Origin of the sequence: Salidesulfovibrio brasiliensis JCM 12178 (genome assembly GCF_001311825.1) — a bacterium.
GTDB lineage: Bacteria > Desulfobacterota > Desulfovibrionia > Desulfovibrionales > Desulfovibrionaceae > Pseudodesulfovibrio > Pseudodesulfovibrio brasiliensis.
In genome coordinates this window covers 1-55,771 of record NZ_BBCB01000007.1, presented here as the reverse complement: position 1 = coordinate 55,771, position 55,771 = coordinate 1, and the positions used below count along the sequence as shown (strand labels likewise).

At 60.0% G+C, this 55,771-nt stretch carries 54 protein-coding genes, 5 tRNA genes and 3 pseudogenes (1 of these 62 cut by a window edge); 26 read left to right on the top strand and 36 right to left on the bottom strand.

The window, feature by feature from the left end; genetic code table 11:
* Positions 1-131, top strand: the 3' end of a protein-coding gene (locus JCM12178_RS04165; RefSeq protein ID WP_054649016.1) for a dihydrolipoyl dehydrogenase family protein. Its footprint begins 1,207 nt before the window's first position; 131 of the gene's 1,338 nt are visible here — the last part of the coding sequence; its start codon lies beyond the left edge, outside the window; its stop codon occupies positions 129-131.
* Here JCM12178_RS04165 and JCM12178_RS18155 read toward each other — a convergent pair whose 3' ends face one another.
* The 5 genes from JCM12178_RS18155 to JCM12178_RS04145 all read right to left on the bottom strand — a co-directional run bounded on the left by JCM12178_RS18155 (position 132) and on the right by JCM12178_RS04145 (position 1,551).
* Positions 132-269, bottom strand: coding sequence for a hypothetical protein (locus JCM12178_RS18155; RefSeq protein ID WP_157054730.1), 138 nt, complete (start codon positions 267-269; stop codon positions 132-134). It abuts the gene before it with no gap.
* A complete protein-coding gene (locus tag JCM12178_RS04160; protein WP_054649014.1) occupies positions 266-1,135 on the bottom strand; it encodes a hypothetical protein in 870 nt (289 codons plus the stop codon). The genes JCM12178_RS18155 and JCM12178_RS04160 overlap by 4 nt, the downstream gene beginning before the upstream one ends.
* Positions 1,136-1,297: 162 nt before the next feature.
* Positions 1,298-1,372, bottom strand: a tRNA-Gly gene (locus JCM12178_RS04155).
* A gap of 16 nt (positions 1,373-1,388) precedes the next feature.
* Positions 1,389-1,463: transfer RNA gene (locus JCM12178_RS04150), tRNA-Cys, on the bottom strand.
* A 13-nt stretch (positions 1,464-1,476) separates the two neighbouring features.
* Positions 1,477-1,551 (bottom strand) — tRNA-Gly (locus tag JCM12178_RS04145).
* Positions 1,552-1,775: 224 nt separating this feature from the next.
* Between JCM12178_RS04145 and dksA the strand changes: the two genes are divergently transcribed.
* Both dksA and JCM12178_RS04135 read left to right on the top strand, forming a co-directional pair.
* A complete protein-coding gene (gene dksA / locus JCM12178_RS04140) occupies positions 1,776-2,138 on the top strand; it encodes an RNA polymerase-binding protein DksA (RefSeq protein WP_054649012.1) in 363 nt (120 codons plus the stop codon).
* 21 nt (positions 2,139-2,159) lie between these two features.
* Positions 2,160-3,674, top strand: coding sequence for an NFACT RNA binding domain-containing protein (locus tag JCM12178_RS04135; RefSeq protein ID WP_054649010.1), 1,515 nt, complete (start codon positions 2,160-2,162; stop codon positions 3,672-3,674).
* A 129-nt stretch (positions 3,675-3,803) separates the two neighbouring features.
* On the opposite strand, the gene JCM12178_RS04130 is transcribed toward JCM12178_RS04135, so the two are convergent.
* From JCM12178_RS04130 to JCM12178_RS04115, 4 genes are all read right to left on the bottom strand, one after another.
* Positions 3,804-4,784, bottom strand: coding sequence for a VgrG-related protein (locus JCM12178_RS04130; RefSeq protein ID WP_245628606.1), 981 nt, complete (start codon positions 4,782-4,784; stop codon positions 3,804-3,806).
* Positions 4,785-4,879: 95 nt separating this feature from the next.
* A complete protein-coding gene (gene mutY, locus JCM12178_RS04125) occupies positions 4,880-5,971 on the bottom strand; it encodes an A/G-specific adenine glycosylase (RefSeq protein ID WP_054649009.1) in 1,092 nt (363 codons plus the stop codon).
* Positions 5,972-5,981: 10 nt separating this feature from the next.
* Positions 5,982-6,746 carry a 2,3-diphosphoglycerate-dependent phosphoglycerate mutase gene (gpmA, locus tag JCM12178_RS04120; protein ID WP_054649007.1) on the bottom strand — a complete coding sequence of 255 codons (765 nt, stop codon included), beginning with the start codon at positions 6,744-6,746 and terminating at the stop codon, positions 5,982-5,984.
* Between the two features lie 137 nt (positions 6,747-6,883).
* A complete protein-coding gene (locus tag JCM12178_RS04115; RefSeq protein ID WP_245628605.1) occupies positions 6,884-9,286 on the bottom strand; it encodes a tetratricopeptide repeat protein in 2,403 nt (800 codons plus the stop codon).
* Between the two features lie 403 nt (positions 9,287-9,689).
* On the opposite strand from JCM12178_RS04115, the gene JCM12178_RS04110 reads away from it, so the two are divergent.
* The gene (locus JCM12178_RS04110) at positions 9,690-10,793 is read left to right on the top strand and encodes a glycosyltransferase family 4 protein (protein WP_054649005.1); all 1,104 of its coding nucleotides are present in this window, start codon (positions 9,690-9,692) and stop codon (positions 10,791-10,793) included.
* Position 10,794: 1 nt separating this feature from the next.
* Here JCM12178_RS04110 and JCM12178_RS04105 read toward each other — a convergent pair whose 3' ends face one another.
* The 5 genes from JCM12178_RS04105 to JCM12178_RS04090 form a co-directional block, all read right to left on the bottom strand.
* Complete coding sequence (locus JCM12178_RS04105) at positions 10,795-11,613, bottom strand: lytic murein transglycosylase (protein WP_245628604.1); 819 nt, start codon at positions 11,611-11,613, stop codon at positions 10,795-10,797.
* 125 nt (positions 11,614-11,738) lie between these two features.
* A complete protein-coding gene (locus tag JCM12178_RS18150; RefSeq protein WP_439646691.1) occupies positions 11,739-11,906 on the bottom strand; it encodes a dual CXXC motif small (seleno)protein in 168 nt (55 codons plus the stop codon).
* Between the two features lie 44 nt (positions 11,907-11,950).
* Positions 11,951-13,312 carry a TolC family protein gene (locus JCM12178_RS04100; RefSeq protein WP_245628603.1) on the bottom strand — a complete coding sequence of 454 codons (1,362 nt, stop codon included), beginning with the start codon at positions 13,310-13,312 and terminating at the stop codon, positions 11,951-11,953.
* A gap of 65 nt (positions 13,313-13,377) precedes the next feature.
* Positions 13,378-14,160, bottom strand: a complete 783-nt coding sequence (locus JCM12178_RS04095) for a MogA/MoaB family molybdenum cofactor biosynthesis protein (protein WP_054649001.1) — start codon at positions 14,158-14,160, stop codon at positions 13,378-13,380.
* A gap of 9 nt (positions 14,161-14,169) precedes the next feature.
* Positions 14,170-14,916, bottom strand: coding sequence for a DUF1614 domain-containing protein (locus JCM12178_RS04090; RefSeq protein WP_054648999.1), 747 nt, complete (start codon positions 14,914-14,916; stop codon positions 14,170-14,172).
* Between the two features lie 127 nt (positions 14,917-15,043).
* On the opposite strand from JCM12178_RS04090, the gene rfbA reads away from it, so the two are divergent.
* The gene (gene rfbA, locus JCM12178_RS04085; RefSeq protein WP_054648997.1) at positions 15,044-15,910 is read left to right on the top strand and encodes a glucose-1-phosphate thymidylyltransferase RfbA; all 867 of its coding nucleotides are present in this window, start codon (positions 15,044-15,046) and stop codon (positions 15,908-15,910) included.
* 75 nt (positions 15,911-15,985) lie between these two features.
* Here the strand turns inward: rfbA and JCM12178_RS18585 are convergent, their stop codons facing one another.
* Positions 15,986-16,129: a hypothetical protein gene (locus JCM12178_RS18585; protein WP_172677065.1), complete on the bottom strand. Its 144-nt coding sequence runs from the start codon at positions 16,127-16,129 to the stop codon at positions 15,986-15,988.
* A gap of 326 nt (positions 16,130-16,455) precedes the next feature.
* Here JCM12178_RS18585 and JCM12178_RS04080 point away from each other — a divergent pair, with 326 nt between their 5' ends.
* Positions 16,456-17,088: a PilZ domain-containing protein gene (locus JCM12178_RS04080; protein ID WP_054648995.1), complete on the top strand. Its 633-nt coding sequence runs from the start codon at positions 16,456-16,458 to the stop codon at positions 17,086-17,088.
* On the opposite strand, the gene JCM12178_RS04075 is transcribed toward JCM12178_RS04080, so the two are convergent.
* Both JCM12178_RS04075 and JCM12178_RS04070 read right to left on the bottom strand, forming a co-directional pair.
* Positions 17,085-17,456: a hypothetical protein gene (locus JCM12178_RS04075; protein WP_054648993.1), complete on the bottom strand. Its 372-nt coding sequence runs from the start codon at positions 17,454-17,456 to the stop codon at positions 17,085-17,087. The genes JCM12178_RS04080 and JCM12178_RS04075 overlap by 4 nt on opposite strands.
* Positions 17,457-17,511: 55 nt before the next feature.
* Positions 17,512-17,715, bottom strand: a complete 204-nt coding sequence (locus tag JCM12178_RS04070; RefSeq protein WP_054648991.1) for a hypothetical protein — start codon at positions 17,713-17,715, stop codon at positions 17,512-17,514.
* A gap of 225 nt (positions 17,716-17,940) precedes the next feature.
* Between JCM12178_RS04070 and rdgC the strand changes: the two genes are divergently transcribed.
* From rdgC to JCM12178_RS04055, 3 genes are read left to right on the top strand one after another with little or no spacing between them, the layout of a single operon-like run.
* Positions 17,941-18,555: a recombination-associated protein RdgC gene (gene rdgC / locus JCM12178_RS04065; RefSeq protein WP_054648989.1), complete on the top strand. Its 615-nt coding sequence runs from the start codon at positions 17,941-17,943 to the stop codon at positions 18,553-18,555.
* Between the two features lie 9 nt (positions 18,556-18,564).
* Entirely contained in the window at positions 18,565-19,089 is a 525-nt protein-coding gene (locus JCM12178_RS04060; RefSeq protein ID WP_054648987.1) for a hypothetical protein, read from the top strand.
* The gene (locus JCM12178_RS04055) at positions 19,071-19,640 is read left to right on the top strand and encodes an arylesterase (protein WP_245628602.1); all 570 of its coding nucleotides are present in this window, start codon (positions 19,071-19,073) and stop codon (positions 19,638-19,640) included. The genes JCM12178_RS04060 and JCM12178_RS04055 overlap by 19 nt, the downstream gene beginning before the upstream one ends.
* On the opposite strand, the gene JCM12178_RS04050 is transcribed toward JCM12178_RS04055, so the two are convergent.
* Complete coding sequence (locus JCM12178_RS04050) at positions 19,637-20,305, bottom strand: TVP38/TMEM64 family protein (protein WP_054648984.1); 669 nt, start codon at positions 20,303-20,305, stop codon at positions 19,637-19,639. The genes JCM12178_RS04055 and JCM12178_RS04050 overlap by 4 nt on opposite strands.
* Positions 20,306-20,422: 117 nt before the next feature.
* Here JCM12178_RS04050 and JCM12178_RS04045 point away from each other — a divergent pair, with 117 nt between their 5' ends.
* Positions 20,423-22,108 carry a YcaO-like family protein gene (locus JCM12178_RS04045; RefSeq protein ID WP_054648982.1) on the top strand — a complete coding sequence of 562 codons (1,686 nt, stop codon included), beginning with the start codon at positions 20,423-20,425 and terminating at the stop codon, positions 22,106-22,108.
* A 47-nt stretch (positions 22,109-22,155) separates the two neighbouring features.
* Positions 22,156-22,242, top strand: a tRNA-Leu gene (locus JCM12178_RS04040).
* Positions 22,243-22,559: 317 nt separating this feature from the next.
* On the opposite strand, the gene JCM12178_RS04035 is transcribed toward JCM12178_RS04040, so the two are convergent.
* A tRNA-Ala gene (locus tag JCM12178_RS04035) sits at positions 22,560-22,635 on the bottom strand.
* 149 nt (positions 22,636-22,784) lie between these two features.
* On the opposite strand from JCM12178_RS04035, the gene JCM12178_RS04030 reads away from it, so the two are divergent.
* Entirely contained in the window at positions 22,785-23,378 is a 594-nt protein-coding gene (locus JCM12178_RS04030) for a MarC family protein (protein WP_054648980.1), read from the top strand.
* Here the strand turns inward: JCM12178_RS04030 and JCM12178_RS18925 are convergent, their stop codons facing one another.
* Entirely contained in the window at positions 23,379-23,564 is a 186-nt protein-coding gene (locus tag JCM12178_RS18925; RefSeq protein WP_245628607.1) for a GNAT family N-acetyltransferase, read from the bottom strand. It abuts the gene before it with no gap.
* On the bottom strand, positions 23,522-23,782 hold the full coding sequence (locus JCM12178_RS18920; RefSeq protein ID WP_054648978.1) for a hypothetical protein: 261 nt from the start codon (positions 23,780-23,782) through the stop codon (positions 23,522-23,524). The genes JCM12178_RS18925 and JCM12178_RS18920 overlap by 43 nt, the downstream gene beginning before the upstream one ends.
* Before the next feature lie 182 nt (positions 23,783-23,964).
* Here JCM12178_RS18920 and JCM12178_RS04020 point away from each other — a divergent pair.
* From JCM12178_RS04020 to JCM12178_RS03990, 7 genes and pseudogenes are all read left to right on the top strand, one after another.
* Positions 23,965-24,959: pseudogene (locus JCM12178_RS04020) on the top strand (ABC transporter permease).
* Positions 24,956-25,798, top strand: coding sequence for an ABC transporter permease (locus JCM12178_RS04015; RefSeq protein WP_054648976.1), 843 nt, complete (start codon positions 24,956-24,958; stop codon positions 25,796-25,798). The pseudogene JCM12178_RS04020 and the gene JCM12178_RS04015 overlap by 4 nt, the downstream one beginning before the upstream one ends.
* Complete coding sequence (locus JCM12178_RS04010) at positions 25,795-26,271, top strand: GNAT family N-acetyltransferase (protein WP_054648974.1); 477 nt, start codon at positions 25,795-25,797, stop codon at positions 26,269-26,271. The genes JCM12178_RS04015 and JCM12178_RS04010 overlap by 4 nt, the downstream gene beginning before the upstream one ends.
* Before the next feature lie 80 nt (positions 26,272-26,351).
* On the top strand, positions 26,352-27,461 hold the full coding sequence (locus JCM12178_RS04005; protein ID WP_054648972.1) for an alginate lyase family protein: 1,110 nt from the start codon (positions 26,352-26,354) through the stop codon (positions 27,459-27,461).
* 153 nt (positions 27,462-27,614) lie between these two features.
* On the top strand, positions 27,615-29,084 hold the full coding sequence (locus JCM12178_RS04000; RefSeq protein WP_369404453.1) for a DNA repair protein RecN: 1,470 nt from the start codon (positions 27,615-27,617) through the stop codon (positions 29,082-29,084).
* Positions 29,085-29,163: 79 nt separating this feature from the next.
* Entirely contained in the window at positions 29,164-29,895 is a 732-nt protein-coding gene (locus JCM12178_RS03995) for an acyl-[acyl-carrier-protein] thioesterase (RefSeq protein WP_054648970.1), read from the top strand.
* Positions 29,892-30,311: a GNAT family N-acetyltransferase gene (locus JCM12178_RS03990; RefSeq protein WP_054649062.1), complete on the top strand. Its 420-nt coding sequence runs from the start codon at positions 29,892-29,894 to the stop codon at positions 30,309-30,311. The genes JCM12178_RS03995 and JCM12178_RS03990 overlap by 4 nt, the downstream gene beginning before the upstream one ends.
* Before the next feature lie 12 nt (positions 30,312-30,323).
* Here the strand turns inward: JCM12178_RS03990 and JCM12178_RS03985 are convergent, their stop codons facing one another.
* Both JCM12178_RS03985 and JCM12178_RS03980 read right to left on the bottom strand, forming a co-directional pair.
* Positions 30,324-32,486 (bottom strand): RelA/SpoT family protein, encoded by a 2,163-nt coding sequence (locus JCM12178_RS03985; protein WP_054648968.1) that lies wholly within the window; start codon positions 32,484-32,486, stop codon positions 30,324-30,326.
* Positions 32,487-32,489: 3 nt separating this feature from the next.
* The gene (locus JCM12178_RS03980; protein WP_083465720.1) at positions 32,490-34,076 is read right to left on the bottom strand and encodes a peptide-binding protein; all 1,587 of its coding nucleotides are present in this window, start codon (positions 34,074-34,076) and stop codon (positions 32,490-32,492) included.
* Positions 34,077-34,253: 177 nt separating this feature from the next.
* Here JCM12178_RS03980 and JCM12178_RS03975 point away from each other — a divergent pair, with 177 nt between their 5' ends.
* The 4 genes from JCM12178_RS03975 to JCM12178_RS03960 all read left to right on the top strand — a co-directional run bounded on the left by JCM12178_RS03975 (position 34,254) and on the right by JCM12178_RS03960 (position 42,229).
* Positions 34,254-37,463, top strand: a complete 3,210-nt coding sequence (locus tag JCM12178_RS03975; RefSeq protein ID WP_054648964.1) for a DEAD/DEAH box helicase — start codon at positions 34,254-34,256, stop codon at positions 37,461-37,463.
* Between the two features lies 1 nt (position 37,464).
* Entirely contained in the window at positions 37,465-38,364 is a 900-nt protein-coding gene (locus tag JCM12178_RS03970; protein WP_083465719.1) for a hypothetical protein, read from the top strand.
* Between the two features lie 108 nt (positions 38,365-38,472).
* Positions 38,473-40,605: an ATP-binding protein gene (locus JCM12178_RS03965; RefSeq protein WP_054648962.1), complete on the top strand. Its 2,133-nt coding sequence runs from the start codon at positions 38,473-38,475 to the stop codon at positions 40,603-40,605.
* Between the two features lie 166 nt (positions 40,606-40,771).
* Complete coding sequence (locus tag JCM12178_RS03960; protein WP_218185624.1) at positions 40,772-42,229, top strand: MFS transporter; 1,458 nt, start codon at positions 40,772-40,774, stop codon at positions 42,227-42,229.
* Positions 42,230-42,289: 60 nt separating this feature from the next.
* Here JCM12178_RS03960 and JCM12178_RS03955 read toward each other — a convergent pair whose 3' ends face one another.
* From JCM12178_RS03955 to JCM12178_RS03920, 8 genes and pseudogenes are all read right to left on the bottom strand, one after another.
* The gene (locus JCM12178_RS03955; protein WP_054648958.1) at positions 42,290-42,832 is read right to left on the bottom strand and encodes a single-stranded DNA-binding protein; all 543 of its coding nucleotides are present in this window, start codon (positions 42,830-42,832) and stop codon (positions 42,290-42,292) included.
* Between the two features lie 39 nt (positions 42,833-42,871).
* Entirely contained in the window at positions 42,872-43,216 is a 345-nt protein-coding gene (locus tag JCM12178_RS03950; protein WP_054648956.1) for a hypothetical protein, read from the bottom strand.
* A 5-nt stretch (positions 43,217-43,221) separates the two neighbouring features.
* Positions 43,222-43,869: a biotin/lipoyl attachment domain-containing protein gene (locus JCM12178_RS03945; protein WP_054648954.1), complete on the bottom strand. Its 648-nt coding sequence runs from the start codon at positions 43,867-43,869 to the stop codon at positions 43,222-43,224.
* Positions 43,870-43,916: 47 nt separating this feature from the next.
* Positions 43,917-46,182, bottom strand: a pseudogene (locus JCM12178_RS03940) (acetyl-CoA carboxylase carboxyl transferase subunit alpha/beta).
* A 1-nt stretch (position 46,183) separates the two neighbouring features.
* A complete protein-coding gene (locus JCM12178_RS03935) occupies positions 46,184-47,587 on the bottom strand; it encodes a biotin carboxylase N-terminal domain-containing protein (RefSeq protein WP_284690198.1) in 1,404 nt (467 codons plus the stop codon).
* 13 nt (positions 47,588-47,600) lie between these two features.
* On the bottom strand, positions 47,601-47,972 hold the full coding sequence (locus JCM12178_RS03930; protein WP_054648952.1) for a PilZ domain-containing protein: 372 nt from the start codon (positions 47,970-47,972) through the stop codon (positions 47,601-47,603).
* 39 nt (positions 47,973-48,011) lie between these two features.
* Positions 48,012-48,755 (bottom strand): OmpA/MotB family protein, encoded by a 744-nt coding sequence (locus JCM12178_RS03925; RefSeq protein ID WP_054648950.1) that lies wholly within the window; start codon positions 48,753-48,755, stop codon positions 48,012-48,014.
* A 3-nt stretch (positions 48,756-48,758) separates the two neighbouring features.
* A complete protein-coding gene (locus JCM12178_RS03920) occupies positions 48,759-49,508 on the bottom strand; it encodes a motility protein A (protein WP_054648948.1) in 750 nt (249 codons plus the stop codon).
* A gap of 98 nt (positions 49,509-49,606) precedes the next feature.
* Between JCM12178_RS03920 and JCM12178_RS03915 the strand changes: the two are divergent.
* From JCM12178_RS03915 to JCM12178_RS03905, 3 genes and pseudogenes are all read left to right on the top strand, one after another.
* Positions 49,607-50,433, top strand: a pseudogene (locus tag JCM12178_RS03915) (purine-nucleoside phosphorylase).
* A 79-nt stretch (positions 50,434-50,512) separates the two neighbouring features.
* A complete protein-coding gene (locus JCM12178_RS03910; RefSeq protein WP_054648946.1) occupies positions 50,513-51,157 on the top strand; it encodes a FlgO family outer membrane protein in 645 nt (214 codons plus the stop codon).
* Positions 51,158-51,362: 205 nt separating this feature from the next.
* Entirely contained in the window at positions 51,363-51,668 is a 306-nt protein-coding gene (locus JCM12178_RS03905; RefSeq protein WP_054648944.1) for a hypothetical protein, read from the top strand.
* 311 nt (positions 51,669-51,979) lie between these two features.
* Here the strand turns inward: JCM12178_RS03905 and JCM12178_RS03900 are convergent, their stop codons facing one another.
* From JCM12178_RS03900 to JCM12178_RS03880, 5 genes are all read right to left on the bottom strand, one after another.
* Positions 51,980-52,573 (bottom strand): 2-oxoacid:acceptor oxidoreductase family protein, encoded by a 594-nt coding sequence (locus JCM12178_RS03900; RefSeq protein WP_054648942.1) that lies wholly within the window; start codon positions 52,571-52,573, stop codon positions 51,980-51,982.
* Positions 52,574-53,428 carry a 2-oxoacid:ferredoxin oxidoreductase subunit beta gene (locus tag JCM12178_RS03895; RefSeq protein ID WP_054648940.1) on the bottom strand — a complete coding sequence of 285 codons (855 nt, stop codon included), beginning with the start codon at positions 53,426-53,428 and terminating at the stop codon, positions 52,574-52,576. It abuts the gene before it with no gap.
* A gap of 4 nt (positions 53,429-53,432) precedes the next feature.
* On the bottom strand, positions 53,433-54,578 hold the full coding sequence (locus tag JCM12178_RS03890; RefSeq protein WP_054648938.1) for a 2-oxoacid:acceptor oxidoreductase subunit alpha: 1,146 nt from the start codon (positions 54,576-54,578) through the stop codon (positions 53,433-53,435).
* Positions 54,579-54,602: 24 nt separating this feature from the next.
* On the bottom strand, positions 54,603-54,833 hold the full coding sequence (locus tag JCM12178_RS03885; RefSeq protein ID WP_054648936.1) for a 4Fe-4S dicluster domain-containing protein: 231 nt from the start codon (positions 54,831-54,833) through the stop codon (positions 54,603-54,605).
* 203 nt (positions 54,834-55,036) lie between these two features.
* On the bottom strand, positions 55,037-55,558 hold the full coding sequence (locus JCM12178_RS03880) for a precorrin-8X methylmutase (protein WP_439646690.1): 522 nt from the start codon (positions 55,556-55,558) through the stop codon (positions 55,037-55,039).
* Between the last annotated feature and the right edge of the window lie 213 nt (positions 55,559-55,771).

The following is a 55,771-nucleotide window of genomic DNA, read 5'->3' as shown; positions in this document are numbered from 1 at the left end:
TGGGCCATCACGCCGAAGAAATCGCGAACCTCTTCGCGCTGGCCATCAGGCACCGCATTCCCGTAAAAGAACTCAAGGAAACGCCGTGGACCTACCCCACGAGCGGCTACTACATACAATACATGGTCTGATCAGGAGCCTGCCGGTTCACCCAGCTTGTGGGCCGGCAGCACTTCCCCGTCCAGAATGAGCCCCTGCGGAAGAAAACTGGCGTCGTCGTAGCCCATGGGCGGCTGAAAGCGGTTGTCGGTGCTCAGGAGCGCACTCATGTTCTCCCCGCAGCAGTGGGCCACCACCCTTCAGGCAGAAACACCGTGCCGTCGAGTTTGTCCCCGGCAGCCTGAAACAACGCCTCGTATCGCGCAAAACAGCGTCTGCGATCGATGTTGCCCTGCAAAAGGGCCAGCGTCTCGTTGGCCACGAAATCCACTTTCAGGCCGTAGATGGAGGCATAGGAACCGCTCCGGGCCGGATCGGCCGGGATGATGGTTCCGGCGTCCAGCAGGCGCAAAAGATCGGTGGTGCGCTCTCCTGCGATGGGATCGGTCAGAAAGCCGCACGGGATGGCGTAGGTGAAGCCGTTTCGGTGAGCCTGCACCCAGAGGGCGAGCACAAGCAGTCCGGAAGCCGCGCCGATGTCCATCCCCAAATGCGGGCGGCGGTCGCGGTGATCGTCGGGCAGCTTGGCGCTGGCAACTTTCCCGGCGATGTAGGCCGCGCGAGGCACGTCGGCAAGACAGCGCAGCGCGCCGGACCAGTTCCGCATCCGGTTCATGACCTCGGCGTCGTCACCCGGCTCGTTCAGGCTCTGGTGACGGGCAAATCCTTCCAACAGAATCGCGATGTCCCCAAAGGCGACGCGCTCCACATGGGAACCGTCATGCACGTATGCGTGGAAATACTTGAGCACCATGTTGAGGAACAGGTCGCCTTCCGGTTCGACAGCCGGGTCACAGAGGGCGTACATGTCCTCCAGCAGGCTGGTCTTCCGGAAAAACGCGGGAGCAATGCCCCGCCCGGAGCCGATGCGCGAGGTGAAGTTACGGGCCTGAATGCTTGTTCCCGACAGAAGGGACGCGCCCGGGGCCTCGGTAACGGCTTTTCGGATGGATTCCTGTAGGTGCAGTTCGTTCATGCTCTCGCTTCCGGTTGTGGTGGGAATTGATTTCCTGTCTCCCGAGATTTGCAGGGACCGTACCGGATCACGCCAGCGAACGAATCTTTATGCAAAAAACATCTCAACCACCTGAAAGCACAAAACAAAAAGGCCGACCCTTGAAGGATCGGCCTGAAAATCTGGAGCGGGAAACGAGATTTGAACTCGCGACTTCGACCTTGGCAAGGTCGCACTCTACCACTGAGTTATTCCCGCTCGAAAGCTGTATAAATGGAGGCGGCATCCGGATTTGAACCGGAGAATGGAGGTTTTGCAGACCTCTGCCTTACCACTTGGCTATGCCGCCCGGTATGTCAAAGTGGAGCGGGAAACGAGATTTGAACTCGCGACTTCGACCTTGGCAAGGTCGCACTCTACCACTGAGTTATTCCCGCTCGCTGCGCTTTGCTGTTGCAAAAGCGAAGTGAGTTCTAACGGCGACCCCCTGAACTGTCAAGGGAATTTTTGAAAAATCTTTCAGGCTCGGAACTTGGCATCCGGAATGCAGTAAAAGCTTTACTTTCATGCCGGTTTTGGTTTACGCAGCCCGTTTAGTTGGATAGTATTACAAGACTGGCAATACTCTGTGGCACAGTACCGAAACTCTTAGGAGCAATGAATGGACGCCAAGGATATCCAGTACTTCCATGATATGCTGACGGGCATGCTCGACGACATCCTCCAGAAGAGTGATCGGACACTCGAGGACATGACCGAATCAGGGGAAGTATACGCCGATCCGGCTGACCGCGCGACCGCCGAATCTGACAGAGCCTTCACTCTTCGCCTGCGCGACCGCGAACGCAAGTTGATCAAGAAGATCCAGCAGGCTTTGCAGCGCATTGAAGACGGTGATTTCGGCATCTGCCAGGACTGCGGCGACGACATCAGCGTGCCGAGGCTCAAGGCGCGCCCCATGACCACCCTGTGCATTGAATGCAAGAGCAAGCAGGAAGAGGATGAACAGGAGCGCGGCGACTAGCCCCGTCCGAATGTAAGCGGCATGGAAGCGAACTTTTTTCGCCGACTGGCGGCGGAACTGGGTCCAGCCCTTGAGGGCAGCAGGATCGACAAGATTTTCGGCCCTGCCCCGGGCGTCTGGAACTTGCGCTTTCACGCACGCCAACTACCAAAGAACATGTTGTTCCGGCCTGCGCGATCGGCAGGCCACCTTTTCTTTACGGACAACAAACCCGCAAACCCGCAGGACGCGCCTGCCGACGTCATGTGGATGCGTAAGCGTCTGCAGGGCCGCCGCATGCTCGAACATCACGTGGACTGGCCGGAACTGCGGCTGGCCTTCAGCCTGACGCCCTCGCGCGAGTTTTCGGAATACACGCACGTCGTCTTCGACATGCACGGAAAGCTCCAGCTATCCAGAGGACTGCCCGAAGGCTTCGACTCCCAGCCCGAATGGCCCGCCTTTGAAGACGTGATGGGAGAAAAGGAAATATGGCGGGACTACCCGCACATTTCCCCGCCGCTTCGCCGCTACCTGCGCGGCCTGCCCGAAGACGAAGCCCACGCCCAATACGCCCGGATTGCGCTCGGCGAAACCGACGCATGCTACGTGGCGCGTGGCAAGGACGACACCCCAAAACCCCCGCTGCCGTGGCCCACAGGCGACGACCTTCGCTTCGAGACCGCCCTTGAGGCGGCGGCAGCCTACGGCGAACCGACACTCTTCCCCATTCTTGAACGAACCGAGAACAAAGATCTGCAACAGCGCAAAAAGTCGGCCCGCCGCCGTATCCGTCGCGCGCTGGCAAAGCTCGATCAGGAACAGGCACGGCTGGAGCAGTTCCGGCAGGACCGCATCAAGGCCGAAGCCATGCAGGCCGAACTCTATCGACTTCAGGACATCGGCGATGCTGAATCCGTGGAACTCAACCACCCCGAGCACGGCGCCGTGATCGTGGAGCTGAACCCGCACCTTACGCCCTCGGAGAACATGGAGCGGTACTTCAAACTGGCGGGCAAGGCAGACCGGGGCTTCCCCCATGTGGAGGCCCGGCGGAAGATGCTGCTCGACGAGATGGAACGTGTGGAGAGCGAACACCTGCCCGAGCGCGAGCAGTCGACAGAGAAACCGAAACAGGTGGCCCGGCTGCCAAAACGCTACAAGGGGCTTGCGGTTCACGTCTTTGTGACAAACGACGGCTTCACCGTGGTTCGGGGCAAGAACAAGAAAGCCAACCACGACATCATCAGCAAGGCTGCCAGCACCTTCGATTACTGGTTTCACGTCGCCGACGGGCCGAGTTCCCACGTCATCCTGCGCCGCGATCATCCGGGGCAGGAAGTCCCGGAAACCAGCCTGCGACAAGCCGCAACGCTCTGTGCCAACAAGAGCTGGCGCAAGGACGACAGCCGGGCGGACGTGATGTACGCGCTGGTCAAGGATGTCAGGAAAGTAAAGGGCTTCGCCCATGGACAGGTGGTAGTGGACGACACCGTCGGCGTGGTCCGCACCGAGCCGGACTCGAATATTGAGAAACAGCTCCGCAAGGAAGTCTGATCCCCATAAAATGAAAGGAGACGAGCGTTCCCCAACACTCGTCTCCACTCACCGGATCGCCCGGACTCCCCTCCGGGCCTGTATCGACAGGCTAGACGACCCGGTTGACCTGCATGCTCGAGAGCATGTTCAGGGCAATTTCCTTCTCCGATTCCAAGCGGTTGCCGACGGCTCCTGCACTCGCTCCGTGCTGGAGCCGAACTGGCCCTTGCGGGTATCGTAGACATTCTCGATCAGTTTACGGCTGAATTCGCCGCCCTGCGCCCGGCCAAGGAACGCATTGATCGCCTTGCTGAAAATTCCTGCCGCGCCAGTGGGACCATGCTGCACCGAGGTGCTCCAGAGCACTTCCTGCACGATGGGTGGGGCGTTATCGATGTCGATACCGGTCTGGCCGAGAACCTTCTGCCGTGCGGTGTCGTAGTATTCACCCTTGATGAAGCCGTGCTGCAATTCCTCGAACCGCTCCGGCTGCTGGGCCGCGATGCGCTGCCACTCTGCGGGCATCGCCCCGCTCTTGCCGCCGGTCTCTGCCGGTCCGGCCGAGCGCAAGCGTTCAGCAATATCCGGCGCCTTGTCATCAAGATAATTCAAGAAACTGTCCATTGAACCGGTCTTGGCCGCAATCTGATACTTCCCGTAGGAAGTGCCGCCCACGCTGTCCCAGCCAATGGCGGCGATGCCTTTGGAGCCGGACTCGAATTGCGCCGAGAGGGAGCCATTCACATTCGGGGCAGATGTTGCGGCCTTGACCGCATTCTGCACGGCCTGCATGTTCATTCCGCCCTGCGGTGCCTGTATCTGCGGGGCTGCCGCTGAAATGGCCACAGCCTGCTGCGCTGTGCTTCCCTGCTGTTGCATCAGCCTAGAAATCACGGCCAGCGCATCAAACATCATGACATCATTTATCATGCCACTGTCGAAATTCGCCCCTCCCCCCATTTCGGTGTTCGTTTCACCGAAAAGGTTCTTGGCCATGTTCATCTGCTGCTCGAAAGCCTGATTCAGCTCCGGGGAAACCTTAGGGCTTGGCTTAGCCTGCCCCACACCCAGCGACTGGGTCCCGAGACGCTGCACAGCGTCAATTGCGCTCTTTATACCGATCGACATGCTTCACCTCACGTGTCAAAATCCCGTCAGAAACGGTATTCTCCACACGAGACAAAGCAACCGCCGTGCCAGAACTCATAAAAAGAAATGATTGTTCAGCGAATCAAGAGTGTTGCGAACCTGATATCCTGTTCCATGCATTGCAGCAGCTTTCGATGACCAGACGGAAAGGCGTATTCAGACAGAGCCGAAGGGGCGACAAAACACCCTTCCGTGGCCTCATGAAAAACAGGGGCCGGATCGCCGGGGCATGAGCAAAGATAACAGTGCATTGTCACGCGGAAACGGGTGTAGGCGTAACGGACCACGGTGATCTTCTCTTCGGGACAAATCGAAAGCTCGGTTTCTTCACGGTACTCGCGGACCAGCGTCTCCTCAGGACTTTCGCCCTCTTCCATCACGCCGCCCGGAAACTCCCAGAGGCCGGGCCAGACGTCGTCGGGCCTGCGCTTCTGTATGAGCACCCTGCCCTCATGCACGAGCACCCCGGTAACCATCTCGATGCGAACGGTGCCCTTTTTTGCCTTGGGCAGCGGGCGGTCCCAGACCACGTTGGCCTCATGCGCCGCGCAATACGGCTGCACGGGACAGAGATCACACAACGGCTTCTTGCGGCAGACCAACGCGCCAAGCTCCATGAGCGCCTGATTGAAGTCGCGGGGGCGATCTTCGGGCATGGTCGATCGTACCAGCCGCTCTGCCTCGCGCTTGAGCTCGCCTGTGCCCGCCGCGAGGCTCAAGTCGTCCATGCGGGCAAAGACGCGCATGACGTTGGCGTCAATGCAGGGTTCAGGAAGGTTGAAGGCGATGCTTGCGATGGCCCCGGCCGTGTACTCGCCCACGCCGGGCAGTTCGCGGATGGCGTCAAGGCTGTCGGGAAAACGGCCATCATGGTTTTCAACCACGAGCCGGGCCGCCTTGAGAACATTTTTGGCCCGCGAATAGTAGCCGAGGCCCTCCCAGAGCTTGAGCACGGTTTCTTCGTCCGCGCCCGCAAGGGCACGGATATCCGGGAACCGCTCCATCCAGCGCCGAAAGTACGGCACCACACGGTCCATCTGGGTTTGTTGAGCCATGATCTCCGACATCCATACATGATATGGATCATAGCCCTTGCGCCATGGCAGGTCGCGGCGGTTGGCGTCGAACCAGTCGAGCAGCGCCTGAGTGAATGCGTTCGTGTCCACCCGAGAGGGATTACCCGTCCTCGGAAGACTTGGCAACAGCCGCCTGATTGGCCACGGCCTCGGCTTTGCGCGCCGCCTCGTCCGGATCGCCCAGATAGTACCGATCAACGGCCTTGAGCGACCCGTCCAGTTCATACACAAGCGGGACACCGGTTGGTATGTTCAGTCCGGTAATGCTCTGCTCGTCCATGCCGTCGAGATACTTGACCAGCCCGCGCAGGGAGTTGCCGTGCGCCACCACAAGCACGCGGCTGCCGCTGCGAATCTGCGGGGCAATGACATCGAACCAGTAGGGCATGGTCCGGGAGATGGTCATCTTGAGGCTTTCACAGCGCGGCAACTCCGATTCAACCAGATGCGCGTAGCGTGGATCGTGCCCCGGAAAACGCTCGTCGGACGGGTCCAGTTCCGGTGGAGGGATGTCGAAACTACGCCGCCACTCGAAGACCTGATCGTCCCCGTACTTTGCGGCGGTCTCTGCCTTATTCAGCCCCTGAAGCGCTCCGTAGTGCCGCTCATTGAGCCGCCACGTCCGGTATACCGGGAGCCACATGAGGTCCATCCGGTCGAGCACCAGCCAGAGCGTCCGTATGGCGCGCTTGAGTAAGGATGTATGGCAAACGTCAAAGGAAAACCCGGCCTGCCGGAGCAACTCCGCTCCCTCGACGGCCTCGGTCACGCCCTGCTCGGTGAGGTCCACGTCGGTCCAGCCCGTAAAGCGGTTCTCCAGATTCCAAGTGCTTTGCCCGTGCCTGATGAGAACGAGTTTATGCATAAGCGACTCCTTGGCGGATTGGTGTTCCAGAGCTTACGGATAGCATGCGGGGCACGTCGCATGAAGGATTTTTTTACCCGACTTGATACGAAAAAAAGGCCGCTGAGCGCGGCCTTCCTTTTCGCATGCTTTTCCGGTCAATACCGTCTTGGCGCTGTGCCTTTCAACTCGGTGTCGAGTTGGTCGAAGAGTTGCTGCTTACGTTTTTCAAAGCCTGCAGCACTCTTGATGGCCGCAAAGGCCAAAGCCAGAGCGCTGAGAATGATGACAAACCCCTTGGTCACTTCCCACTGATTCTCGCGCAGGGTGGTGACAAGCCAGTTGCCCTGCACGTCCTGCGTGAACCAGATGAACCCCGGAACGCCGATGAAGGCAAGGCCGAGGCCAACCAGCTCGAACCAGATGAATGACTTGCCAAGCATGAGCACGAAGAGGGTACTGTCACGCACGATACGCAGCGTGACCAGCCTGCCGCTCAAGGTCTCGACGCGTTTCTCTATCTCCTCGACATATTGCGTGGCGAGTCGAAAATTGTCGGCCTGCTTGAGATACTGGGTCTTGATCCAGTTTATCTTCTCGACGCAGTAGTTGAAGTCGCGATTGAACTCCACCAGCAGCTTGGGAAACGGGAACCAGGCGGCTTCCTTCTGGATTTCCTTGATGCGCTCGGAAAGAAAGTCGACGTTGCTGTTGATGCGCTTGAGCTCCAGCTGAACCTGCTTCTCCAGCCGTTCGCTGAAGCGGTCCATGCCGCGGCTGAGCATACGATAGGCCACGTAGTTGTTGACCTCGGCAGTCTTCTTGAGCCGCTGGAGCTCCTCTTCCGCCGCATCGTGGAAAGGGTGCTTTCTGTCGAACCGCTTGTCCAGTTCGTCAATGTACTCGTCAAGCTTCTTCCGCAGCTCCTCGGCATCCTTCTCAGCCTCATTCCACTTGTCCCACAAAAAGCTGAGCAGTTGCACCCTGCCGCGCTCTAGCTCCGGGTCCACCAAAATGCGGTTGAATACGTTCGGGTCCATGTTGATGAGATCAAAGAACAGGTCCATGGCCTGACCGGTGAAGCCGAGCTTGACCATGCAGACCCCCTGCCGGTAGAGCGGCTCGATCCAGCCGGGGCAAAGCGCGTTGACACGCTTGTACAGGGCGTTTGCCTCCTTGAAGTGGTCCTGCACCTCCTGAAGACGAGCCTGAAGAAAAACCAGATACCCTTGCTGCAATGGCGTAAAGGCCAGCCGCTCGGCCTCCTGCCAGTGAAAAAGCGCCTGAACGTAATCATTCTGCTCCAGATTCACGAACCCGAGAAGCGACTGGGGCTGGTAGCTGCGTGTATACTTTGCCACTCCTTTCTTGGCTTCGGTCTCGGCAAGGGCCACATCTTCATTGACCAGTGCGTCCAGACCGGCCCAGAAATGGTCGCCTTCTTCCGGGCCGAGCTGGTCGAACCCTTCGGCCCACTCCTTGGCCTTGCTGCGCCAGACCTTGCGGAGCGTTCGGAACTGGGTCGGACTGTTGACCTCGAATATGGCCTGCAACACAATGGAACCGTCCGATTTCTTGTCTCCAAGAAGCTCCATCGCCGTGGCGGGGAAGTTGTCAATGTCAATACGGGAGTTGATCTCCGTCACGCCCTCATTGATTGCGTCGAGATTCAAACCGGCGAGCCTGTTCCATGCGTGGGTGGGCTGCATGCCGAACGACTTGGTCGGGCAATCGGCGGGCAGATGGTTTTTCTGGCCGCAATAAAAGCACTCCAGCCCCTCCCCCTGCGTCAGCGGAACGGCGATGCTCACTTCGATGGTGCCGTAGTCGGCCTCGCCGCCCTCCTTTCTGAGCCTGAGGTTGCACCACGACTCCAAGGTTGTCTGACTCTTGCCGTAACGCGAGTCGCTCAAGATGAACCATGGCGACAGGATAAACCCGTCAACGAACCGCATATGCGGGAAATCGGGAGTGAGGCGGTTCCAGTCAAGCCCGACCTTCTTCGGCAGCTCCTGCGTGAACGGCAGGTCGCCCTGCGGAACGGCTGCCATGACAACGGGCCAGTACTTCTTGCTCTCATCAGCCTTGGCCTCGCTGATGAGGTTGAGCATGTCCGTGCAGAAGGTTCGCAGCAGCCGGACATTATCCAGCGGGAAAAAGAGGAACCCTTCGTTGACGTCCGCGATGTACTTCAGGCCCAGACGCTTCATCAGCTCCTGGATTTCGTGGGAGAAGTCACGCCAGCCGACGATGCTCTCCTTGTCACCGCCCTTTCCGAGGGGCTTGATGATGAAATACCAGCGAAGCGTCGACTCGTAGTCAAGCCCTTGGTCCGCCTGAAGAAGCTTCCATTCCAGAGAGGATATCCCCTCCGGCTTGCCGCTGGCTTTCAGGCCGAGCCCCGCGACATTGTTGACCTCCGCTTCAAGCTTGGGGTGCACCCATACTTCGAAGTCGGATGGCGGGCCGACCTGCTGCGCCGTCAGTTCCTGCGGCACGGAAAGGGATGTGGAGAGGTCGTAACCCACAAGGAACGCAGCGGAAAAAATCTGACAGAACACGGAAATGGAGTTGACGCGAGCCCATGTCTGCAGCCGCGCAAGCGCTGAACACTTCGGTTCCGGGGCTGAACCACAGGGCCTGACTGTTCTCTTCTGTCATGAGAATACAGCCGTAGTCTCGCATTGTGTGCGGTATCGCGGAATTCAGCTTGCCGTCCCAGACCATCCAGACGGTATAGCCCGTGCTGACCATTCGGGACTGGCTGATCTCCGGCAGAGCGCTCACGAGCGAGGATAGATGCTGCATTTTCTCCTGTTCTCCTGATGTGTTGGACGGGGCTTCCGGTGGAAAGATTTTCCCCGGGGGAGCTATGCAATTACGATTCCAAACATTTTTGCACCCCGGACTTGCAAAGGCGTCCTCGTCCTGTCATCTTCCTGAAAAGACCAAATCTCATAATCCATGAAAATCTTTCAAGTCATCAACGTTCGCTGGTACAACGCCACAGCATGGTATGCCGTGGAGCTTTCGCGACTGCTTGCCGAGGCCGGTCACGAAGTGTTGGTACTCACGCAGGAAGGAACGCCTCCCGAGCGCAGGGCCATGGACCTCGGTCTGCATGTTCAGTCCGTGGACCTGAACACCTCCAACCCCGCTCGGCTGGCCGCCGCAACAGCACATATCACGAAACTGTTGCGATCGCATAGGCCTGATATCGTCAACTGCCACCGGGGCGAAGGCTTTTTCATATGGGGAGCGCTCAAGGCTCTCGGCTTTCCCTTCAAGCTGGTGCGCACTAGGGGCGACCAGCGCCTGCCCAAGAGCGATCCGCTCAACCGCTGGCTGCACGCCTCAGTGGCGGACTCGGTCATAGTGACCAACAAACGCATGGCCTCCCACTTCCTGAACCGCATGAAGACTCCTGAAAAACAGCTCTGGCTGATTCACGGCGGCATTGACAGTGACCGATTCAGCTTTGACGGGGAAGGACGAAAACGCGTGCGAGCCGAGTTCGGCTTCACCGACGAGACCACAGTGGTGGGCCTGCTGGGCCGGTTCGACCACGTCAAGGGCCAGCGAGATCTCATCCGCGCGGTCGCCTCTCTTCGGGATCAAGGCCGCAAGGATATTGCCCTCCTTTTCATCGGCGCGGACTCCGCAACTTCGGGAACGGAAATCGAAGGCTGGCTTCGTGATACTGGCATTGAAGGCTGTACGGCCATCAGCGGCTGGCGCGAGGACGTTTCATCCTGCATCTCGGCCCTCGACCTCGGCGTATGCGCGTCCCTCTGGTCCGAGGCCATCGCCCGCTCGGCACTGGAAATCATGTCCTGCGGCGTGCCGCTCGTCTCCAGCCGCGTTGGCGTGATGCCCGACCTCGTCTCCGAAAACGGCCTGTACCATCCCGGCAACATCACGGAACTTGCCTCGCTCATCGAACAGGCCACGCGCGGCCCCCTCAGAAAAACGCTGCGCGATGCGCAGGAGCGCACCATCTCACAGCTCTCGAATGCGGAGTTTCTTCGCCGCACCGAAACCGTCTATGAAGGATTGTTGAGCGGGTAACTCAGCCGCCGAACAGTTCTCGCGTTCTGCGCAACTTGTCGGCTACGGCGTCCACTGTCATGGCGTAGCTCATGGAGTGGTTGTAGCGGTAGATGACCTTGAGCCGCTGCTCTTCGGACATGCCCTTCTTCCAGCCATGTTCCTTGAGATAATTAGCCATGCTGTGCAGGGCGTCGGCCTTTACGAACAGATCCACCCGACCGTCTCCATCACCGTCCACACCGTAATGTTTGGCGGTGCTGGGCATGAACTGACAGATACCTATGGCACCGTAGAGGGAGCCCGGAATGGTGAAAGGGTCCTGCGCATTCTGGCGCGCATACTCCACCAGCGCAAGCAGCTCGCCATACGCCCAGTCACCTTTTTGCCGGGTGCGCTCGACCAGCCACCGCTTCATATCCTCGGACATGGTCACGTCGGCAAACTGCTCCTCGATGAGCGCATAATCTCCGGCCAGCGCCATGCTTGCCAACACAGGCATGGCCTTGTGCCGCCCGGTGTTGGTACCGAGCCGGGTTTCCACCAGCAACAGGGCGACGATATGATCGCCGTCCACCCCGTAGCGCTCATAGGCCGATTCAAGGGTCTCCCGGTTATCGCGCAGATAGGCATACGCCCCGGCAATGAGGATGGGATTGAGGTACCGCTCCATGACCTGCGGCTCCTCGGCCCTACGCACACCCTTGGCCGCCTGCTTGGTGTTCAGCAGGGTCCGCATCTTGTGGCCCATGTGGTCAGGATCGAATTCGAGTGCTTCGCGAGAGAACAGCGCTTCGGCGTATTCACGCTCGATACCATCGTCCACGAGGCGTTCGACCACTGGCTGCCAAATGCCGACATCAATCGTGCTTTCGGCAGAAGCTTCCCCCGGCAGCAAGCGCCATGAACGTCAGAGCCGCCATGAAGGCGGCTCCGGTCAGGGCATACAAGTGCCTGAAAATATATCTACATTCTGTCCAATGGGACAAAGGCGACATCCTCGTCAAAGTCATCGTCCAGCTTGGCGACGAGTTCCGGTATGGGGTGCCTTCCGCCGCAGTCCGGACATTCGTACCAGACTTCATGGCAGCTGCGTGCAACACGCATGTCACCGGAACACTCCGGGCATGGCACCGAGCTTTTTGCAGAAAGGTTGGGGCGACGAAAGAAAGCCACCGCTATTCGACCTCCAGACCGGCGTTCTTTTCGCCCATGGCCACGTAGAGGTTGGCAATGGCGACCTTGTAGTCGGCCAGTGCCTCAATGAGTTGGGCTTCACTGTTGGTCACACGGGACTGGGCATCAAGCACGTCGTTGTTGGTGCCGACCTGTGCCTGATAACGGGCAAGGGCCATGCGGTAGGATTCCTTGGCGGACTCCACGGACTTTCGCGCCACGCCGATGCGGTCGGACGCTTCCTTGATGCTCAGGATGGCCTGCTTGACCTCGAACCCTGCATTCAGGCGGGTGTTTTCCAGTTCGGCTTCAAGCTGGGTGACGGTCTCGTCGACCTGCTTGTAATCGTAGTAGTCGGAGCCCCACTCCCAAACGGTCCAGGATGCGCTGACTCCGGCGCTCAAGGTTTCATGGGCGCTGTGCGGAATGCCGCCACGGTCAAGGTCCGCATCCCTGCCGGTCTTCTTGTAGGAGACCGTGCCGTCCACCGAGGGCATGAAACTGGACATGGCAATCCCGGCATCCTTGGCAGCAATCTCCACTGCCTTCTCCCCGATCTTAAGGTCGGGACGCGCCTTGTAGGCACGGTCAAGGCACTGGCGAAGAGTCAGGTTGAAAGGGTCGTAATCAAGCGAACCCACATAATTAACATCCGCGGTCAACGGAAGGTTCAGCAGGGTGTTGAGCTTCGCCACCTGCGTGGAAACCGCGTTACGGGCCTTGAGCAGGTCCTGTTCTGCGGTGGCGAGTTCGACTTCCGCCTGCAACACGTCGACGCGGGGCTTCAGGCCCACATCGTAGAACGCGGTGTTGACCTTGAGCTGGGAACGAAGGCGCTCGACGGAATCCTCGGCGCTTTTCACGTCCATGCGGGCACGCAGCAGGCTGACGAAGTTCGTCTGGATTTCCTTGAGGACGGTCAGTTCCACATTTTCCAGATTGGCTTCGTTGCTTTTATTCTGGAGTTTCTTCTTCTGGTAGTTGTTGAGCAGGGAGAAGCCCTTGAAGATGGGCTGGGTCACGGTCACGGAACCGGTCCACCCGGCCTTGCCCACATAGACCTGTTCGCGATCGTAGGTCTTGTAGTCATAGCCGGTGCTCACAGAAGGCAGGAAGTCGCCGATTGCAGACTTTTCACCGTATCCGGAGCCCTTGAGCTGCGACCTCGCGGCGAGGATCGTCGGGTTCGCCTCAAGGCCGCGCTTGACGCAACGCTCCAGAGTGTACTCCCCTGCCGCTACGTTGCCGCCTTCCTGAGCAAACGCGGGAAAAGCGGATAACAACGTGAAAACGATGGAAAAAATAAAAACGAAGCGTTTAGCCATTGTGGGCGACCCCTTGAGTATCTCGATAACTGTCTTCATATACCGTCAAACTATCCGTTCAGCAATAGCAAGTTGCGGGTGCAACCGCAAGAGAGAAAACACCGTTAACACCGAAGTGTAGCACAATCCGATGGGTCTCCGTGCAGCTTGTCCATGGTGTGTCCCAACGTGGGCAGAAGCGGTGCGAGACACTCCCGAACCGCCTTGGGGCTGCCGGGCATATTCACAATGATTGCCCCGCCGAGCGTTCCTGCCACAGCGCGGGAGACCGCACCATGGGGCGTCTTGGCAAGGCTTGCCGCCGTCATGGCCCGTTCGAATCCGGGCAGACGCTTTTCTATCACCGAAAGCGTTGCCTCCGGGGTAACATCCCTCGGGGCCACCCCGGTCCCGCCGGTGGTCATGATGAAATCAAACCCCTGCACCAGCGCGAGGTCCACCAGCAGCGCACGCAGTTGCCGCTCGTCATCCGGCAGGATAAACCCCTGCGCATAGCGCAGCCCAAGCTTCTCCCCGACGAGTTCCGCGATGAGCGGTCCTGATTCGTCATGCCGTTTTCCGGCGGCACCTTTGTCACTGAGCGTGATCCACGCAAGCGCCGGGCCTCTGGATACAGCCTCGGCAGTGACATCCCCAGCAGGGATGTCTTCCAACGCCTCGGCCAGCACCACCCTGCCCGATGCCGCAGATGCTCCGGCCGAATTCCACGAAACTGAAAGGATTCTCAGCAGGTCGCGGCCACCGCTCTGGAGCACGGCTCCAACAGGAAGGCCGCACAGGTCAGCAACGCACGCGGCCGGGAAACCGGGGCATGCTCCAGCGCCGACGAATATCCGCTCACCAGCCCGAACCGGGCGCGCAAAAGCCAGAGAACGTGCTTCGCTCATGTCGTCCTCCTAGGTAAGCAGCGCACCGGCCACACCGGCGAGAAAAACGCCGCCAAAAGTTCCCGCGCCGCCGATTGCCACCAGCGGGGCCGCAAGCTGCTTGCGCCGCTCCGGCATGACAAGCGGCAGCACGTTTGCGCCAAGCAATGTCCCGAGCGAACCGCCCACATACGCCGCAAGCGGAGCCACCGGGCCGGGAATCAGGATGATGGTGGTGGCAAGCGTGGCGATGAGCGGGGCGAAAACCGGAATGCGAAATCCGGTGAGCACGTCATTGCGACTAAGCGCAAAGCTGACAGCGGTCACTGCCGCAGTGGTCAGGCCGAGCCAGAGCAGCGTCTCGGCAAGCCCGGGCATGTTCGGGACGTCGATGACTCTTGAGCGGACGAAAAAGCTCAGGCTGAGCAGCACCGGGAAAACGCAGCCGCCGAGGTTCACCGCAAAGACCTGCTTCTTCAGCTCGTTGGTCGGTTCCTGATATTCGATCTGGCGGTTGAACCCGTCAAAGCGAAAATGCATGGAGCCGCGCCCCTGCACCAGCACCAGCTTTTCGCTTGTATAAACCGGGATGTTCACGGCCCGTCCCACGAGGATTGCCAGCAGCAGGAAGAAGCCCTGTCCGGTCGTCATGCCGAGGCGGCCGAAGGCCTCGGTAACAGCCCCTACGGGCAGAACAACGAGCAGAAAAAACAGGGCCACCAGCAGCAGAAGGGACGCGAGAAGACCGCCGGTGAAATGGAAATAGGGATAGTTCATTATTACCTCATAATTGTTGGCCGGAGCGACGGGTTGCCAACGGTGCCACGGGACCGTTATACTCCATGCGCTCGTGCAGCACCGATAGCGTAATACGTCCAGCAAGTAAATCAAGCCTGGAGGCTCCATGAAAGGTATAATTCTGGCCGGCGGGTCCGGGACTCGGCTTCATCCCCTGACGCTGGCAGTCAGCAAGCAGTTGCTGCCCGTCTATGACAAGCCGATGATATACTACCCTCTGTCAACGCTCATGATGTCCGGCATCCGCGACATCATGGTCATCTCGACCCCCCACGACCTGCCCCGGTTCGAATCGCTGCTCGGCGACGGCTCACGGGTGGGCATCAACATCTCCTACAAGGTCCAACCCAGCCCGGACGGACTGGCGCAGGCCTTCATTCTGGCAGAACAGTTCATCGGCACGGACTCGTGCAGCCTGATTCTCGGCGATAACATCTACTACGGTCAGGGTCTCATCCGCCTGCTTCAGGAGAGCGCGAATCTCAAGAAAGGCGGCAGGGTGTTTTCCTACCGGGTCAAGGACCCGGAACGCTACGGCGTGGTGGAGTTCGACAAAAACTACACCGCTCTCAGCATCGAGGAGAAGCCCGCCGAACCGCGCTCGCATCATGCAGTCACGGGCCTCTACTTCTACGACAACGACGTGGTGGAGATCGCCAAGAGCCTCAAGCCGTCGCCGCGCGGCGAACTGGAGATCACGGACGTCAACAACGTGTACCTCAAGCGCGGGGACCTGCAGGTTACGCCGCTGGGACGCGGTTTCGCATGGCTGGACATGGGCACTCACGCATCGCTTCACGAGGCCTCCAGCTTCGTCAAGGCCGTGCAGGACAGGCAGGGCCACATCATCGCAAGCATTGAGGAAGTGGCCTACCGCATGGGCTACATCGACGCTGACCGGCTGGAACAGCTTGGTCATGAGCTGGAGAAAACCGGCTACGGACAGTATCTTCTGGATCAGCTTGAATATTAACGAATACGACTCACCAAAGAAAAAGGCGCGATCCCGAAAGGGATCGCGCCTTTTTTTCTGCTGAAAACAAAAATTCTAGTGGTGATCTTCTTCCATGGCCTCGCGCACGCGGATGCAGCCGATCACGACGATCCAGGCGAGGTAGATGAAAATCAGGGACACGCCGGTAAAACCGGCGGCGGTGCTGTGGGCCATGCCGGAAAACAGTTCGCCAATCATCCTCTATATCCTCCTCAGGAAAACACTACCCTTGTTTCGTGAAAAACTGCACATTCTTTCCATGGATCGGTGGAAAAAGTCAAGGGGGTATCGCCCACTTCCATGCCTCTCCCCCGATTATGGCATCATGCGGTTTTCATTTTTCTCTGTTTTGCGTATGTAACACCATCGGAACAATTCTCACAAGGGCATCTCATGGGCTTCTTCTCTTTTCTCAAACGAAAAAAACGACGACGCGGACGATCCTTCCGGCAAGCGCGCCAAGGCGAAAAAGACAGCCAAAAAAAAACGCTGCCAAGGCTGAAGGCGCTGAAAAAACGCCGAAAATGAAGAAGGGCGTCAAGAAAAAGAAAGCCAAGGGGGATAAACACAATCTCTCCCCTCAGGCATTGCGTGAAGAAGAAGAGGCCAAAAAGGCACTTCGAAAAAAGAAAAAGGCTCTCAAGAAAAAGCGGAAGAAAGCAAAGGCCGCAGAGGTCAAACTTGCCAAGAAGGCGAAAAAGAAGTTCTGGTCCCTGCCCTCCAAGCTGCCCCGCATCAAGCTGGGCGGTAAGCGCATGGTCCGCAAGGTCAAATCGGAACCCATTAACGAAGAGGCGCTGGGCTTCACCTTCAAGTCCGAGCGCAAAGAGGATGAGCGCCGTCAGGCCGTGCGGGTGCCGGTGGACGGTCTCGATCTTCGCGTGGACCGTGTCGGTGTGCTCCCCTGCCACAATATCAGCGCCACCGGACTGGCCTTTCGCTTCAGCAAAGCCCGGTTCAAGACCGGCGTTATGCTGAAACTGGCATTCATATACGACAACAAGGTCCGCGCCAGTGAAGTGAAAGCAAAGGTCGTGCGCCACGAGCGCGGGATTGTGGGCTGCGAATTCGAGGAACTCGACTACCGGCAGGAGGACGTCATTTCAAAATTCCTGCTCATCGGCCAGAAGCAGCAGGCCGCACGCCGCAAGGGCTAACCCTCCCGGCGGACGCGCTCCAGAACCCGCTCCAGATTGCTCGGCTGACCCGGCTCATGGGTCGAGGGGTACAGCAGTGCGCTCATGTAGAAGGGGCTGTTGATCTCCAGAGCGGTTTCCGCTGAGGCTGCATACGTTTCCAGCCGCTCCAAGACGTAATCACCAAGCTCGCCGCCCAGAGCCCGGGCCGCTTCCCCGGCTTCCTCCGGCAGACCGGCCACGATCTCCGTCTTCTCCACCATCCATTGCTCGAATCCGGCTTGGTCGCCATGAACGTTCACGGCCTTTTCCGCCTCGGCCTCGCAGCGGGCTATTTCATTTACGGCATTTTCGAGAATATCAACGAGTCTGCTCTTTGCGTCCTGCATGTTCTGCCCTCCGGAGCGGGAAGGTACACACCATCCCACCCGAGGGCAAGAATCATCAAAGAGAACCGCACATGCGCCTGTATGTGTCGCATTCCATCTTGCTGGCAAAGGGACACGGCTCGGTCAAAAACCAACGGCGCTTCGGGCACCAGAACCGGTCCTTGAACGGTTCATTGCAGCCGTCGCGGGTGAGCCGCTTTCGGGCCACCTCGCCGAAACGCACTACACGGCCTTCGGTTTCCACACGCCATACATTCATGGGCGCCCCCTTTGTCTGTCATGCTCGTCAGCGCACGATCGGTTCTCCTTCTTGTGTCCGAATTCCGACATCTGCCGGTGGTAACAGGAATGAATACAATTCCCATGCCGAGCCAGCGCCCGGCAGACTTTTCCCTCGGCAGGAGGGAAAGCTCTTTACAAGAACCGGGAATGGTTCTACCCAAATGACGGCTTACACCACACGACAAACATGAGGACGAACCCTGTGAGCATACTGTCCGCGAGCCTCGGGCTCACCCGCTACCGGATCATTGAGGAAATACCCGGCGAACTGCTGCAGCAAGTGCCGGAACAGCTTGCCCAAAACTCTTTCGTGGATATCGACAACACCGCCGAGGAACGCAGCTTCGGCTGGACCAACATCGACGATTTCCTCGACGTGAACTGGGCTGTTTCCCCCCCGGAAAAGGCCGAGTACTTTGCTTTCTCCATGCGGCTCGAGACCCGCCGCGTGCAGCCCGCCGTGCTCCGCAAGCACTACCAGATCGCCCTCAAGGCCGAGCTTGAGCGCAACAAGGAACAAGGCAAGACCTTTGTCTCCCGCGACCGCAAGCGCGAACTCAAGGAACAGGTGACGCTCAAGCTGCGCGCCCGCTCCCTGCCCGTTCCCGCAGTCTTCGACGTGGTCTGGGCGCCGTCCGTGAACCGTGTCTACCTCGACACCACCAACGCCAAGGCGCGCTCCCTGTTCGAAGACCTTTTCATACAGACCTTCGACATGCACCTCGAGCAGTTGGCCCCCTTCTATATGGCCATGGAAATGCTCGGCGAAGAGTCCGTGGAAAAACTTGAAAACCTCGACCCGACCATTTTTGTCTAGGAGGCGGCCATGGATCTGAATGTCGTTGAACGCGAAAACAACGTCCTCGGACAGGATTTCCTCACCTGGCTCTGGTACCGCATCGAATCCGGTTCCCACATGTTCCAGCTGAGCGACAACACCTTCTATTCCGTGAATATGGAGCAGCGCATCTCCGTGCAGGGCGGCGACGGAGAAGGAACGGAAACCGCCACCGTTAACAGCCCGCGCGGAGAACTCACCGAAGCCAAGACCGGCCTCAAGACCGGCAAGAAGGTCTGCCGCGCCCAGCTGCGCTTCCAGTCCGATGAAGACGAGTGGACCGTGACCATCAAGGCCGAAGACTTTGCCATGTCCGCCCTCAAGACGCCCAAAATCGCCACCAAGGACGAGGAAGGCGACGATCCGGACTCCAAGTTTCTTGAGAAGATTTACCTGATCGACAAAGCCACCGACATGTTCGATACCATGTACAACCAGTTCCTGAAGATCCGTCTCGGCAAGGACTGGGACGAAGAATCCCGCAGAATCAGGGAATGGATCGGGGCTTTGTGATGAAGACGCTGGCCGTTTTCGGGGATTCGCTTGCGGAAGGCTACGGCCTCAAAGCTTCCGACGCCCTGCCCGCAGTGCTGCAACGACTGCTGCGGGCCGAAGGCATGGACATCACCGTGCACAACTTCGGCGTCTCCGGCGAGACCAGCGAAGACGGCCTCGCCCGCATCAAGACCGTTCTCAAAAGCAAGCCCGATGCCGTGGTCATCGAGTTCGGCGCCAACGACTTCTACATCGGCGACGAGCCCGAGTTCATCCGGGAAAACGTCCGCGCCCTCTGCAAGGCGTTTCTGGACAAAAACATCCCGGTCCTCCTCGCGGGCATCAAGGCCATCCCCGACGTTGGCGAAGAGTACAAGGCCGCGTTTGACAGAGTATTCCCGGAACTTGCCGAAGAGCTTGGCGTGCCCTTGTTCCCGGATGTCCTCGCTCCCTACTTCGGCAATCCGCTGAAGACGCTCATGGACGGGCTGCACCCCAACGAATCCGGCGTGGAGAGCATGGCGCAGGCCATGCTGCCCCATGTTCGGCTGTTGATGAAAAAAGCCTAGCGATTTCTGCTCGTTCTCCTCACAAGGAACACGATTATCCCCAGCACCGCCAGCGAGAGCGCGAGTGCGGCCGCTGCCTGCGGATGCGGCACGCCGTGCAGCAGGCCGGACATGACCAGATGGCCGCCCGAGGCCAGCAACAGGGTCTCCGGGACAAGGCAAAGAACGGACATGATGAGAAACGGCAGCAGCCTCACCTCGGTAAGGCCGAGAAGGTAACTGGCGAGCGCGTAATGAAAGACCGGCACGAGGCGGCTGACTGCCAGCATGTGCCACGGCCGGGAACGGCTGAGGTCGCGCATTCGCAGGACCATGGGTTCGCTGCCGAAGTGGCGCAGCAGAGGAATACGAAGCCCGTGCCGGGCCAGCATGAAAGCAATGAACGCACCCATCGCCATTGCTGCGAGGCTGTACGCCGCGCCCCAAAACCAGCCGAAGAGGATTCCCGCCGCCAGCGTGAAGACCGCCTGCGGCAGAAACAGCACGATGCCCAGCGCGTTGAGCCCCACGAACACCGCTGGACCGAGCGGGCCGAGCGACTGCACCCACTGCACAACGCGCCCCACCTGGCCGCCCGCCACCTTTTCAAGCAGCAGGCAGCCGATCACTACGAGAGCGACAAGCATCAGCGCCTTCAGCCTCTTGCGCCCATGCGCTCCTGACATTTCACCTCCAGGCCTCGCGTCAACTTGATTTCACACCAATATGGTCGGCAAAACAGTTCGACATTTACCTACGGACAGTGATACGAAGATTCGGCACAAAATCAAGCGGAGATACCTATGCGTTACGAACTGAAACTGATGGATACCCAAGCGGGTGTGGGCTGCTTTTCGGCCATGCCCGGCCCGAACCTGAGCTTTTCGGAGATGGTCGACCACCTCCGCAAGGCCCCGTTCGACACATATATGCACGAGCACCTGCTCAACGAAATGGGCAAGCACCGCCCGAAAAAGGTGGAAAAGCTCATCAAGGGCGTCATGGCCGACAATGGCAAGAGCGACCCGGCGCTGACCGCCCTGCTCTTCGAGGCCTGCCTCTGCCACGAGCGGCTCGGTAAGTACCAGCCCATGTTCCAAGGCGTGGACATCCCCGCCCTGAGCGGGCACCTGCCCTCCATCCGCATCCGTTCGCACCTGCTGGAAGATCAGCCCGTACACCGCAAATGGGCTCCGCTCTTTGCCAACAACTTTTCTTTTCACGAGCCGCTCCCCGCACCCGAGGAAGCGGGCATAGAGGCCCCGGTCTCCGAAAACGAGCTTCCCGCCCCTGCCGGATACGTGGCAGCGGACGCCCGCCGCGACCTCGATGCCGATCTGCCCCCGGCCAAAGAGCGAAAGGCGCTTGAGGAGACCCGCGATCTGGCGCTCTCCGTGCTTGAAAAGGCGGACGCATTCATCGGCCCGGCCATGGCGCACAAGGCCAGCCTGTCGCCGGTAAACCGCCTGCGGCACTGGTCCGTGAAAGTGCGCTGCTCCAACGGCAGGCACTCGGACTCTCTTTCAGGCATGCAGACCTCATACGGTCGCGGCCTGATTCAGGAGCGCGCCGAGGCCGCCTACGCCATGGAGATGGTGGAACGCTATTCCTCCTACGCCAGCTTTTCCGGCAACGCGATCAAGGGGTACGCCAACGACTATCCGCTCACCTTCGCCAGCATGGATGAGCTTGAAAACGAGGCGCTCGACCTGAACGCGGTCCGACTGGAAGTGCCCTATCAGGGCCAGAAGCTGCACTGGTTCGAAGGCCACGCCCCGGACGGAAGCGGCGCCATCAAGCCGATTCTCATTCCGGCGCAGTTCGTCTTCCTGTTCTGCAACCTCGACGAGCAGCACCTTTTCACGGCGCTCAGCTCCACCGGGCTGGCGTCCGGCAACACTTTGGCCGAGGCCAAGGTCGCCGCGCTGCTGGAGGTCATCGAACGCGACGCGGACGCCACCATCCCGTTCGACCAGTCGCGGGCCTTCCGTATCGAATCGGACGACCCACAGGTGAACCTCCTGCTCAACCAGTACGAGGAGATGGGCATCCACGTCTGGTTCCTCGACATGACGCCGGAGTTCGGCGTGCCGTGCTACAAGTCGGTGGTGCTCGGCAAGAGCGGCGGTCTGGACAAGGGCTCCGGCTCCAGCCTGAAAGGCAGGGACGCGCTCATGTCGGCCATGACCGAGACGCCGTACCCCTTCCCCGGCCCGGCCAGCGCCCCGGCACCGGAAGGCCTCCCGGTCCGCAAACTCGAAGACCTGCCGGACTTCTCCACGGGCAGCGCGGACGGCGACCTGCTGGTTCTGGAAAAGACGCTCTTCAAGAACGGCTACCAGCCCTGCTACGCGGACCTGACGCGCAAGGATTTCGGCATCCCTGTCACGCGGGCGATCATTCCGGGCCTCGAAATCAACTCGGACTTTGACCGCTACACTCGCATCTCCCCGCGTTTATGGGCGAATTACCTCAGGATGTTCTCCTGAACACGGTTGACGTCCCGGCCTGTTGAAGGCTAATCATATCGCCCCATGCCCGGATGGCGGAATTGGTAGACGCAAGGGACTTAAAATCCCTCGGACTTAGGTCTGTGCGGGTTCAACTCCCGCTCCGGGTACCATAAAAATTCAATCAAAAGCGGCTAGTTGCAAGACAAATAGCCGCTTTTGCATTTTCATCTCTCCCCTCTCCAAAAAAGCGCCTGGGGCAAAAAAGTGTCCCATAAATACTTTAAAAGGTGTTTAGGGCAGCTTGGAAAAGTCTCACCATAGAAGTGGCCCATTTTCTCAACTTACATGTCGACTTACACAAGGCTGGCCCGATACTACGCAAAAGTCGGAAATTCGGATTAGGCCACATTTGGACCACAAACCGAATTTCCGACCGTCAGGCAACAAAAAATGGCTCCGGTAATCTACCGAAGCCATTAAGGAAAATTGGTGGAGCTGGAGGGAATCGAACCCACGACCTCTTGAATGCCATTCAAGCGCTCTCCCAACTGAGCTACAGCCCCACTGCGTTGGGAAGAATGGATTTATCCAAATCGCAGTTTGCTGTCAACAGCAAATGTGGCATTTTTGCCGTATGATTTTGATGCAAACTGGCCGTTGCAATTCGGGTCGGTCTCGTCCATAGTCCCGCGCAAGCCACGGGAGGTGCACCATGACAGAGATGTTCGTCAGCCTGACAATAAAGCTTTTCTTCCTGCTGACACCCTTTTTCGTGCTCAGCGTTTTTCTCTCCATGACAGAAGGAATGAACGTTACCGAGCAGCGCAAACTCGCGCTCAGGGTCGTCCTCTCCGTCATGATTATCTGCCTTGTGCTCTATTTTGGCGGAAACACCATCTTCGCCACCCTCGGCATCACTCTCGACGGCTTCAGAATCGGCACCGGGAGCCTCCTGTTCCTCTCGGCGGTTTCACTTGTCTCCGGCAAACGCGCCCGGCCAGAGCCCGAAGATGACGGGGACATCGCCGTGGTGCCGCTGGCCATGCCCATCACGGTCGGCCCCGCCACTATCGGTACCCTGCTGATTCTCGGCGCAGAGCTGGAAAGCACACCTGACAAGCTCCTCGGCGCAGCCGCGCTTCTGGCCGCCTGCTGCTGCGTGGGCGTCCTGCTCTTCTCGGCCTCAGCCATCAAGAAGATCATCGGCCGCACGGGACTGGGCATGCTCACAAAAATCACCGGACTGGTGCTCTCCGCCCTCGCCGCGCAGATCGTCTTCACCGGGGTGCGTAACTTCCTGAATTGATCACCCCGGAAGCGTGCCGCTGAACATCGGCTGTTTTCCATTGCCGCGAGTCATGCCGCAACGCTCGTAGAACCCGGCGGCCTCGTCATAGGCTATAAGCGCCACGCGCGGAAACGATTCGTATTCCGCCAACAGACGACGCATCATCTCGCGCCCAACGCCCTGCCCCTGCCACTCGGGCCGCACCGCCACGTAGGCACATACGCGGCCATGCAGCCGTCGGAAATGGTGTTGGCAAGGCCGATCAACTCGGTTCCTGCCCACGCGCTGACAACGCGGTGCGATCGCCGCATTGCCCGCTCCAGCTCCTCGGGAAAATTGGCCGATGACCAACCCACCGACGCGAACAGCCCAACCAGATCATCAGCCCGCAGAACCGCTTGCAATGTATACCGTACTTCCATCTCGAACCTCCTGATTCCGGTTTAGCCTCGCGACATTGATACCGCAAATATCTGTTTGGCATAGAGTTGATACCTTTGAAGCATCGACGATGCGATTAATCCGGCATGGCCAATTGCAACACGGCCCGGAATGAAGTAGAGAAAACGGCAGGTTCGGAAGTGGGCTTCCGGCCGGAGGACGCATGAACGCAGTACTCAAACGCATACTCGTCAAACTCGGCTGGACCGTGGTGGTGTTTCTCGGCATCACGGTCATCAGCTTCTGGGTCATTCATCTGGCCCCGGGGTCGCCGACGGACCTCCAGACCACGCTGAACCCGCAGGCCGGGGCCGAAGCCCGGGCACGGCTGGAAAAACTCTACGGACTGGACCAGCCCCTGCACGTTCAATATTTCGACTGGCTCAAGCGCCTCGGCACGCTCGATTTCGGCCGTTCGCTCTCCGGCGACCACCGGCCCGTCTGGGACAAGATCAAGGAACGCCTTCCCCTGACCTTCGGCATGAACGTGGCCAGCCTCGTGCTGACCCTGATGATCGCCGTCCCCATCGGCGTTACTGCCGCATGGCGGCGCGGGGGGTGGTTCGACAGAATATCGACGGTCCTTGTCTTCATCGGCTTCGCCATGCCCGGCTTCTGGCTGGCGCTTCTACTGATGCTCTGGCTCGGCATATACTGGCCGGTGTTGCCGATCTCCGGACTCACGAGCCTCGGCTTCGACACCATGCCGTGGCACGAACAGATCATCGACCTCGCCAGACATCTGGCCATGCCCATATTCATCTATACCTTCGGCAGTTGGGCGGGCATGTCCCGCTACATGCGCTCCGGCATGCTGGAGGTGCTGCGGCAGGACTACATCATGACCGCACGGGCAAGGGGCTTTCCAGCCGCACCGTGCTCTTCCGCCACGCACTCAGAAACGCGCTCCTGCCGGTCATCACTATCCTCGGCCTGTCCGTGCCCGGCCTCATCGGCGGCTCGGTTATCATCGAATCCATTTTCGCCCTGCCGGGCCTCGGCCAGCTCTTCTATGAAGGCGTCATGGCCCGCGACTATCCACTCATCATGGGCAGCCTCGTGCTCGGCGCGGTGCTGACGCTGGCCGGGAACCTGCTGGCCGACCTCGGCTACGGACTCGCCGACCCGCGCATCCGGGTCTCCGGGGGGGACGCATGATCAAGGGACCGCTGAGACGCCCCTCGTTCCTCTCCCGAAACGCCCTGCTCATGATCGGCGCGGCTCTCGTGGGCGTCATGTCACTTGGTGCCATTTTCGCCCCATGGGTTGCCCCCTACGACCCGAACGCCATCGACGTGAACGCCATGCTGCTGCCGCCCGGCCCGGACCATCTTCTGGGCACGGACGCGCTCGGCCGCGACGTGCTCTCGCGCATACTCTTCGGGGGACGCGTCTCCCTCTGGGTGGGCTTCGTGGCCGTGGGCATCTCTTCCGCCATCGGCATCGTGCTCGGCCTCATCTCCGGATACTTCGGCAGGCTCGTGGACGAGATCATCATGCGCGGCGTGGACGTCATGCTCTGCTTTCCCTCGTTCTTCCTGATCCTCGCGGTCATCGCCTTTCTTGAGCCGAGCCTCTTCAACATCATGGCGGTCATCGGGGTGACCTCGTGGATGGGCGTGGCCCGCCTCGTCCGCGCTGAAACGCTGGCCCTCAAGGAGCGCGATTACGTTCGCGCGGCCCGCGCAGCAGGAGCCGGGCCGGGACGCATCATCTTTCGCCACATCCTGCCCAACGCCCTGACCCCGGTGCTGGTCTCCGCCACACTCGGCGTGGCCGGGGCCATCCTCGTGGAGTCCTCGCTCTCGTTCCTCGGCCTCGGCGTGCAGCCGCCGGACGCGAGCTGGGGAAACATGCTCACCGAGGGTAAGGAGGTCCTCGGCGTGGCGTGGTGGATGTCGGTCTTCCCGGGCCTCGCCATCCTCTTCACGGTGCTCGGCTACAACCTGCTGGGCGAATCCCTCAGAGACATCCTCGACCCGAGGCTGCGACAATGAGCAAAGACATCCTCATACGGCCTGCGAGCTCCGACGATGTTCCGCACATCGAGCGCGTTCTCAAGGAGTCGTTCGAGGCCAGTTACGCAGACTTCATGCCCCCGGAATTCATTGAGAAATGGGAGAGCAAAGACCTCGCCGGACGGCTAGCCCGCCGCGCGTGGCCCGAATTTTCCGTGGCGGAAAGAAACGGGCGCGTCTGCGGCGTTGTTCAGGTGCAGGACGCGCACCTCGCCGAACTCTGGGTGGCACCGGAGTGCATACAGCAGGGCATCGGCAGCAAGCTGCTGGCCTATGCGGAATGGCTGGCCTATGCCCGGGGCTTCGACACCGCCAGCCTGTTCGTCTACGACATCAACGTCACCGCTCGACAGTTCTACCGCAAACACGGCTGGGCCGTGGTCAACGCATTCCCCTCAAAAGACGTTCCCGGCAGCACGGTCCTTGAAAAACACAAACGGCTGGGCTCATGAGCCGAAAAGCCTGTGTCATTCTGTTTTTACTCACTCTCATCGCTTGCGCCCGGACACCAGCGCAGGCGTCAGAAACCATTGTGTTCTCTTCGCATGCACTCCAACAGGCCAGCACACGACTCGCCGAGGGCGATCCCGCACTCATGCCCGCCTATCGCAAGCTGCTTCGCGAAGCCGAAGAACTACTAGACGTTCCAGCCCCGACCGTCACCGACAAGGCCAGCACTCTGCCGGGCATCGACCCGCACGATTACGTGAGCCTCTCGCCCTACTGGTGGCCGAATCCGAGCACCCCGGACGGGCTGCCCTTTGTTCGAAGGGATGGGCAAACCAACCCGCAGGCCGACAGTGACCGTTTCGACGCGCAACGCATGCAGCAAATGGCCTTCATGGCCGAAACGCTTGCGCTGGCCTACCACTTTTCCGGTGACGAACGGTTCGCGGCAAAGGGAGCCGAAGTCCTCAGAACATGGTTTCTCGCTCCCGGGACAGCCATGAACCCGAACTTTGACCACGCCCAGTTACGGCCCGGTCACGAACGTCAGCCCTCCGGCATCATCGTGGGCAACGTCCTGCCCCGCGTGGTAGACGCATCGCTGCTGCTGGAAGAATCACAACACTGGTCCGGGACGGATGCACAAAACCTTCGCGGCTGGTTCGCGCGGTTGCTTCAGTGGATGCTTGACAGCACGGACGGACACGAGGAGGCCGCACGGCCCAACAACCGGGGGTCATGGTACGCGGCACAGGCGGCCGTATATGCCCGCTTCACCGGCAACGAGCGCGCCCTGTCATCCATGGCCCGCAAGGGCCGGGAGCTTGTGGCCTCCCAGTCCACACGCGACGGCAGCCAACCGCTGGAGCTCAAGCGCACCCGGCCGCTCAAATACTCCTTCTTCAATCTCAAAGCGCTCTACACCCTTGCCGCGGCAGTTCAGGAAACCGATCTTTCCCTCTGGCACTACCGGACTGACGATGGCAAATCGCTCAAAATAATAACCGGCCGCATTGCCCCGTGCCTTGCCGCTCCGGACGCTGTCCCGGCATCCCTGCGAAAAAATTCGACCCTTGGCCGTACACAGCTTTTACGAAGAGCCTCCATTGTGTATACAGGTGCAGGTTACGACACGGCTTTGGACCGTCTCCCGCATGAGCGGGAAGCGCGGGACAGGTCAAACCTTGCTTACTGAAATAGCTGATGCTTGAACTGCTTCGTATACGAAACCTCGCGCTCATCGAAGACGCGGAAGTGGAATTCGGCCCCGGCATGAACACCTCACGGGTGAGACCGGCGCCGGTAAATCCTTCATCCTGCGCGCGTTGACTTCATCACCGGCGAGAAGATGGACCGCAAGCTCGTACGCCCCGGCGCGGAAAAGGCCGAGGTGGAGGCCCTGTTCATCCTGCCCGAAGGCGAAACCGTCATCCGCCGCGAACTCAGCGCCGCCACCGGACGCAGCCGCCTGTTCATCAACGACCGCCTCGGCTCGCAGGATGCGGTCCGGGAACTCAAGCCCAAACTGGTCATCCACACCAGCCAGCACGGCCAGCAGAAGCTGCTCTCCCCGGCCTTCCAGTCCGAAGTGCTGGACTCCTTCCTGCCGGACACCAAGCTGCTGGAAGAACGCGACGCACGCCTTGCCGAACTCAAGGCCGTGATTGCCGAAATGGAAGAGCTGGACCGCAAGTGCGATGAGATCGCCGGTCAACGCGAATTTCTTGATTTTCAGAAGCGCGAGATTGCCGCCGTGGACCCGCAGCCCGGTGAAGAGGACGAGCTTGAGCAGCGCAAGTCGGTGCTCAAGGAGCGCGAACAGGCCGGAGAATGCTTCCGCAACGCCCTCGACGCCATCCACGGCGAAAGCAGCCTGTTGGACGCGCTCTCCCTGCTTTCCCGCGAAATGGGCATCATCTCCCGGCTCTTCCCGGATTTCGAGCAGGAGCACGCTGCCGTGGAAGAGTTTCGGCTTCATCTCTACGAGATAGACTCCCGCCTGCGCAAAGGGCCGGAACATCTCGGCGACGATGATGACGACATGACCCTCGACGACATCGAGCAGCGGCTTTACAAGCTCTCGCAGCTGCGCCGCAAGCTGGGCCGCAACATCTCGGACCTCGTGGACCTCGCCGCCGAGGTGGAGGAAAAGCTCTCCTTCCTTGATGCCTGCTCGCTGGACCGCAAGACCCTTGAGCGCAAGGAAGCCGAGATCGTCGAAAAGCTCTCGGGCACGCTGGAGACGCTGAACAAGGCCCGGAAAAAAGCGGCCAAGGAGCTCTCCCTGCGCATCGAGGCCGAGCTTTCGGACCTCGGCTTCTCCGAGCACGTCAAGGTGCATTTCGAATTTACCGAGGTACCGCTGCATGACGGCGTGACCGACCTGCGGGCGCGCATCATGTGGACCCCGAACCCCGGCCAGCCAGCCCAGCCGCTGGACAAGATCGCCTCGGGCGGTGAACTCTCCCGCCTGCTGCTGGCCCTGACCAGCCTGCGCCGCAACCCCGGCGGCGAGCACCTGCCCACCCTCATCTTCGACGAAGTGGACGCGGGCATAGGCGGCCTGACCCTCGGCAGCGTGGGCCGCAAGCTCTCGGAGCTGGCCGAGCGGCAACAGATGATCCTCATCACCCACTGGCCGCAACTGGCCGGTCTGGCCGAACGGCACTTCTCCATCCTCAAGGAAGTGGTGGACGGCGAAACCTTCACCCGCTGCACCGAGCTCAAGGGCAAGGCCATCCGGCAGGAGCTGGTACGCATGGCGGGCGGCGGCCAGCAGGGCGAAGCTCTGGCCGACAAACTCCTCAACCAACGCTAGGCTTTACACCGGCAGCGATGCTGTCGTACAACGGCATGCCCCATTGGTTGCACTAACAACGAAAAGAAATGTGATCCATATGAAACTCACCCACACCAGCACCTACCGCGTCCGGTCCTACGAAGTGGATCAGGACAACCGCGCCTCGCTCATCGCGCTTTGCAACATGCTGCAGGACGCAGCCTCCATGCACGCGGCGGAACTCGGCTTCGGCTATGAGGACCTGCACCGGCTCGGCCGCGCATGGGTGCTCTCCCGCGCCTACTTGCACATGGAGACCATGCCGGGCTTCGGCGAAGACGTCACGGTCGAGACGTGGCCCTCGGGCAACCAGCGCACTGTCGCCACCCGCGACTTCCTGCTCATGCGGAGCGGCGTGACCATCGGCCGGGCTACCAGCGCATGGGCGGTCATCGACATCGAATCCCGCCGCGCGGTCTCCCCGGAAGACCTCATTGCCGAGCGCGACATCCCCAAGCGGGACAAGGCCGTGGATTTTGAGGGCCGGGCCGTGAAGCGCATCAAGGAAGGCCCGTGGGATGCGGCCGTGCACGCCCGTTTTGGTGATCACGACCTCAACGGGCACGTGAACAGCATGCGAAGCGTTGAGTACTGCCTCGAATCCATGCCGCGCGAACTTTCCACCGACTGCTGCGTGGCGGCTGACATCCAGTTCCGTGCCGAATGCTTTGGCGGGGACGAGCTCCGCTCCGTTGCCGCGCCGCAGGAGGACGGCACCGTGCTGCACTCCCTCGTACGCCAGAGCGACGAACGCGAGACCGCACGGATGAAGACATGGTGGGCCAAATGACAAGCATCACGCACGACTGCGCGGGTGTTAACTGGCAGGAGGCCGCCGAGCTGATGCGAACCGCCCCGCTGGCTGACCGCAAGCCCGACGTGGTGCGCCGCTGCTTTGAAAACAGCGACGTGGTGGCTTTTGCGTGGCAGGACGGAAGACTGGTCGGCATGACCCGAATGCTCTCGGACCATACCTGTCAGGCGGTACTGTACGACCTGTGCGTCCTGCCGCAGGCGCAGGGAACCGGCGTCGGCAGACAGCTCATGAAAGCTGCGCTCAAACGCTGTGACGCGCCCAGCGTGGTCCTGTGGGCCGTGCCGGGCAAGGAAGGCTTCTACGAGAAGTTCGGCTTCCGCCCCATGCTCACGGCCATGGCAAACTTTGCGGACCCCGAAAGCTCCCGCCTTCAAGGCTACATCCGCTAGACTCCCCTCCCGCTAGGAAACGCGGGTCGCCTCCTTCACCGCCTCAAGGGACTTGACCTTTGCCAGCGCCGAATAGAGCTGGTTGAGGTCCTTGACGTCCACCGTGAAGTTGAGATCGGACGTGCCGTCCACGTTGGACTGGAACGTGCCGGAGTCGATGTTCACCTCTGCCTGCGCCAGAATGTTGCATATGCTTCCGAGCATGCCCAGCTTGTTCAGGCAGCGGATGCGGATCTTGGCCGGGTAGGAGCGTTCCTCCTCGCCTTCCCATGAAACGCTCAGAAGCCGCTCGGACTCGAAGTTCTTGACGTTGTGGCAGTCCGCGCGGTGCACCGTGACGCCCCGGCCGCGAGTGATGTAGCCCACGATGGGCTCGCCCGGCAGCGGGTTGCAGCAGCTTGCGAAGCGGACAAGCACGTTGTCCACGCCCGAGATGGTCAGCCCGTCGGACTTGGGCTTCTTGTTGTCTTCCTGATGGCGACGCTGGCCGGGACGCTCGGGCTTCTCGCCGCCATGGACAATGGCGTAGAGTCGGCGCAGCACCTTGCGCGGGGTGAAGCGGGAAAAGCCCACCTGATAGAGCAGGTCGTCCGCGCTGCCGCAGTTGAACTCTTCGGCCAGCTTGACGAAGTGCCCGTCCTTGAGGGCTTTCTGCACGTTGATGCCGTGCCTGCGCCCTTCCTTTTCCAGCAGCTCCTTGGCCAGCGAGATGCTCCGCTCGCGCTCGATGGTGCGGATGTACTGCTTGATGCGCGTGCGGGCCTTGGCGGTCTTGACGAACTTGAGCCAGTCGCGGCTGGGCACGCGGTTCTTGTCGGTGATGATCTCGACGGAGTCGCCGTTCTTGAGCTGGGTGTGCAGCGGCACGAGACGACCGTTCACCTTGGCGCCCGCGCAGTGGTCCCCCACCTCGGAGTGGATCATGTAGGCAAAATCAATGGGGGTGGCCCCGTCGGGCAGCTCCTTGATGTCACCCTGCGGGGTGAACACGTAGACCTCTTCCTGAAAGAGGTCGATGCGCAGGGAGGCCATAAACTCGCGCGGGTCGTTGAGCTCGCGCTGCCAGTCCAGAATCTGGCGCAGCCACGTAAAACGCTCTGCGTCGCGCTGGCCGGTGCTCTTGCCCTTTCTGCTGCCCTTGCCCACCTCCTTGTACTGCCAGTGGGCGGCCACGCCGTATTCGGCCACACGGTGCATTTCTTCGGTGCGAATCTGGAACTCGATGCGCTCGCCATCCGGGCCAATGACCGTGGAGTGAAGGCTCTGGTACATGTTGGCCTTCGGGATGGAAATGTAGTCCTTGAACCGCCCGGGAATCGGCTTCCACTCAGCGTGAATGAGCCCCAGCACCGCGTAGCAGTCCTTGATGGAATCCACGATGATGCGGAAGGCGATGAGGTCGTAGATCTCCTCGAAGGTCAGCCCCTGCTGCTCCATCTTCTGGTGCGTGGAGTTCAGGTGCTTGGTGCGGCCGAAAACCCGGTGCCTGATCTTGTTCTTCTTGAGCATGCCCGAAACAAGACCGATGACCTTGTCGATATACTCCTGCCCGGAGGAGCGGTGCTGGGCCACGGCGTCGGAGAGTTGCTCGTACACGTCCGGCTTGAGGTACTGCAGACACATGTCCTCAAGCTCGGTCTTGATGCGGTGCAGTCCGAGGCGGTTGGCCAGCGGCGCGTAGATGTCGAGCGTCTCCTGCGCGATCATGCGCTGCTTGATGGGCTTCATGTGCTCCAGCGTGCGCATGTTGTGCAGGCGGTCGGCAAGCTTGACCATGAGCACGCGGATGTCCTCGGCCATGGCCAGAATCATCTTGCGCATGTTCTCGGCCTGAGCAACGGCCTTGGACTCGAACTGCATCTTCCCGATCTTGGTGACACCGTCCACGATGTCGGCCACTTCCTCACCGAAGAGTTCTTCGATCTCGTCGATGCTTGTCTCGGTATCCTCCACCACGTCGTGCAGCAGCCCGGCGGCCACGGTGGCTTCGTCCAGCTGCATGATGGCAAGCTGGTTGGCCACGGACATGGGGTGCGAAATGTACGGCTCGCCGGAAAGGCGCACCACGCCGTCATGCGACTGAGCCGCAAACACGTAGGCACGCTGGAGAAGTTCAAGGTCCGGGTTGTCGATGTAGCTGGCTACCCGGTCGGTAATGTCGGTAATTCGTATCATGTTCTATTGTTTTCGCATCTGCATGGTTTTCGGAATCCACCAGCGAATGAAGTTGTGGCTGATGCCTGCGGGCGCGGGTTCCACGCCATGTATCCGGGCGGAGATTATGGGCAATGAATACGGGACGTACAAGAACACGTAAGGCTGGTCTTCGTGAAGTATTTCCTGCGCCCGATGGTAGATTTTCTGCCGCTGAGCCTGATCCAGACTTCGCTGGCCCTCTATGAGCAGCTCGTCCAGCTCGGCGTTCTTGTAGTTGACGAAGTTCAGGCCGCCGTTTTCGGCCTGCGAGGAATGCCAGACATTGAAGAGGTCCGGGTCCTGCAGAATGTTCCAGCTCAGGATGACCGCGTCGAAGCGGCCCTTGTCCACGAACTCGGCGATGAACGAGGACCATTCTATGGTCCGGATGTCGACCTTGATGCCGATGTCGCGCAGACGACGCTGGATGATGACCGCGCACTTGGCCCGCTTTGAGTTGCCCTGATTGGTGATGATGGTGAACCAGAAGGGCTTGCCGTCCCTGTCCAGCCAGCCGTCACCGTCGGAATCCGTCCAGCCCGCCTCGGCAAGCATCTCCAGCGCTCTATCCGGATCATAGCCGTAGTCGTGGAGGTCATCGTTATACTGCCATGTGCCCGGCTTGTACGGACCGATGGCCGGGACCCCGAGACCAAAGAGCACCCCTTTGACGATCTCATCCTTGTCGATGGCGTAACTCAGGGCTTTTCGCACCGTTTTATCCTTGAAAAAGGGATGGCGGAGGTTGAACCCGAGGTAGGTGTAGCCGAAGGAGAGGTACTTGAACTTGTTGAAGCGCGAATCCCAGCGTTTTCCGGTGGTCTGGCGCAGATACTGGAGCGGGGTCAGGCCCATGTAATCCAGATTCCCTGCCTTGAGTTCCAGAAATTGGGTTGAGATATCGGATATGATGCGGTAATGCACCTCGTCGATGTAAGGTCTGCCGTCAAAAAAGTCGTCATTGGCTTCAAGGGTGACATGCCGACCCGGCAGCCACTCCTTGAGCTTGTAGGGACCGGCCCCGACAGGCTTCCTTGCAAGCTCGGTCTTCACGAGGTCCTCACCCTCCAGCAGATGCTTGGGCAGTATCTCGGACGCCCACGTCACCAGCGAGCGGGCGAACGGCTTTTCGTAGAAGACCTCAAAAGAATAACGGCCCGTTTTGCGGAATTCCTTGATCGCATTCCAATCAGAAGCGTATGCTGTAGGAGTGTCCGGGTCTGTCATCAGGCGGTAGGTGAACTCGACATCGTCCGCGGTGAGCGGTTCGCCGTCAGTCCAGCGGATGTCGTCACGCAGGATGAACTTGAGGTGCTTGCCACCGTCGAGCACCTCGAAAGACTCGGCCGCATAGGGCACAAGCTCGATATTCTTGTTGTACTTGAGCGGCGAGACATAGATGTAACTGGCCACGGCATGGGACCCCCCATCCGTTGCCAGCTGCGGGATCAGGTTGGTGATGCGCCCCAGCATGGGCTCGACAATGCGCCCCCCGTAGACCGGTTCTTCGGCTAGCGAAGGGGCCGGAATACATGCAAGGACCAATATAAGAAGAAGGCTCAGTCTCATTTTTTCTTGCCAAAAGAGCTTGTTTTGACCATATAAATTCGGATACACGCGGGACGTTTCGTCAGTATTAACCATCGTGGCACAAAAGCCAAGGGCGCTGACAAAAGGAAGAGGGAATAAACTCCCGACACGGAAGGGATAGTCCAGGACAAAACGGACGCAAGGAGTCTGTCCGGCATGGCAAACGGCGAAGAAGCAATCGTCAAAACGATACTTCACGATTTCATTGAAGACACCATCCCCGAATACATTTTGGAGATGGCTCAGGAGATTGTTGCCACCAACGGCGTGAGCAAGCTCGATCTCAAGAAACGCGAACAGTATTGGGACATCGACGGAATGGTCCAGGGCGACGACTTTCAGAACTACTCCTCGGAAGTAGGGCTGAACCTCGGCGACCAGACCATCAACTACTATTGCAACTGCCCGGAGTCCTTCTCCGGCGTCTGCAAGCACGTGGCCGCCACGGTCCTGAAGCTCAGCCACTCGGTCAATAGCGACAAGGGCGAGGACATCCCCACGCCAAGAACCGACTGGCACCAGACCTTCCGCCCCTTCTTCGCCACCGAGCTGGAACCGGAGGCGGGCAAGCATTACATCATCTACCGCCTGTACCCGGAACCGGGACGCCTGCAGGTGGCCTTCTACCGCGCCCGCCAGAACAAGTCCGGCATTTCCTCGGTCCAAAACGAAGTCACCCTGCACCAGATCGTCGAGAACCCTGACTGGTGCGACACTTCCCCGTCCCTGCCCCGCGTGGCTGGCATGATCGGCCACTACCTCGAATACTGGGGCCACCGCGTGGAGATTCCCGCAGGGCTGCATTCGTGGTTCTTCCGCGCGGTCAAGAACGAATACTACCTTTACCTGCGCGAGACCGACCAGCCCATCCGCATCGAAAACAAAACCATGCAGCTCAAGCTCTCCCCGCACCTGAGCGAGGACGGGCTGCATTTCGACACCCTGCTGGCGCGCGAGGATCAGGTCCCCTTCTCCATTTCCGGAGAAGAGGAAATCTATTTCTACGGCCGTCTGCCGCTCTGGGTCTACTACAAGCAGGCCTTCTACCCGGTGCAGACAGGACTGGACCCCGAGCTCGTTCAGGACATGGTGGAGCAGGTCCCCATCATCCCTCATGCCGACATTTCCGAATTTCTTGACCGCGTCTGGACACAGATTCCGGTCTCCGACCTCTACGGGCACGACGACTTCCTTGAGCGCGTGGGCCCGATATTTCAGGAAGCCTCGTACAACCCGAAGCTCTACCTTGACGAGGAAGGCAGCCTGCTCACCCTCAAGGTGCAGAACATGTACGAGAACGAGCACGGCGAGTTCTCCCTGCCCGGCCCCAACCCGGACCTGCAGACCGGCTCCTACCATTACGAGGGCAAGAGCTACCTCATCCGGCGCGCTCAGGAAGAGGAAGCCATGCTGCTGGCCGAGCTGGCCGACATGGGATTCCAGCCGCGCAGCAACCATATCTGGTTCATGGAGCAGGAAGAGGCCATCAACTTCCTGCTGGACTACTACCCCATGCTGGTGGAGGCCTACCGCGTTTTCGGCGAAAAGAACCTGACCCGCTACAAGGTCCGCAATTCCAAGCCCGAGATCGTGGCCGAGGTGGAGAGCGACGAGGAAAACAAGTGGTTCAACCTCGACCTCAACGTGGAATACGACGACCAGCGCGTGCCCATCGACAAAATCTGGAAGGCGTGGACGCAGGGCAAGCGGTACGTGCAGCTCAAGGACGGCTCGTACACCTCGCTGCCGGAGTCGTGGCTGCAACGCCTCGGCTACAAACTGAAGGCGCTCGGGTACGACCCCGAAAAGCCGCCCCAGACAACCTTCAAGCAGTTCGAGGCCCCGGTGCTGGACAAACTGCTGGAAGACATCCCCAACACGCGCACGGACGAATTCTTCGTGGAGCTGCGGGAGAAGATCCACAATTTCCAGGAAATCAAAAACGTGGAGCAGCCCACGGGGCTCAACGCCACCCTGCGCCCCTATCAGGTGGACGGCCTGAGCTACCTGAACTTCCTGCGCGACTACGGGTTTGGCGGCATCCTCGCTGACGAAATGGGTCTCGGCAAAACCATCCAGACGCTCTCGTTCATCCTCTCCATGACCCAAAAGGGCGCAAACGGCCCGAACCTCATCGTGGTGCCCACCTCGGTGCTGCCAAACTGGGAGCGCGAGGCGCAGAAGTTCGTGCCGGAGCTCAAGCGCCTGACCATTTACGGCACCAAGCGCGAGGACCTGTTCGCCAAGATCAAGGACTCCAATCTGGTCATCACCACCTACGCGCTGCTTCGCCGCGATCTGGACGAGCTGCTCAAGTACAAGTACGCCTCGGTCATTCTTGACGAAGCCCAGAACATCAAGAACCCGAACACCATCACGGCCCGCTCCGTGCGCAAGCTGGAAGCGGACATGAAGCTGTGCCTCTCGGGCACGCCCATCGAGAACAACCTTTTCGAGCTCTGGTCGCTCTTCGAGTTTCTCATGCCCGGCTTCCTCGGCTCGCAGCACTCTTTCCAGCGCGGCATCGTCAAGCCCATCAAGGACGGGGACGAGGAAACGCTCGACTACCTCCGCTCCCGCGTGAAGCCGTTCATCCTGCGGCGCACCAAGAACATGGTTGCCCGCGACCTGCCGCCCAAGATCGAGACCACGCACTACTGCGACCTCATCGACGAGCAGCGCGACCTCTACAACGCGCTTGCCAAGAAGCTCAAGGATCAGGTGCTCAAGGACGTGGACGAAAAAGGGCTGGCCAAGAGCCAGATGTCCATTCTCGACGCGCTGCTCAAGCTCAGGCAGATCTGCTGCCATCCGCGCCTCCTGAAGCTGGACATGCCCGGCGTGGACACCAACCTGCCCTCCGGCAAGTTCGACGCCTTCAAGGACCTCGTGGGCGACATCATCGAGGGCGGCCACAAGGTGCTCGTCTTCTCGCAGTTCGTGCAGATGCTGCACGTTATCCGCTCATGGCTGCAGATCAAGGAAATCCCCTTCTGCTACCTCGACGGCGCGAGCAAGGACCGCTTCGAGCAGGTGGACCGCTTCAACGACAGCCCGGACATCCCGATCTTCCTCATCTCGCTCAAGGCGGGCGGCACCGGCCTGAACCTCACCAGCGCGGACTACGTCATCCACTACGACCCGTGGTGGAACCCGGCGGTGGAAAATCAGGCTACCGACCGCACGCACCGCATCGGCCAGAAACGTCAGGTCTTCGCCTACAAGATGATCTGCCAGAACACCGTCGAGGAAAAGATCCTCAAGCTGCAGGAGCAGAAAAAAGACGTCGCCGAAGCCATCATCCCGGGCCAGTCCGCGCTCAAGAGCCTCACGCGCGACGACCTTGAGATGCTCTTCGAGGTCTAGGATGGACACTGGCTTGGCACAGGTCCGGGAAGGCTTCATGGACCGGATTTACCGATTCGGGACCTACACCTTCGACCCCCTGCACCATATCTGGGAGCACGACCGCACCCAGCGGGCCGTTGCTGGCGGGCTTGTGCTTGTCTTTATACTCGGATTGCTGGCCATCGAGCTGAACCGGCAGGGCGTCCTGCCGCCCGAACTTGCCGCAGCCACCCCCACAAGCCACTACATGGCCATCAACCTGGCCTTCACGCTGGTACTTGTGCTTGAAGTGATCGGGCTGATCTTTACCCTGCCCTGCTCCATTTCCCGCGCGCTCGGCAAACAGTTCGAGATTCTTGCCCTCATTCTGCTGCGTAGCTCCTTCAAGGAGTTGGCCGAATTCCCCGAACCCATCCTGCTCAAGGGACACATGGACGCGCTCCTGCGCATCGTGTCCGACGCAAGCGGCGCGCTGATAATCTTCGCGGTGCTCGGGGTATACATCCTCATAAACAGGCAGCTCGACGACGAAGGTCGACGCGGAGAGGCACTCTTCCGTTTCGTTGCCGCCAAGAAACTCGTCGCCCTGTGCCTGCTCGGCATTTTCGTCTTCCTCGGGGTGAAAAATGTCTATTTTTTCGCCACAGGACAGCCCACCTTTGAATTCTTCCACGCCTTTTTCACGGTCCTGATCTTCAGCGACATCCTTCTTGTTCTGGTCTCGCAACGCTTCCTGCCCCAATTCCGGGCCGTGTTCCGCAACTCGGGATTCGCCCTTGCCACGCTGCTCATCCGCCTCGCCCTCACCGCTCCCAAATTCTACGACGCCCTCATCGGTATAGGCGCGGTTGTATATGCCGTGCTTCTCACTCTTGTTTACAACGCTTTCTTTGCCCGATATTCCAAAAAGGTAAAATAATAATTGCTTGCGGATGGGTTTCATGTATCCGTCATCTTATAATGCCGACTGAAGCGCTAGGAATTACTCCTAGTTCAAAAGGGTACAGTTTGTGACCGGGACCGATAGATGGCACAGCTATACAAGGGCCAGACAACGGCAGCAGACGCGTTTTGCGACGAGAGCATCGGCTTCAGAAGCCTTGTGACGGTTCTCGACAGCCTTGATGCCGTGGTATACGCGACAGATCTGGAAACCAACAGGATCATCTTCGTCAACCGACAAGCAATCAAAGCTGTCGGGAACGGGAGGAAGATGATCGGCGAGCTGTGCTGGAAAGTAATGCAGGAAGGGCAGACAGGCCCGTGCCCCTTCTGCACCAACGCCGCCCTGCTGACCGAAGATGGGGAGCCCGGTGAACCTGTTGTCTGGGAATTCAGGAATACCCGAAACGGACGCTGGTATCTTATCGAGGATCGCGCCATATACTGGCCGGATGGTCGCCTCGCCCGCCTTGAAATCGCCACAGACATCACCAAGCGCAAGGATCAGGAACGACAGATCGCATCCAAGGACGCGATCCTCAGCGCGGTCAGTAAAATGGCGGAAAACCTTCTGCGCGGCACCGATTGGGAAACAGAGCTGAATGACTCGCTACGACTGCTCGGCAAGGCCGCTTCAGTCAGCCGCGTCTACATCTTCCGCAATAGCCAAGACGAACAGGAACGGCTGTGCATGAATCAGTTGCACGAATGGGCCGCAGCGGAGATCGAGCCCCAGATCGACAATCCCTCGCTCCAGGACCTGCCATATGAGGAAGCGGGCGCGGAACGGTGGAAAGAGCAACTCAGACGCGGAAATGTCATCAGCGGCATTGTGAGTGAATTTCCTCAATCGGAACGGATTGCGCTAGAGGGACAGGACATCAAGTCGGTGCTAGCGGTTCCCATCCATGTTTCCGGACGCTGGTGGGGATTCATCGGATTTGACGACTGCGTGAGCGAACGACATTGGAGCTACGGCGAGATCGAGGCTCTCAACACAGCTTCGCGCATCATCGGCGGCGCGCTCTTGCGCAAGGAGATGGAGCGCAACCTGCGTCGGGCAAGACGGCAGGCCGAGGAAGCAAACAGCGCCAAGTCCCAATTCCTCGCCAACATGAGCCATGAGATCCGCACACCGCTCAACGGCGTGCTCTCCATGCTCCAGCTTCTTGCCGACACCGACCCAACTGCGGAACAGGAAGAACTCATCGGCCACGCCACAACCGCAGGCGACAGCCTCCTTGAAATCATCAACGACATTTTGGACCTCAGCCGCATTGAAGCAGGTAAGACCGAACTCGAGGAGACCTACTTCGAGCTGCCGGAACTCCTTACCGGCATCACCGCCTCATTCGCGGAGCATGCCCGCCTCAAAGGCATCAACCTGACTCTGGACATGCCCGAAAAAATGCCCCGCGCCTTTCTTGGCGACCCTGTCCGTCTGCGCCAGATTCTGTTCAACCTCATTGGCAACGCGGTCAAATTCACCCTTGAGGGCAGCGTCACTGTCCGAGCCGATGGACAGGAGGCCGAAGACGGCATGTACCACCTCCAATTCACGATACAGGACACCGGCATAGGCATCGCTCAAGAGAAGCAGGAACTCATTTTTTCCCCGTTCACGCAGGCCGATGGCAGTTATACGCGCGTGTTCGGGGGCAGCGGCCTCGGCCTTGGCATCGTCCAGCGACTTTGTGCCCTGTTCGGCGGCGAAATATCCCTCTCCAGCGCACCCGGCAAGGGAACCACCATATCGTTCTGGATCCCCCTGCGCCTCTGCCCGGAAAAGGCCGCATCCGAAACACTCTTCTCACAGTCTCCCGTGACGGACAGACCGCTGCATGTCCTGCTGGCGGAAGACAACCGAATCAACTGCATTGCCGCTCGCCGCTTCCTTGAAAAGGCGGGGCACTCCGTCGTGGCGGTGGAGACAGGAACCGCGGTGCTTGACACACTGATCAACACACATTTCGATTGTATCCTCATGGACGTACAGATGCCGGAAATGGACGGTCTGGAAGCAATCCGGCGCATCCGTGCAGGTGAAGTGGAAGGGGCAGACCCGAACATCCCGATCATCGCCCTCACCGCCCACGCCATGAAGGGCGACCGGGAGCGATTCCTCGCCGAAGGTGCGGACGACTACCTGCCAAAACCCGTGGACATGGACACCCTGCTCTCGCTCATCACCGCAACGGCCATGAAAGGCTCTTCCTGAGCACCCTGCGTGATCACCCCCGGCAGACCTGTGTGAAGGCCGGTTCCGTTTCCCCTTCCGGCGCTTTCGCATTACAATCATGTGAACCTTCGCCACGGCTGTCCATAAGGGGCGGCCTTCAGTGCTACACTGCCCCATGAGCCATCAATCCATTGGAGATTCGCAGATGCCAGCACCGCAGACCATTCAGGAATACATCGACGAGACCCCTCTGTGGCCGGACGGAACACGCTGCCCGTCTGCGCCGCTGACCATGATGCAGCAACGCATCTGGCTGCTCGCATCGGCGGGAAAGTTCTTCGAGGGGCTGGTCGTCTTCATGACCGGCGTGGCTTTGCCGCTCATCATGCTGGAGTTCAACCTCGGCGCAGCCGCAAAGGGGTCCCTCGGAGCGGCCACGCTGTTCGGCATACTCGTGGGCGCCACTTCGCTCGGCAGCCTGTCCGACACCTACGGCAGAAAGCGCATGTTCATCATCGAGATGGTCATCTTCACGCTCTTTCTCGCGCTCATGGTCATCAGCCCGAACTATCTGCTGACACTCGTTTTCCTCTTCGGCATGGGACTGGCGCTCGGCTGCGACTACCCCACCGCGCACATGGTCATCTCCGAAAGCATCCCCAGCAAAAGCAGGGGACGGCTCGTGCTCAGCGCCTTCGCATTTCAGGCACTCGGCGCATTGACCGGCACTGCCATCGGCTACTTCATCCTTGCAGGCGCTCCGGACATCGGCTCGTGGCGATACATGTACGCCACCGCAATCATCCCCGCGCTTCTTGTGCTGGGCGGCCGGTTCTTCATTCCGGAAAGCGGTCAGTGGCTCCTTGCCCGCGGCAAACAGACGGATGCGGAACAGGAAACCCTGCGCCTGCTGCACAGAGACCCGCCGTATCCGCAGGAGATATCCCTCTCCACAGAGCGGTCCGCCCCGAAGGCGGACGAACAAGGCAATAACGGCAGCTACCGCGACCTGCTGCGGGGCAAAATCCGGCGCTCGACAATTCTGGCCTCGGTACCGTGGTTTCTTCAGGACCTCGGAACATACGGCATAGGAATATTCACGCCGACCATCATCGCCTCGGCCATCGGGGCCAAAACGCAGCACCCGCACTCGGTGGCCGCGATTATTCACAATGACATGGTCGCGGCAAAAGGTGCGGCAGTCATAGACATTCTATTGATCGTCGGGATCGTCGTGGCCGTGCTGCTGGTCGACCGGATCGGAAGAATCAAGCTGCAATTCATAGGGTTTCTCGGCTGCGCTGCCGGGTTGCTGCTGGCGTCCTTTTCACTGCAGACCACCGGCACGGCGAGCACCCTCTTCCTGTTCGGCGGTTTCATGCTTTTCAACTTCATGACCAACCTCGGCCCCAACGCCATGACCTACCTGCTGGCCGGAGAAGTGTTCCCCACCCGAATCCGCGGCAAGGGCGCGGGCGCAGCGGCATCGTTTGCCAAGATCGGCGCAGTCCTCACGGCTTTTCTTTTCCCGGTCCTGCTCAAAGACATCGGCACGCAGGCCCTGCTCTACATTCTGGTCGCCACTTCCCTCTTCGGGGCGTTCATCACCAGAAAATACGCCATTGAAACCAAAGGTATGAATCTGGAAGAGTTGGACACCTAAAAAGAAAGCGAGGGTGCCGGAGCACCCTCGCTTTTTGAGAACTTGAATGTTCTATTTCGACTAGAACGGCACGTCGTCCATGCCGCTGGCCTCGGACGGGAAAGCCGGGCCGAGGTCTTCCTCGGGCTGCTGCTGGCCGCCCTGCTGACCTTGCTGGGGCTGCTGGGGCTGCTGATATCCGCCGCCCTGTTGACCCCCCTGCTGGTAGCCGCCCTGTTGCTGGCCCTGTTGCTGGCCCTGCTGGCGGGGGGGCTGCTGGCCGTCACGCGGGGAGTCGAGACCGTCCACGCGGTCGGCGACGATCTCGGTGGACCAGCGGTCCTGACCGTTCTGATCCTGCCACTTGCGGGTCTGCAGCTTGCCTTCGACCATCACCAGACGGCCCTTGCTCAGGTAATTGCCGCAGAATTCGGCGGCCTGACGCCATGCCACCACGCGGTGCCACTCGGTGCGCTCAACGCGCTGGCCGGTGTTGCGGTCGCGGTAGCCTTCGTCCGTGGCCACGGAAAGACGGGCCAACGCCTGACCGCCCGTAGTGTAGGAAAGTTCGGGGTCGCGACCGAGACGGCCGATGATTATTACTTTATTGAGGCTTCCAGCCATGATTGCTCCTTGGATCGTTTAACTGCTGGCTATCGCATATCAGAATTTGGCGGCGATGTCTTCCAGGCGGTCCAGCGCATCTTCGAGCGCATAGGTCTGCTTGTCCGCCTCCGAAGGCTTCCAGTCGGCCAGCAACTCCTTGAGCGCCTCGAGCGCACGGTAAGCATCCCCGGCACTTCCCTCCAGAGCCGCCACCTGTTCGTCGGACACGAGCCCGGCCTGACAGGCCGTATGCACGGCCTCGGCAAGCTCCATCACACCCCGCTTGGGCGTGGAAAAGGTGCCTTCCTCCCACACCAGATTACAGAGCGCGGGCCACTCTTTGGTCACGGCCTTCTCGTCGAAGGTCCATGCGGATACGCGGACTTGCAACAGCCTGCCCATGATGATTACTCCTCTTCCCACTCGCTCTGGACGCGGGTGACAACGTCCTGAATGGTGGAAAGCTGGTCTTCGGGACAGATGCCGAGCAGCGGTTCGCCTGCGTCGACATTCTCCCCGCGATGAAAATAGACGGAATAGATGATGCCGTCCGGGCCTGAGTAGGCCAGCGGCGTCTCCCGCTTCATGCGGGAAACGATGAGCATGTCCATCCCGTCGTGCACCTTGACGGAGCGCTTGCCCGAGACTTTCAGTTTCTGGTCCACTTCAGGAATGAAGTAGTACTTGGCGCGTTCGGGCGCGCGAAAGAGATGCAGCGCCTGCTGCAGAATCAGCTCGATGACTTCCTTTCTGGTCAGGAAGTGGCGGATGGTGAGCAGTTCTTCTCCGGCTTCCACGAACTGGCCCTCCAGCTCGGTGCGGATGCTTTGCACTTCGCCCTTTTCCGGGGCGTTGATGGGCTTGCGGTTCTTCTCGCGGGTCAGGGTCGCCAGCGGTGTGCCGGGCTTTTCCTGATAGGTGCCGGAGCGGCCGACAACGGCATCACCCACGGCGAGTTCCGCGAACTCCACAACCCCGGTATGCGGGGCGCGGACAACGATTTCCTTGTAGGGAGACGCCTTGATCTCCTCAAGCAGTTCCTTGACGTTCAGCACGGGATTCTCCTCCCGGATAGGTTTCATGATGAGCTGCCTTGCGGCGGTCAGCGATAATAGAGGTTGCGGCCACCCATGGTCAAGAGCGCGCGGTGGAGATTCGCCTTGAGCTCGCGGCGATCCCATATACCGTGAATGTGCCCGCGCGACAGGGCGAGGTACGCCTTGTGATAATTGGGCGGCATTTCCATACCCGTTGTTTCCGTTATGACGCCGGGTCCGGCAAAGCCGATGTTCGACGAGCGGATCGCGAACTGGTACGGCGAGCAGCCGAGAAAGCTGGCCACCGGACCGGCATAGGAATTCGTGTCGTAAACCACGACGTAGAGTCCGCCTGCGTCTATGTAGCGACGCACGGCCTGCGTGCAGCGCGGCATCTGGATGACGCCGTTGACGCCCTCCTGAATGCGGATGCCGGCGGTGCCGTGCACGTAGGCGATGAGCGGATAGCGGCGTTTCATGGCCCGCTCGCAGGCGCGGATGAACTTCTCGCCCTCGGCCGCGCCCACGGTGCCGCCCCGGAAGGGTGCGGCAAACACCGCCACCACGGTCTCGATGTCGTCAAGCGCGGTCTCGAAGGTTATGCAGGCAGAATCCAGCCCGGTGCGATCTCTGGCCTGATCCAGCTTGCCGTCAAACCCCTCGTAGCCGAGCGGGTTGGTGGAGACGATCTCTCGCCCGAACTCGCGGGAGCGCATGTACCCGAAGACGTTATGGAGATACCACTGGTACTCCATGGGGAAATGGTGGCCGCAGTTGGGGCAGACCCCGGCGAATTCGCCGAACAGGTCCGGTGCCCAAATGTCCTGACAATCGTGCGTGCGAACATTGGCACAGGATATGGCCCGGTCGTCGCGGCTCCTCGGGCTGACCCACGCCCATTGGTCGTCTGTAAGACAGGCACCGTCCTCGGGACACGACAGGCGCGTCAAATCCTGCAGGGCCGCCTTGTCCGGAGCCGGGGCATCCTCGTCGCCTGAGCGTGTGACAAACCGCTTCACCGGCTTGACCACTCGCTCGCTGACCAGATGCACTTCCGCGTTCAGTTCCTCGAAGAACCCTCGCAGCTTTTTCTTGTGCCTGCCAAACATGTCGTGCCGCACGAACGAGTCAAAGGCCAGACCGGCGTTTTCGCAGGACTCCATGGCCTGCTTGAAAACGGAGCGGGTGTCCTGATGCGCATGCAGACTCATGTCGCGAAACTTCTGCCACCGTTTCTCCACCAGCCGCTGACGGGCTCTCTTGGAGAGGCTCCAGCGCACGAAGATGCTCTCGGCATCGTGGTTGCTGCGCTTCTGCTGCTTAAGGGCCAGTGCACGGAAAAGCCGCATGGACTTGACCCCGAGCACGGCCTCGTTGGTGGTCTGGATAAGCTCGCGCCTGAGGTCGCGGAAAAAGTCGTAATGGTACGGCCGCGCGCCGAGCGGCGGTTCGTTGAGCACCCGGTCCACGTAGCCGTTTCGCAGGTTGTCCTCGGCGGTGATGCCGAGCTGCCGGGCGCACTTCTCGACGAGGTCTCCCCCGGCCCGAGCGCCGCCGCGCAAACGCCCCTCGATGGCCGCCGCCCCCTCGGGCGAGATGACGGAATAATACCCGTGGGAGAGCATGATGCGACCGTCAGCCAAGCCGATGCCTCGGCTCCGCCGGAGCCGCCTTCGGAGATGGTGGCAACCACAGGCACCTTCAGGTCGGCCATTTCATAAAGATTCTTGGCGATCTGCTGTGCAGCGCGGGATAGTCCTCGATGGGATAGGAGCCGGGAGTGAAAATGAAGGTGTGAACGGGGATGTTCTCGGTTTCGGCGACCTTCATGTAGTGGAGCGCCTTGGCGTTGCCCCACGGCTTCACGGACCCGCCGTTGCGGTACTCCTCGCCGTGCCCCTTTTCCTGCCCGATGACCATGACGGACTGGTTGATGACCTTCTGCCCCACCCGGCGCGTCAGATACGCACGCGCAATGACCATGCTCGGGTCGATGCTGAACTCGCCCTCACCGCCGATCTCGGAATAGTTGTCGTAGACGTTTTCCAGAATATCCTTGAGGCAGATGCGCTGCGGATGACGCACGATGCGCACCCGGTCCATGGGCGTGAGGCTCTGGTCGAGCTTCATCTCCAGAAAATCGCAGAGGCTCTCCATGTGCCGCAGGTCGCGCTTGTGATCCTGCTGCGGCGCGGACTGCACCTTTTGCAGAAATTCGTCGAACTTGGCCTGAAGAACGGCCACGTTGCTTCCGGACTGTCCCTCGCCCACCACGTCGCGGGCGTAGGCAAGCCGGTCTCGCAGGGCCTGAATTCTCTTTTCGCTGTCCATATCAGAACTCCAGCAGCGAAGCGGTCTTCTCGCGCAGGAAGTCTATGTTCGTGTTGAACCCGCTTGCGGCCCGGCCCTCAAGAACCAGACTGTCGAGGAAGGCCGTGCCCCGCTCCTTGGCTTCGCGCAGGTCGGCGCCGTGGATGATGGCCAGCGCGAGGTTGGGGTCGTACTCCATTGGGATTTCGTACTCTCGGTCCTGCGGGATCTGGGTGTGCATGGTCAGCCAGGGCTGGTCGGTCCATGAGAAACGGGTGATGGTGCCGGAGCAGGGAGCGAACCGTTGGGCGGGGTTTTCCGCGATGATGCGGTATTCTATGCCCACGCCGTCGAAGGTGATGTCATCCTGAGCGTACCCCATGCCGTCGCCGAAGGCCATGCGAATCTGCTCGGCGATGAGATCGGTGCCGTCATGGCCGCCGATGCGGGCAATGGCGGCGGACACGCCGTTCTCCACCTGAATGCGGGTGTTTACCTCCATGAGGAACGGCTCGCCGCGCGGAGTGACGATCCACTCCCAGGTGCCCACCGAGTCATACCCCACGTCTGCGGCCATGGTCAGTGAGTGATTGGTAATGTCTTCCAACACCTTGGCGGCATTGAAGGCGTATCCCAACTCGTCCGGGACGAACCCTGGGGCCACCTCGATGCGCTTCTGCATGCCGGTGGACTGCACCGAGCAGTTGCGGGTGCCGAAATGCACGTGACGCTCGCCGCCGCGTTCGGACAACACCTGCACTTCAAGGTGGTTGAAGTCGAAGATGCGCTGCTCGATGAGCACGCCCTCGTCGTTGAAATTTCTTTTGGCATAGTTGCGGATGCGGCGGTACGTGGAACGGAACTGGTCCGGGTCCTCCACTTCCTCAATGCCCATGCCCCCGCCCCCCGCGGAAGCCTTGACCAATACGCAGGAATTCACCAGCCCCTGATCGCGCTGGAAGGCAAACAGATTCCGGGCGATCTCCTCGGCCTCCATCTCGCTGTAGATGGGCCGGTCCGAGCCGGGAATGGTCGGCACTCCGAGGCTGCGGGCAATGCGCTTGGTGTTGATCTTGTCCCCGAGGTCACGGATGACCCACCATGACGGACCGATGAAGGTCAATGGACTATCGCGGCGCACCACGCGCCGGGCAAAGCGAAAATCCTCGGCAAAGAACCCGTAGCCGGGATGCACGGCGGTGGCCTCGGCCACGTCGGCGACCGAGAGCACTTCGTTGGCGTCAAGGTAGGATTGGATTCTGTAGAGCGAACGCGGCCCGCCCAGTTCGCGGGCAAGGTCGACATGCCCGGACTCGGCGTCAGCATCTGTATAAAGAACCACGAACTCGTGCCCGAGCTTGCGGCAGGCCTTCATGATGCGAATGGCGATCTCGCCGCGATTGGCGATGAGAATGCGTTGCGTCACGCTGCTCCGTTATCTATTTCTGTTTTTGTTTGCGAAGGGCAATAAGCCGCTTCTGGACTTCAAGAACCAGCTTGTCGAGCCGCTGTTGCTGCTTACGGTCAAGCTCCTCGAAGTTGAGGCCCACGATGCCGTTCTTCACGACGCGGATGACCGTGCAGCGGATGTCGCCGAGGAAGAGTTTGTCGTTGAGCAGGAGGCGGACTGTGTGTTCCGAGTTCTCTTTCATTCCGGCGCTTCCCTGCACCGCGAATCCTGTGGCGGAAATATCCTTGACCGGCGTAGACACGCCGAGATCCAGAAAATTGGCCGTCAACCCGGGCACGCGGGTCCTGAACGCCCGGCGTAGTTTTTCCTCAGCATCTGGTAGGGAAATCTTGAAATCCATTGGTTACCTCGGTGCCGGAACCCAGTCCGGCGGTTCCCATTACCTTCCGGTCACCCGTTTTTCAAGCACGAACTCCACTCTCCTGTTCTTACCACGGTAAGCCGGAGTCGTGTTGGGGTAAAGGGGATTCATGTCTGCAAGCCCTGTCGCGGTCAATCGGGAGGGTTCAATGCCCAGCTTCAAGAGCAGACGAAGCACGTTGACCGCCCGCATTGCCGAAATCTCCCAGTTGTCCTTGAAGCGGCCTCTGCCACTCGGCTGCGTGTTATCGGTGTAGCCTGTGATCTTGATGGTCTGGTCCGGATGCTGGATGAAGAATTCCCTGAGCTGAGCCACAAGTTGCTGGCCCTCTGGACTGAGGGTGACGCGGCCCGTGGCGAAGAGTACGTCGCCCGGGACCCTGAGCGTAATGACCCCGTCCTCGAAGTTGGCGCTGACAATGCCTTCGAGGCCCTTGGTGGTCTGCAGGGTCTTGACCTCGGCAAAGACCTTGCGTTGCGATTCGATGATCTGCCGCCGCATCAGGGCCTGATCGATGAGCACCCCGGCCTCGTCGCGGGTTATGCGGCTGGTGGAGATTTTATCCAGTTTGCCAGAAAGCGCGTTGGTAACCGAGGAGAACGTTTCCGAGAACTTGGCCGTGTCGATGGTCGACATGGAATACAGCAGGATGAAGAACACGAGCAGCAGCATGGAGAGGTCGGCGAAGGTGGTCAGCCACTGCTGGCCCTCGTTTTCGTCTTCCTGCGGAATCTCGTAGATATCGAGCTTTTCGTCTTTCACGACTTACTCCCCGCGTTCCGAAGGTGACAGGAACGACGACAGCTTTTCGTAAACGAGTCTCGGGTTGTTGTTTTCAAGGATGGACTTGGCGCCCTCGAAGATGATCTCGAGGTTGAGCTGCTCCTGCAGGGTGCGGGCCTTGAGCTTGGCGGCCAGCGGGATGAAGATGAGCGTGGAGAGCGCGGAACCGTAAAAAGTGGTCAGGATGGCGACGGCCATGGCCGGACCGATGGAGGCGGGATCATTCAGCCGGGAGAGCATCTGCACGAGGCCGATGAGCGTCCCCATCATCCCGAAGGCCGGGGCGAGGCTGCCGAGCCGCTTGAACACGTCCTGCCCCACCTGATGGCGGCGGCGCATGGAATTGATCTCAATGGCCAGCGTGGCATGGATGAGCTGTGTATCGGCGTTGTCCGCGATAAGCTGGCAGGATTTCTTGAGAACCATGTTTTCGGTCTGCACGTTTTCAAGGGCCAGAAGCCCTTCGCGGCGGCTGATTTCCGCTACCTTGACCATGATGTTGACCACATCGCGGGCGCGGGTCTTGCGCTGGTGAAAAACCTTGAATGCCGCTTTGATGGCCTGTACTACTTCCTCAAAGGGAAAGGCGACCATGATGGAGGCGAGGGTCCCGCCCACGACGATCATCATGCCGGGAACGTTGAGAAAGACATCAACGGCACCGCCGATGATGATGGCACCGACCACGAGGCCGAGGCCGACGATGAGCCCGAGTAAGGTGGCAATATCCATTCGGTAACCCGCCTTATTCCGAATTTACAGTTACAATCCGGTAGGTTGTCGCTTACTATGTCTCGATCACAGCCCGGGTCCACGAACAGGGAGAATCCATGAGCATACGCAGGACTGTGCTGCAATCTATAGGGTATATACAGGAAAAAGTGGGAAAAAAACAACCCGTAAGAGCAGGGATCGTTACAGGTTCGGGTCTTGGCGGCATTCTGGATGCCATGAAGGTCGAACACGAGATTCCTTACGGAGACATCCCCGGCTTTCCGGTATCCACAGTGGAAGGACACGCCGGGCGGCTGCTTTTCGGCACGCTGGCCGGGACTCCCGTGGCCGTCATGAACGGTCGCATCCACCTCTACGAAGGGTTTGCTCCGCAGGAAGTGGTGCATGGAATCCGGGTCTTTTTCGAGCTCGGCATCGACACCGTGATCCTCACCAATGCCGCAGGCGCACTGAACCCGCAGTTCGAGACGGGCGCCCCATGGTCATTACCGACCACATCAACTTCAGCGGCGCGAGTTGCCTGACCGGAGACAATCACGAAGAGTGGGGCCCGCGCTTTCCGGACATGAGCCGCGTTTACGACAGGCGTCTCGTGATCCGAGCCGAAGAGGCAGCACTGCGTCTGGGCATCCGGCTGGAACGCGGCGTCTACGTCCAGGTGCCGGGGCCGAACCTTGAGACCCCGGCCGAGACCCGCGCCTACAGAGCGCTTGGAGCCGACGCCATCGGCATGTCCACTGCGCTGGAGGCCATGGCCGCCACGCACATGAACATGCGGGTGCTGGCCTTCTCCTGCCTGACGAACAAGAACCTGCCCGACTGCATGGAGCAGACCTCCCACGAGGCAGTGCTCGCCGCAGCGCAGGGAGCATCCAGCGCCATGGGGCAGCTTCTTGAGGAAATTCTAAAGGATTTCGAGTAGACTGCCGATCAGAAGCGTACGGCGCGACAGCAGGGAGGGCCCCGCACGTTGCCGCGCAACACAATCAGAGGATACGCCCATGTTCAAAGCGGTTCACATCTTTCTTGCGTTCGTGCTGGCCACTGCGCTCGCTTTCGGCTGTTCCACCATCAAGGAAGGCGCGAAATCCACCTACGAGTTCGTTTTTGACGATCCCACCACGGCCACCCCGGTGTTTCCCGAAAAAGGCGAGCCGGTCGTCAACATCATCTACGAGATGGCCGACACCCTGAACAGCGAGGTCAACCGCGCCCTGCTGCCCAAGGAATCCCCCGTCTACGTGCAGCGCTTCACGAACATGGAAAACCCCGCCGACAACAGCCCCTTTGGTGAAGTCATCGCCAACCAGCTCGGCATCCGGCTGGTCCAGCGCGGCTGGCGCATAGCCGAGGGCGCACCGCCGGAAAACGCGGTGGAAATGTTCGACGAAAAAGCCGCCGCCCACACCGACGACGACATCATGGTCCGCAAAGAAGGATACTCGCTGGAACCCTCTGTCCTCAAGGGAGCCTACGAAGTAAGCGACGACTCCATCATCGTCCTCGCCAAGGTCGTGAGAATGCGCGACAATGTTGTGGCCGCCGCCCACGCCTGGTCACTGCCCGTCAACGAACGCATCCGAGACCTGCTCAACACACCCGACACGGGCGAGAGCATGCAGCCCACCGTCAAGACCACATTTTAGCCGAATCACGCCTTCCCAAGTTTTTTTGAAAAAACGTGTTGACGTTGAAAACGATTTTCACTATCAAAGAGTCAACAAGGCACGACAATCCTCCAAACGTCGAACGCATGAAAAACGAAACACGCACTCATTCCTCCTGTACCCAGCCGGGACCGGTCCCCCACCGGTCCCGGCCAAACTTCATTCAAAATCGGGAGGCTATGCAATGAGTCAGGCAAAACTCGTCGGTGTTCTGAACAAGGAAGGCATGAAAGCGCTTTCCGACGGCGATTACATGAACGCCCAGTTTCTTCTCACGCAGGCGCTGGACAAGTGCAAAGCATTTCGCTCCGCACTCAACGAGGCGAAAATTCGCAACAACCTCGCCCTCGTGATGCAGACCCAAGGGTTCGTCGAAAAAGCCGCCACGAATTTCAAACTCGCAATGAGCATCACCGAGCGCGAAGCCGGAACCGACACCGGCCTCTACCGCAAGATCAAAAGCAACTTCGAAAAACTCGAAGCCGCATAAGGAGACAGCCATGAGCAACCGCCCCACCCTTTCCTCCGGCGACCGCAAGCGTTTTCTGTCCTCGGCCTTCAAGTCCTTCGGCTCGGCGCGTCCGGTGCGGACGACTGCTGCAGACCAGAAGAAGAAATAGGTTCCGCCTGCGGCGGATTGTCTGGTGATTTCGCCTCCGGCGGCCAAAGGGTCATAACCCTTTGGAATCCCAATCTTGCCTTCGGCGGGTGCCGAGGGGTGAGAGTACTCATACGACAAAGAAGCCCCGGACTCTGTGGTCCGGGGCTTCTTTCAATTTTCCAATAACTGGCGGGTGATTGTTACTCTTCGGGTGCCACGCCCCATACTTCCGGGCTTTCGCCGAAGTGCTTCTTGGCCTCGCGGTGCCCGAGATTGAAGGCCTTCACGTTCACGGCGCGAATCTTGGCCGGAAGCGTCTCCTCCATGCTCTTGCGCATCACGCGCTGCACCGTGAACGGCAGCAGGTGCGTCAGCGCACCAAGCACCACCGTATTCATGGCCTGCACGATACCGACCTTGTCCTTGGCAAGCTGCGTGAACGGCAGCCCGAGGTAGTGGTTCGTCGGCGGCTGCTTCACGATGTCCGACTCAATGACCAGCACCCCGCCGGGCTTGAGGTACGGATAATAGGCGTTGCACGCTTCCTGCGAGAGCGCCACCAGCAGGTCGAGGCTTTCCGCCTTGGGAAAGCTGATGCGCCCGGAGCTGACCACGAGGTCGCAACGGCTGGAGCCGCCACGCGCTTCGGGGCCGTAGCTCTGGGTCTGGGTGACGTTGTAGCCGTGGCCGAGCGCGAGCCCCGCGCCCATGACCTTGCCCAGAGTGATGATGCCCTGTCCGCCAAGACCGGAGAAGCGGATTTCAAATCGCTGAAGTTCCATGGGCTGTTTCATTTACTTACCCTCCGCTGCCTGCTGCTTGGCGAGCAGTTCCTTCTTCAGGCCGAAATAGCGTTCCTCCAGTCCGGGGTTGCCCTTGTCGGTGAACACGCCGATGGGGATGCGGTCCCCGCGCTGCTCTTCCTTCATTTCCTGATACCGCTCCACCGGGACCGCGGTCTTCTTGAGCCACTTGTACATGTCCACAGGGCCCTTGAACTTGTTCTTGCGGCCGTACTGCGTGTGGCACGGAGTGAGCACTTCGAGCATGTTGAAGCCGGGCTTGGTGATGGCCTCGCACATGAGGCGCTCCAGCTTCTGCACATGGAACACGGTGCCGCGGGCAACGTAGTTGGCTCCGGCCCCCTGCCCGAGGGACACGGTGTCGAAGCTCTCTTCCAACTGGCCGAACGGAGCGGTCATGGAAGTGCTGCCGCTAGGCGTGGCCGGGGAACTCTGCCCGCCGGTCATGCCGTAGATGTTGTTGTTGAGGATCAGGGCGGTGACGCCGATGTTGCGCCGCGCGGCGTGAATGAGATGGTTACCGCCGATGGACAGCGCATCCCCGTCGCCCATGATACAGATGACCTTGAGCTTGGGGTTGGACATCTTGATGCCCGTGGCAAAGGTCAGCGCCCTGCCGTGGGTTGTATGGATGGTATTGAAGTCCACATACACGGCCAGCCTGCCGGAGCAGCCAATCCCGGCGACAATGACGACGTCGTCCTTGGGGATGTCCAGCGAATGCACGCTGCGGATCAGGGACCCGAGCACGATGCCGTGGCCGCACCCCGCACAGAGCACGTGGGGGAACTTCTTGTTATGCCTCAGATATTGATGAATGATTTCGTTTCCGGTGACTTCGTTCATGGCGCTACCCCTGCATGATGACCTTGAGGATTTCGGACGGCGTGATGATCTGGCCATCGACACGGTTGATCGTACGAACCGATGCCCGGCCCATGTTGACACGCTTCACTTCGCGGGAGATCTGCCCCATGTTCATTTCCGGCACCACCAGCGTTCTGGCATGGGCCAGAAGCTTTTCCATGGCCCTGCGCGGATAGGGGAAGAGCGTCTGAAGTTTCAGAAGCCCGGCCTTGACACCGGACTCGCGGGCCTGCTGCACGGCAAACTCGGCCGAGCGGGCCACGGAGCCGTAAGCCACGACAACCACGTCCGCATCGTCGCAGGTGGTCTCCTCGGTGAGCTGGATGTCGTAGAAGAACTGGTCGATCTTGCGGTGCATCCGCTGCATCAGTTCGTCCACCTCATCCGGCCGGGAGGTCGGATAGCCGTTGCGGTCGTGGGTCAGGCCGGTAACGTGGAAGCGGTAGCCCGAGCCGATGGGCGGCATGGGCGGCACGCCGCGCACGGTCTCTTCATACGGTTTGTACCATTCGGGCGGCATGGACGGCACCACGCGGCTGTGAATCTCGTAGTCGCCCGGGTTGGGCAGCTCGATCTTCTCACGGGTATGCGCGGTAATTTCGTCGATGAGGAGAATGACCGGCGTGCGATATTTTTCCGCCATGTTGAAGGCCTTGATGGTCATCTCCAGACATTCCTGCACGTCGGCGGCGGAGAGCACGATGATCGGATGGTCGCCGTGCGTGCCCCAGCGGGCCTGTAACACGTCGCCCTGCGCCGGGCTGGTGGGCAGTCCTGTGGAGGGGCCGCCGCGCATGACGTTCACGAGCACACAGGGTGCCTCGGCCATGCAGGCGTACCCGAGGTGCTCCTGCATGAGGGAAAAGCCGGGGCCGGACGTGGCGGTCATGGCCTTTCTTCCGGCCAGCGATGCGCCGATGACCGCGCCCATGCTGGCGATTTCGTCTTCCATCTGCACGAACACGCCGTCCTCGTGGGCGGGCAGCCGTGAGGCCATGATCTCCATGATCTCCGAGGACGGGGTAATGGGATAGCCCCCGTAGAACGTGCAGCCGGCGATGAGCGCGCCTTCGACCACCGCTTCGTTGCCGAGCGCGAAAATCTCTTGTTTCTTCTTGCGTCTTGCCATGGTTGGAACTTCCTCGTCAGCGGCCTAGGCCTGCTCGTCCTTCGGTTTCTTGTCCGTGACCACGATCGCGAAATCCGGGCAGTGCAGCTCGCAGAACCCGCAGTGGATACAGTCGTCTTCCCTGGCCACGTGGCATTTGCCGGTCTCGTCCAGCTCAAGCACCTTGGCCGGACAGAAGGACACACAAACACCGCAACCCTTGCACCAGTCCGGATAGACCGTGACCTTGCTCTGTCCCTTCTTCTTTTTTGCCATAACCTCAATCCAAAATGAGAATTAATCCCCAAGGCCTTTGAAACAGTAATAGTTCGCCACTAGCACTGTCTTATGGTCAAAGCAAGGCAAACAGGAACGAATTTGCAACGGGAAAGCCGCCAGACAACCGTCCGATATACGGTTTATCACGGTTTCCGGCGAAGAGACGAAAAACTTGGAGCGTATTGGAAAGAATGACGGGTCTATCGGGACTTGCGCAGGGCCATCTCTGCCAATGCGTTGACCACGCAGGCAGCAAGCGCAGAGCCGCCCTTGCGCCCCTTGACGGCGATGTGCGGGATGCTGGAATCCATCAGGTAGTCCTTGGACTCCGCAGCGTTGACAAACCCGACCGGCATGCCGACCACCAAGTCGGGAACGGGCGCACCCTCGCGCACGCGGTCCACCAGCCGGATCAGCGCGGTGGGAGCGTTGCCCACCACCCAGACGGACGGATGAAGCTCATCGAGCGCGAAGTCCACGGCAGCAAAGGCGCGGGTGGTGCCGTTTCGCTTTGCGGCCTCGGCCACGCGGGGATCGTTCATCAGACAGCGGACTTCACAACCAAGCGGATCCATGCGCCGAACAGGAATGCCCTTTCGGGCCATTTCCGTATCCGTAACGACGAGACCGCCCCTGCTGAGAGCCGCAACGCCGTTGGCCACGGATTGTGGATGGAAACAAACGAGGTCGAGCATCTCGAAGTCCGCCGTGGTGTGGATCATGCGGCGCACGATCTCCCACTCGCCCCCGTCATAAGGCGCGGCTGCGGCACTTCGCTGTCGATAATGCGGAAGGATTCCGCCTCGATGTCGGCGGGCAGCGGGATATCCCTGATACTGTCGCGGGACATGGCTACTTCCGGGTTTTACGGGGCGCGGCCGCCGCAGACGGCCACGGACGACGACGTGCCGAGGCGGTTGGCCCCGGCTTCGAGC

Bases quoted from the DNA above. Each gene is read 5' to 3' on its own strand.
- JCM12178_RS18155 (WP_157054730.1), bottom strand. From the start codon at position 269: ATGAGTGCGCTCCTGAGCACCGACAACCGCTTTCAGCCGCCCATGGGC.
- JCM12178_RS04160 (WP_054649014.1), bottom strand. From the start codon at position 1,135: ATGAACGAACTGCACCTACAGGAATCCATCCGAAAAGCCGTTACCGAG.
- dksA (WP_054649012.1), top strand. From the start codon at position 1,776: ATGGACGCCAAGGATATCCAGTACTTCCATGATATGCTGACGGGCATG.
- JCM12178_RS04135 (WP_054649010.1), top strand. From the start codon at position 2,160: ATGGAAGCGAACTTTTTTCGCCGACTGGCGGCGGAACTGGGTCCAGCC.
- JCM12178_RS04130 (WP_245628606.1), bottom strand. From the start codon at position 4,784: ATGTCGATCGGTATAAAGAGCGCAATTGACGCTGTGCAGCGTCTCGGG.
- gpmA (WP_054649007.1), bottom strand. From the start codon at position 6,746: ATGCATAAACTCGTTCTCATCAGGCACGGGCAAAGCACTTGGAATCTG.
- JCM12178_RS04110 (WP_054649005.1), top strand. From the start codon at position 9,690: ATGAAAATCTTTCAAGTCATCAACGTTCGCTGGTACAACGCCACAGCA.
- JCM12178_RS04100 (WP_245628603.1), bottom strand. From the start codon at position 13,312: ATGAAGACAGTTATCGAGATACTCAAGGGGTCGCCCACAATGGCTAAA.
- JCM12178_RS04095 (WP_054649001.1), bottom strand. From the start codon at position 14,160: ATGAGCGAAGCACGTTCTCTGGCTTTTGCGCGCCCGGTTCGGGCTGGT.
- JCM12178_RS04090 (WP_054648999.1), bottom strand. From the start codon at position 14,916: ATGAACTATCCCTATTTCCATTTCACCGGCGGTCTTCTCGCGTCCCTT.
- rfbA (WP_054648997.1), top strand. From the start codon at position 15,044: ATGAAAGGTATAATTCTGGCCGGCGGGTCCGGGACTCGGCTTCATCCC.
- JCM12178_RS18585 (WP_172677065.1), bottom strand. From the start codon at position 16,129: ATGATTGGCGAACTGTTTTCCGGCATGGCCCACAGCACCGCCGCCGGT.
- JCM12178_RS04080 (WP_054648995.1), top strand. From the start codon at position 16,456: ATGAAGAAGGGCGTCAAGAAAAAGAAAGCCAAGGGGGATAAACACAAT.
- JCM12178_RS04075 (WP_054648993.1), bottom strand. From the start codon at position 17,456: ATGCAGGACGCAAAGAGCAGACTCGTTGATATTCTCGAAAATGCCGTA.
- JCM12178_RS04070 (WP_054648991.1), bottom strand. From the start codon at position 17,715: ATGAATGTATGGCGTGTGGAAACCGAAGGCCGTGTAGTGCGTTTCGGC.
- JCM12178_RS04060 (WP_054648987.1), top strand. From the start codon at position 18,565: ATGGATCTGAATGTCGTTGAACGCGAAAACAACGTCCTCGGACAGGAT.
- JCM12178_RS04055 (WP_245628602.1), top strand. From the start codon at position 19,071: ATGGATCGGGGCTTTGTGATGAAGACGCTGGCCGTTTTCGGGGATTCG.
- JCM12178_RS04050 (WP_054648984.1), bottom strand. From the start codon at position 20,305: ATGTCAGGAGCGCATGGGCGCAAGAGGCTGAAGGCGCTGATGCTTGTC.
- JCM12178_RS04045 (WP_054648982.1), top strand. From the start codon at position 20,423: ATGCGTTACGAACTGAAACTGATGGATACCCAAGCGGGTGTGGGCTGC.
- JCM12178_RS04030 (WP_054648980.1), top strand. From the start codon at position 22,785: ATGACAGAGATGTTCGTCAGCCTGACAATAAAGCTTTTCTTCCTGCTG.
- JCM12178_RS18920 (WP_054648978.1), bottom strand. From the start codon at position 23,782: ATGGAAGTACGGTATACATTGCAAGCGGTTCTGCGGGCTGATGATCTG.
- JCM12178_RS04015 (WP_054648976.1), top strand. From the start codon at position 24,956: ATGATCAAGGGACCGCTGAGACGCCCCTCGTTCCTCTCCCGAAACGCC.
- JCM12178_RS04010 (WP_054648974.1), top strand. From the start codon at position 25,795: ATGAGCAAAGACATCCTCATACGGCCTGCGAGCTCCGACGATGTTCCG.
- JCM12178_RS04000 (WP_369404453.1), top strand. From the start codon at position 27,615: ATGGACCGCAAGCTCGTACGCCCCGGCGCGGAAAAGGCCGAGGTGGAG.
- JCM12178_RS03995 (WP_054648970.1), top strand. From the start codon at position 29,164: ATGAAACTCACCCACACCAGCACCTACCGCGTCCGGTCCTACGAAGTG.
- JCM12178_RS03990 (WP_054649062.1), top strand. From the start codon at position 29,892: ATGACAAGCATCACGCACGACTGCGCGGGTGTTAACTGGCAGGAGGCC.
- JCM12178_RS03985 (WP_054648968.1), bottom strand. From the start codon at position 32,486: ATGATACGAATTACCGACATTACCGACCGGGTAGCCAGCTACATCGAC.
- JCM12178_RS03980 (WP_083465720.1), bottom strand. From the start codon at position 34,076: ATGAGACTGAGCCTTCTTCTTATATTGGTCCTTGCATGTATTCCGGCC.
- JCM12178_RS03975 (WP_054648964.1), top strand. From the start codon at position 34,254: ATGGCAAACGGCGAAGAAGCAATCGTCAAAACGATACTTCACGATTTC.
- JCM12178_RS03970 (WP_083465719.1), top strand. From the start codon at position 37,465: ATGGACACTGGCTTGGCACAGGTCCGGGAAGGCTTCATGGACCGGATT.
- JCM12178_RS03965 (WP_054648962.1), top strand. From the start codon at position 38,473: ATGGCACAGCTATACAAGGGCCAGACAACGGCAGCAGACGCGTTTTGC.
- JCM12178_RS03960 (WP_218185624.1), top strand. From the start codon at position 40,772: ATGCCAGCACCGCAGACCATTCAGGAATACATCGACGAGACCCCTCTG.
- JCM12178_RS03955 (WP_054648958.1), bottom strand. From the start codon at position 42,832: ATGGCTGGAAGCCTCAATAAAGTAATAATCATCGGCCGTCTCGGTCGC.
- JCM12178_RS03950 (WP_054648956.1), bottom strand. From the start codon at position 43,216: ATGGGCAGGCTGTTGCAAGTCCGCGTATCCGCATGGACCTTCGACGAG.
- JCM12178_RS03930 (WP_054648952.1), bottom strand. From the start codon at position 47,972: ATGGATTTCAAGATTTCCCTACCAGATGCTGAGGAAAAACTACGCCGG.
- JCM12178_RS03920 (WP_054648948.1), bottom strand. From the start codon at position 49,508: ATGGATATTGCCACCTTACTCGGGCTCATCGTCGGCCTCGGCCTCGTG.
- JCM12178_RS03910 (WP_054648946.1), top strand. From the start codon at position 50,513: ATGTTCAAAGCGGTTCACATCTTTCTTGCGTTCGTGCTGGCCACTGCG.
- JCM12178_RS03905 (WP_054648944.1), top strand. From the start codon at position 51,363: ATGAGTCAGGCAAAACTCGTCGGTGTTCTGAACAAGGAAGGCATGAAA.
- JCM12178_RS03900 (WP_054648942.1), bottom strand. From the start codon at position 52,573: ATGAAACAGCCCATGGAACTTCAGCGATTTGAAATCCGCTTCTCCGGT.
- JCM12178_RS03895 (WP_054648940.1), bottom strand. From the start codon at position 53,428: ATGAACGAAGTCACCGGAAACGAAATCATTCATCAATATCTGAGGCAT.
- JCM12178_RS03890 (WP_054648938.1), bottom strand. From the start codon at position 54,578: ATGGCAAGACGCAAGAAGAAACAAGAGATTTTCGCGCTCGGCAACGAA.
- JCM12178_RS03885 (WP_054648936.1), bottom strand. From the start codon at position 54,833: ATGGCAAAAAAGAAGAAGGGACAGAGCAAGGTCACGGTCTATCCGGAC.
- JCM12178_RS03880 (WP_439646690.1), bottom strand. From the start codon at position 55,558: ATGATCCACACCACGGCGGACTTCGAGATGCTCGACCTCGTTTGTTTC.